The organism is Streptomyces sp. NPDC002754 (assembly GCF_053592315.1).
In genome coordinates, this window is record NZ_JBSFVM010000016.1 from 57,545 (window position 1) to 113,839 (window position 56,295).

General features: G+C 70.5%; 52 protein-coding genes and 1 tRNA gene (1 of these 53 running past the window's edge). 23 read left to right on the top strand and 30 right to left on the bottom strand.

From position 1 onward, the window contains the following. Nucleotides 1-236 precede the first annotated feature (236 nt). The 5 genes from ACWD2L_RS26895 to ACWD2L_RS26915 are packed head-to-tail and all read right to left on the bottom strand — an operon-like array spanning nt 237 to nt 4,822. Complete coding sequence (locus tag ACWD2L_RS26895; RefSeq protein WP_351335996.1) at nt 237-1,010, bottom strand: SDR family NAD(P)-dependent oxidoreductase; 774 nt, start codon at nt 1,008-1,010, stop codon at nt 237-239. Between the two features lie 9 nt (nt 1,011-1,019). Next, nucleotides 1,020-2,192 carry a serine hydrolase domain-containing protein gene (locus ACWD2L_RS26900; protein WP_351335993.1) on the bottom strand — a complete coding sequence of 391 codons (1,173 nt, stop codon included), beginning with the start codon at nt 2,190-2,192 and terminating at the stop codon, nt 1,020-1,022. Nucleotides 2,193-2,239: 47 nt separating this feature from the next. Beyond that, the gene (locus ACWD2L_RS26905) at nt 2,240-3,010 is read right to left on the bottom strand and encodes an energy-coupling factor ABC transporter ATP-binding protein (protein ID WP_351335990.1); all 771 of its coding nucleotides are present in this window, start codon (nt 3,008-3,010) and stop codon (nt 2,240-2,242) included. Then, nucleotides 2,998-3,759 carry a cobalt ECF transporter T component CbiQ gene (gene cbiQ, locus ACWD2L_RS26910; RefSeq protein ID WP_351335988.1) on the bottom strand — a complete coding sequence of 254 codons (762 nt, stop codon included), beginning with the start codon at nt 3,757-3,759 and terminating at the stop codon, nt 2,998-3,000. Before cbiQ ends, ACWD2L_RS26905 begins: the two co-directional genes overlap by 13 nt. 1 nt (nt 3,760) lies before the next feature. After that, on the bottom strand, nt 3,761-4,822 hold the full coding sequence (locus ACWD2L_RS26915) for an energy-coupling factor ABC transporter permease (RefSeq protein ID WP_351335985.1): 1,062 nt from the start codon (nt 4,820-4,822) through the stop codon (nt 3,761-3,763). 175 nt (nt 4,823-4,997) lie between these two features. On the opposite strand from ACWD2L_RS26915, the gene ACWD2L_RS26920 reads away from it, so the two are divergent. Further along, entirely contained in the window at nt 4,998-5,366 is a 369-nt protein-coding gene (locus tag ACWD2L_RS26920) for an SsgA family sporulation/cell division regulator (protein ID WP_351335983.1), read from the top strand. Here the strand turns inward: ACWD2L_RS26920 and ACWD2L_RS26925 are convergent. Together ACWD2L_RS26925 and ACWD2L_RS26930 are read right to left on the bottom strand one after the other, a co-directional pair. After that, nucleotides 5,356-7,557 carry an MMPL family transporter gene (locus ACWD2L_RS26925; RefSeq protein ID WP_351335980.1) on the bottom strand — a complete coding sequence of 734 codons (2,202 nt, stop codon included), beginning with the start codon at nt 7,555-7,557 and terminating at the stop codon, nt 5,356-5,358. The two genes, ACWD2L_RS26920 and ACWD2L_RS26925, sit on opposite strands and share 11 nt — an antisense overlap. 113 nt (nt 7,558-7,670) lie before the next feature. Next, entirely contained in the window at nt 7,671-8,258 is a 588-nt protein-coding gene (locus ACWD2L_RS26930; protein ID WP_351336009.1) for a TetR/AcrR family transcriptional regulator, read from the bottom strand. A 154-nt stretch (nt 8,259-8,412) separates the two neighbouring features. Between ACWD2L_RS26930 and ACWD2L_RS26935 the strand changes: the two genes are divergently transcribed. Together ACWD2L_RS26935 and ACWD2L_RS26940 are read left to right on the top strand one after the other, a co-directional pair. Further along, nucleotides 8,413-11,751 (top strand): S41 family peptidase, encoded by a 3,339-nt coding sequence (locus tag ACWD2L_RS26935; protein WP_351335977.1) that lies wholly within the window; start codon nt 8,413-8,415, stop codon nt 11,749-11,751. Nucleotides 11,752-11,871: 120 nt separating this feature from the next. Then, a complete protein-coding gene (locus tag ACWD2L_RS26940; RefSeq protein ID WP_351335975.1) occupies nt 11,872-12,888 on the top strand; it encodes a DUF6528 family protein in 1,017 nt (338 codons plus the stop codon). Here ACWD2L_RS26940 and ACWD2L_RS26945 read toward each other — a convergent pair. Continuing rightward, a complete protein-coding gene (locus ACWD2L_RS26945) occupies nt 12,877-13,506 on the bottom strand; it encodes a MerR family transcriptional regulator (protein ID WP_451192030.1) in 630 nt (209 codons plus the stop codon). The genes ACWD2L_RS26940 and ACWD2L_RS26945 overlap by 12 nt on opposite strands. A 177-nt stretch (nt 13,507-13,683) precedes the next feature. Here ACWD2L_RS26945 and ACWD2L_RS26950 point away from each other — a divergent pair, with 177 nt between their 5' ends. The 4 genes from ACWD2L_RS26950 to ACWD2L_RS26965 all read left to right on the top strand — a co-directional run bounded on the left by ACWD2L_RS26950 (nt 13,684) and on the right by ACWD2L_RS26965 (nt 17,346). After that, nucleotides 13,684-15,222 carry a flavin-containing monooxygenase gene (locus ACWD2L_RS26950; protein WP_351335970.1) on the top strand — a complete coding sequence of 513 codons (1,539 nt, stop codon included), beginning with the start codon at nt 13,684-13,686 and terminating at the stop codon, nt 15,220-15,222. Further along, entirely contained in the window at nt 15,219-16,169 is a 951-nt protein-coding gene (locus tag ACWD2L_RS26955; RefSeq protein ID WP_351335968.1) for an alpha/beta fold hydrolase, read from the top strand. The genes ACWD2L_RS26950 and ACWD2L_RS26955 overlap by 4 nt, the downstream gene beginning before the upstream one ends. Next, on the top strand, nt 16,166-17,041 hold the full coding sequence (locus ACWD2L_RS26960) for an SDR family oxidoreductase (protein ID WP_351335965.1): 876 nt from the start codon (nt 16,166-16,168) through the stop codon (nt 17,039-17,041). Before ACWD2L_RS26955 ends, ACWD2L_RS26960 begins: the two co-directional genes overlap by 4 nt. A 101-nt stretch (nt 17,042-17,142) precedes the next feature. Continuing rightward, nucleotides 17,143-17,346 carry a hypothetical protein gene (locus ACWD2L_RS26965; RefSeq protein ID WP_351335962.1) on the top strand — a complete coding sequence of 68 codons (204 nt, stop codon included), beginning with the start codon at nt 17,143-17,145 and terminating at the stop codon, nt 17,344-17,346. Between the two features lie 80 nt (nt 17,347-17,426). Here ACWD2L_RS26965 and ACWD2L_RS26970 read toward each other — a convergent pair whose 3' ends face one another. After that, nucleotides 17,427-18,227 (bottom strand): exodeoxyribonuclease III, encoded by an 801-nt coding sequence (locus ACWD2L_RS26970; RefSeq protein WP_351335959.1) that lies wholly within the window; start codon nt 18,225-18,227, stop codon nt 17,427-17,429. A gap of 99 nt (nt 18,228-18,326) precedes the next feature. Between ACWD2L_RS26970 and ACWD2L_RS26975 the strand changes: the two genes are divergently transcribed. After that, complete coding sequence (locus tag ACWD2L_RS26975; RefSeq protein WP_351335957.1) at nt 18,327-18,833, top strand: GNAT family N-acetyltransferase; 507 nt, start codon at nt 18,327-18,329, stop codon at nt 18,831-18,833. Between the two features lie 80 nt (nt 18,834-18,913). Here the strand turns inward: ACWD2L_RS26975 and ACWD2L_RS26980 are convergent. The 7 genes from ACWD2L_RS26980 to galU all read right to left on the bottom strand — a co-directional run bounded on the left by ACWD2L_RS26980 (nt 18,914) and on the right by galU (nt 24,849). Then, a tRNA-Ala gene (locus ACWD2L_RS26980) sits at nt 18,914-18,987 on the bottom strand. A gap of 91 nt (nt 18,988-19,078) precedes the next feature. Then, complete coding sequence (gene sepX, locus ACWD2L_RS26985) at nt 19,079-20,344, bottom strand: divisome protein SepX/GlpR (protein WP_351335955.1); 1,266 nt, start codon at nt 20,342-20,344, stop codon at nt 19,079-19,081. Between the two features lie 171 nt (nt 20,345-20,515). After that, nucleotides 20,516-21,160 carry a GNAT family N-acetyltransferase gene (locus ACWD2L_RS26990; protein ID WP_351335952.1) on the bottom strand — a complete coding sequence of 215 codons (645 nt, stop codon included), beginning with the start codon at nt 21,158-21,160 and terminating at the stop codon, nt 20,516-20,518. Nucleotides 21,161-21,180: 20 nt separating this feature from the next. Beyond that, complete coding sequence (locus tag ACWD2L_RS26995) at nt 21,181-21,726, bottom strand: MogA/MoaB family molybdenum cofactor biosynthesis protein (RefSeq protein ID WP_351335949.1); 546 nt, start codon at nt 21,724-21,726, stop codon at nt 21,181-21,183. Nucleotides 21,727-21,844: 118 nt separating this feature from the next. Next, on the bottom strand, nt 21,845-22,354 hold the full coding sequence (moaC, locus tag ACWD2L_RS27000; protein ID WP_351335946.1) for a cyclic pyranopterin monophosphate synthase MoaC: 510 nt from the start codon (nt 22,352-22,354) through the stop codon (nt 21,845-21,847). Nucleotides 22,355-22,450: 96 nt separating this feature from the next. Then, nucleotides 22,451-23,815, bottom strand: a complete 1,365-nt coding sequence (gene glp / locus ACWD2L_RS27005) for a molybdotransferase-like divisome protein Glp (RefSeq protein WP_351335943.1) — start codon at nt 23,813-23,815, stop codon at nt 22,451-22,453. Between the two features lie 131 nt (nt 23,816-23,946). Then, nucleotides 23,947-24,849: a UTP--glucose-1-phosphate uridylyltransferase GalU gene (gene galU / locus ACWD2L_RS27010; RefSeq protein WP_351335941.1), complete on the bottom strand. Its 903-nt coding sequence runs from the start codon at nt 24,847-24,849 to the stop codon at nt 23,947-23,949. Between the two features lie 94 nt (nt 24,850-24,943). Between galU and ACWD2L_RS27015 the strand changes: the two genes are divergently transcribed. Next, nucleotides 24,944-25,576, top strand: a complete 633-nt coding sequence (locus ACWD2L_RS27015) for a 5-formyltetrahydrofolate cyclo-ligase (protein WP_351335939.1) — start codon at nt 24,944-24,946, stop codon at nt 25,574-25,576. 72 nt (nt 25,577-25,648) lie between these two features. Here ACWD2L_RS27015 and ACWD2L_RS27020 read toward each other — a convergent pair whose 3' ends face one another. Further along, a complete protein-coding gene (locus ACWD2L_RS27020) occupies nt 25,649-28,402 on the bottom strand; it encodes a penicillin acylase family protein (RefSeq protein ID WP_351335937.1) in 2,754 nt (917 codons plus the stop codon). A 298-nt stretch (nt 28,403-28,700) separates the two neighbouring features. Between ACWD2L_RS27020 and ACWD2L_RS27025 the strand changes: the two genes are divergently transcribed. From ACWD2L_RS27025 to mscL, 6 genes are all read left to right on the top strand, one after another. Further along, nucleotides 28,701-30,158: a potassium/proton antiporter gene (locus ACWD2L_RS27025; protein ID WP_351335936.1), complete on the top strand. Its 1,458-nt coding sequence runs from the start codon at nt 28,701-28,703 to the stop codon at nt 30,156-30,158. 231 nt (nt 30,159-30,389) lie between these two features. Continuing rightward, nucleotides 30,390-31,682 (top strand): MFS transporter, encoded by a 1,293-nt coding sequence (locus ACWD2L_RS27030; RefSeq protein WP_351335934.1) that lies wholly within the window; start codon nt 30,390-30,392, stop codon nt 31,680-31,682. A gap of 69 nt (nt 31,683-31,751) precedes the next feature. After that, a complete protein-coding gene (locus ACWD2L_RS27035) occupies nt 31,752-32,105 on the top strand; it encodes an FmdB family zinc ribbon protein (protein WP_351335931.1) in 354 nt (117 codons plus the stop codon). An 84-nt stretch (nt 32,106-32,189) separates the two neighbouring features. Then, entirely contained in the window at nt 32,190-33,053 is an 864-nt protein-coding gene (locus tag ACWD2L_RS27040; protein WP_351335928.1) for an S-methyl-5'-thioadenosine phosphorylase, read from the top strand. Between the two features lie 180 nt (nt 33,054-33,233). Further along, nucleotides 33,234-33,794, top strand: a complete 561-nt coding sequence (locus ACWD2L_RS27045) for an RcpC/CpaB family pilus assembly protein (RefSeq protein WP_351335925.1) — start codon at nt 33,234-33,236, stop codon at nt 33,792-33,794. A 114-nt stretch (nt 33,795-33,908) separates the two neighbouring features. Further along, entirely contained in the window at nt 33,909-34,382 is a 474-nt protein-coding gene (gene mscL, locus ACWD2L_RS27050) for a large conductance mechanosensitive channel protein MscL (protein WP_351336007.1), read from the top strand. A 19-nt stretch (nt 34,383-34,401) separates the two neighbouring features. On the opposite strand, the gene ACWD2L_RS27055 is transcribed toward mscL, so the two are convergent. Genes ACWD2L_RS27055 through pflB form a run of 3 tightly spaced genes read right to left on the bottom strand, consistent with a single transcriptional unit; the run spans nt 34,402 to nt 37,756 of the window. Then, on the bottom strand, nt 34,402-34,599 hold the full coding sequence (locus tag ACWD2L_RS27055) for a hypothetical protein (protein ID WP_351335922.1): 198 nt from the start codon (nt 34,597-34,599) through the stop codon (nt 34,402-34,404). A gap of 34 nt (nt 34,600-34,633) precedes the next feature. Beyond that, on the bottom strand, nt 34,634-35,446 hold the full coding sequence (pflA, locus tag ACWD2L_RS27060; RefSeq protein WP_351335919.1) for a pyruvate formate-lyase-activating protein: 813 nt from the start codon (nt 35,444-35,446) through the stop codon (nt 34,634-34,636). Nucleotides 35,447-35,485: 39 nt separating this feature from the next. After that, nucleotides 35,486-37,756, bottom strand: a complete 2,271-nt coding sequence (gene pflB / locus ACWD2L_RS27065) for a formate C-acetyltransferase (RefSeq protein ID WP_351335916.1) — start codon at nt 37,754-37,756, stop codon at nt 35,486-35,488. A 304-nt stretch (nt 37,757-38,060) separates the two neighbouring features. On the opposite strand from pflB, the gene ACWD2L_RS27070 reads away from it, so the two are divergent. The 4 genes from ACWD2L_RS27070 to ACWD2L_RS27085 all read left to right on the top strand — a co-directional run bounded on the left by ACWD2L_RS27070 (nt 38,061) and on the right by ACWD2L_RS27085 (nt 42,686). After that, nucleotides 38,061-39,245 carry a low temperature requirement protein A gene (locus ACWD2L_RS27070; RefSeq protein WP_351335913.1) on the top strand — a complete coding sequence of 395 codons (1,185 nt, stop codon included), beginning with the start codon at nt 38,061-38,063 and terminating at the stop codon, nt 39,243-39,245. A gap of 79 nt (nt 39,246-39,324) precedes the next feature. Then, nucleotides 39,325-40,389 (top strand): P1 family peptidase, encoded by a 1,065-nt coding sequence (locus tag ACWD2L_RS27075; protein ID WP_351335911.1) that lies wholly within the window; start codon nt 39,325-39,327, stop codon nt 40,387-40,389. A gap of 155 nt (nt 40,390-40,544) precedes the next feature. Next, the gene (locus ACWD2L_RS27080) at nt 40,545-41,720 is read left to right on the top strand and encodes a L,D-transpeptidase (protein WP_351335908.1); all 1,176 of its coding nucleotides are present in this window, start codon (nt 40,545-40,547) and stop codon (nt 41,718-41,720) included. Between the two features lie 186 nt (nt 41,721-41,906). Beyond that, nucleotides 41,907-42,686: a DUF6227 family protein gene (locus ACWD2L_RS27085; protein WP_351335906.1), complete on the top strand. Its 780-nt coding sequence runs from the start codon at nt 41,907-41,909 to the stop codon at nt 42,684-42,686. On the opposite strand, the gene ACWD2L_RS27090 is transcribed toward ACWD2L_RS27085, so the two are convergent. The 6 genes from ACWD2L_RS27090 to ACWD2L_RS27115 all read right to left on the bottom strand — a co-directional run bounded on the left by ACWD2L_RS27090 (nt 42,687) and on the right by ACWD2L_RS27115 (nt 48,773). Next, complete coding sequence (locus tag ACWD2L_RS27090; protein WP_351335904.1) at nt 42,687-42,935, bottom strand: hypothetical protein; 249 nt, start codon at nt 42,933-42,935, stop codon at nt 42,687-42,689. Between the two features lie 109 nt (nt 42,936-43,044). Continuing rightward, a complete protein-coding gene (locus ACWD2L_RS27095; protein ID WP_351335901.1) occupies nt 43,045-45,102 on the bottom strand; it encodes a PTS fructose transporter subunit IIABC in 2,058 nt (685 codons plus the stop codon). Between the two features lie 82 nt (nt 45,103-45,184). After that, nucleotides 45,185-46,132: a 1-phosphofructokinase gene (gene pfkB, locus ACWD2L_RS27100; protein WP_351336004.1), complete on the bottom strand. Its 948-nt coding sequence runs from the start codon at nt 46,130-46,132 to the stop codon at nt 45,185-45,187. Nucleotides 46,133-46,200: 68 nt separating this feature from the next. After that, complete coding sequence (locus tag ACWD2L_RS27105) at nt 46,201-46,962, bottom strand: DeoR/GlpR family DNA-binding transcription regulator (RefSeq protein ID WP_351335898.1); 762 nt, start codon at nt 46,960-46,962, stop codon at nt 46,201-46,203. Nucleotides 46,963-47,161: 199 nt separating this feature from the next. After that, nucleotides 47,162-47,926: a glucose 1-dehydrogenase gene (locus ACWD2L_RS27110; RefSeq protein ID WP_351335895.1), complete on the bottom strand. Its 765-nt coding sequence runs from the start codon at nt 47,924-47,926 to the stop codon at nt 47,162-47,164. Nucleotides 47,927-48,122: 196 nt separating this feature from the next. Then, entirely contained in the window at nt 48,123-48,773 is a 651-nt protein-coding gene (locus tag ACWD2L_RS27115) for a TetR family transcriptional regulator (RefSeq protein ID WP_351335893.1), read from the bottom strand. A gap of 63 nt (nt 48,774-48,836) precedes the next feature. Here ACWD2L_RS27115 and ACWD2L_RS27120 point away from each other — a divergent pair, with 63 nt between their 5' ends. Then, nucleotides 48,837-50,111 (top strand): ABC transporter substrate-binding protein, encoded by a 1,275-nt coding sequence (locus ACWD2L_RS27120; RefSeq protein WP_351335890.1) that lies wholly within the window; start codon nt 48,837-48,839, stop codon nt 50,109-50,111. Nucleotides 50,112-50,160: 49 nt separating this feature from the next. On the opposite strand, the gene ACWD2L_RS27125 is transcribed toward ACWD2L_RS27120, so the two are convergent. After that, entirely contained in the window at nt 50,161-51,672 is a 1,512-nt protein-coding gene (locus ACWD2L_RS27125; protein WP_351335888.1) for an MFS transporter, read from the bottom strand. A gap of 70 nt (nt 51,673-51,742) precedes the next feature. On the opposite strand from ACWD2L_RS27125, the gene ACWD2L_RS27130 reads away from it, so the two are divergent. Continuing rightward, on the top strand, nt 51,743-52,738 hold the full coding sequence (locus tag ACWD2L_RS27130) for a helix-turn-helix transcriptional regulator (RefSeq protein ID WP_351336002.1): 996 nt from the start codon (nt 51,743-51,745) through the stop codon (nt 52,736-52,738). A gap of 167 nt (nt 52,739-52,905) precedes the next feature. On the opposite strand, the gene ACWD2L_RS27135 is transcribed toward ACWD2L_RS27130, so the two are convergent. Further along, on the bottom strand, nt 52,906-53,913 hold the full coding sequence (locus ACWD2L_RS27135; protein ID WP_351335886.1) for a sigma-70 family RNA polymerase sigma factor: 1,008 nt from the start codon (nt 53,911-53,913) through the stop codon (nt 52,906-52,908). A 171-nt stretch (nt 53,914-54,084) separates the two neighbouring features. Here ACWD2L_RS27135 and ACWD2L_RS27140 point away from each other — a divergent pair, with 171 nt between their 5' ends. Then, nucleotides 54,085-54,618 (top strand): GNAT family N-acetyltransferase, encoded by a 534-nt coding sequence (locus ACWD2L_RS27140; RefSeq protein ID WP_351335883.1) that lies wholly within the window; start codon nt 54,085-54,087, stop codon nt 54,616-54,618. A gap of 47 nt (nt 54,619-54,665) precedes the next feature. Here the strand turns inward: ACWD2L_RS27140 and ACWD2L_RS27145 are convergent, their stop codons facing one another. Beyond that, nucleotides 54,666-55,454, bottom strand: a complete 789-nt coding sequence (locus tag ACWD2L_RS27145) for a dioxygenase family protein (RefSeq protein ID WP_351335999.1) — start codon at nt 55,452-55,454, stop codon at nt 54,666-54,668. A gap of 102 nt (nt 55,455-55,556) precedes the next feature. On the opposite strand from ACWD2L_RS27145, the gene ACWD2L_RS27150 reads away from it, so the two are divergent. Continuing rightward, nucleotides 55,557-56,081, top strand: coding sequence for a MarR family winged helix-turn-helix transcriptional regulator (locus tag ACWD2L_RS27150; RefSeq protein WP_351335880.1), 525 nt, complete (start codon nt 55,557-55,559; stop codon nt 56,079-56,081). Nucleotides 56,082-56,102: 21 nt separating this feature from the next. Here the strand turns inward: ACWD2L_RS27150 and ACWD2L_RS27155 are convergent, their stop codons facing one another. Continuing rightward, on the bottom strand, nt 56,103-56,295 hold the final stretch of the coding sequence (locus tag ACWD2L_RS27155; RefSeq protein ID WP_351335877.1) for an MFS transporter. Its footprint extends 1,328 nt past the window's final position; only the last 193 of its 1,521 coding nucleotides appear in the window; its start codon lies off the right edge, out of view — the gene reads right to left on this strand; it ends in the stop codon at nt 56,103-56,105.

Genomic DNA, 56,295 nt, shown 5'->3' on the forward strand with positions numbered 1-56,295 from the left:
CCGCCCCGCACCCCGCTGCTCAATCGCCGCAGGGGCTCGATCGTCTCGATCGCCGCAGGGGCTCGATCGTCTCGATCGCCGGCGGGACTTGATAGATCAAGTCCCGCCGGCGATCGAGGCGATCTTTCCAGCCCCGCCGGCGTTTGAGGCGATCCTTCCAGCCCCGCCGGCGTTTGAGGCGATCTTTCCAGCCGCCGGCGATTGAGGCGCGGGGTCCGGGGCGGAGCCCCGTGGCGTCAATCGCGGAGGGCCATGAAGCCGCTGCTGACCGCGGTCGTCCCACCGTCGACCGGCAGCACCACCCCGGTCACCCACCCCGCATCGCGAGACGCGAGAAACGCCACCGCCGCCGCGATGTCCTCCGGCTCCCCGACCCGCCCGAGCGGATACAACTCCCGCATGGTGTCCAGCTGTTCGTCCCGCCCGGCCCACGCCGTGGTCCGCACCGTGCCCGGCGCGACCAGGTTGACGCGAACCCCGCGCGGCCCCGCGTGACCGGCCAACGTCCGGGTCAGAGACGCGAGCCCCGCTTTCGCCGCGCTGTACGCGTGGTTGCCGAAGTCCTGGATCCCGTTGACGGAGCCGATGTTGACGATGGCGCCGCGGCCGGAGGCGACGAGGTGCGGCAGCGCGGCCCGCGAACACCGATACGCCCCCGTAAGCGTGAGGTCGAGGTCGCGGGCCCACCCCTCGTCGTCCTCCTCCTCGAAGAGCGGCGCGTCGGGGTGGCAGGCGTAGGCGTTGTTCACGAGAACGTCGAGCCGCCCGAAGGTCTCCACGGCGTACGCGACGGCCGCCTCGACGGACCCCCGATCCCCCACGTCGCAGCCGAACTCCCTTGCCGCACCGCCCCGTTCACGGATCGCGGCGGCAACCTTCCCGGCCGCTGCCTCGTCGATGTCGGTGACCAGGACCTGTGCGCCCTCCTCACCCAGCCGGCAGGCGGTGGCGGCGCCGATGCCGCGCCCGGCCGCGGTGATCAGTGCCACGTGATCCTCGAAGCGCTTCATACGCGGACGCTAACCCGCGTTCAGTGCCTCCCGCACGGACTTCACCAATGCCTGGGCGCGGGGGTCCGCCGTGACTCCCTCTTGCATGCCGTTCGTGACGTAGCCGAATGCGATTCCCCATTCCGGGTCGGCGAAGCCGAGGGCGCCGCCGCGGCCCGGGTGGCCGAAGGAGGACGGGGAGAGGAGGGGGGACGCGATGCCGTGCAGCATGTGGCCGGGGCCGAAGCGGGAGGGTGAGATGAGGATGCGGTCGGGGCCCGAGGAGTGCTCCGTGCGGGCCAGTTGCGTCGTCTCCGGCGTGAACAGGCGGATGCCGCCGTCGACTTCGCCGATGAGTGAGGCGTAGAAGCGGGCCAGGCCCTCCGCCGTGCCGATGCCGTTCGAGCCGGGGAGCTGGGCGGCGCGGTACGCGGGGTCGTTCTCGTCCGCGGCCGGGGCGATCGTGTCGAAGGCGCGGCGGGTGAGCGAGTCCGGGTTCTCGTACGCCTCGGCGATGGCCCGCTTGGGGCGGGAGCGGAAGCCGTTCGTGGTGGCCGGCGGTTCGACGGGGCCGACGCGGCCGACCCGGTGGGCCTGCGCGGGCGGGAGGCCGATCCATACGTCGGCGCCGACCGGGGCGGCCAGCTGCTCGGCGACGTATTCACCCATGGGCCGGCCCGTGACCCGCCGCACCAGCTCGGCCGTCAGCCAGCTGTACGTCTGCGCGTGGTACCCGTGGTCCGTGCCGGGCTGCCAGACGGGGGCCTGCGCGGCGACGGTCGCCGCGGCGAGGTCCTGGTCCGCGGCCTCGGCGGGGGTGAGCGGGCGGTCGAGGGCGGGGACGCCCGCACGGTGGGCGAGGACGTGCCGGACCAGCGCGTCCTCCTTGCCGTGGGACTTGAACTCGGGCCAGTACGAGCCGACGGGCGCGTCGAGGTCGAGCTCCCCGCGCTGGTGGAGCAGGAGCAGCGCGGCGGCGGCGATCCCCTTGGTGCCGGAGCGGAGGATCTGAGCGGTGCCCGGCTCCCAGGGCGCGCCACCGTCGACGTCGCGCGTGCCGCCGTACAGGTCGACGACCTTGCAGCCGTCCCGGTACACGACGACCGCCGCGCCGCGCTCCCCCAGCGCCTCGAAGTTCCGTATGAACGAATCCCTGACGGCCTCGAATCCGTCGGCCACCTGGCCTTCCACCTCACTGCTCACGGGTACGGGAACACCCGTGCGGCCCGGAAACTTCCCGTACCTCCCGGTCACGCCGGCTTCGCCGCCACCGACCTCGGGTCGAACCCGAACGGCAGCTCCAGGCGGTGGGCCGTCATCAGGTCATCGTCCACCAACAGCTCCCCCGTCGCTCCGTCGGCGACGATCGCTCCGTCGCTGAGGATGACCGCGCGGGGGCAGAGCTCCATGGCGTAGGGCAGGTCGTGCGTGACCATCAGGACCGTGACGTCCAACGAGCGGAGGATGTCGGCGAGTTCGCGGCGCGAGGCCGGGTCGAGGTTGGAGGACGGCTCGTCGAGGACGAGGATCTCCGGCTCCATGGCGAGGACCGTGGCGACCGCGACGCGGCGGCGCTGGCCGAAGGAGAGGTGGTGCGGGGGGCGGTCCGCGAAGTCCTCCATGCCGACCATCGCGAGGGCCCCCCGGACCCGGTCCTCCAGTTCCGGGCCCTTCATGCCCGCCGCCGCCGGGCCGAACGCCACGTCCTCGCGGACCGTCGGCATGAACAGCTGGTCGTCCGGGTCCTGGAAGACGATGCCGACCTTCCGGCGGATCTCGGCCATGTGGCGCTTGTCCACAGGCAGGCCCGCGACCGTCACCGTGCCGGCGCCACCGGTCAGGATGCCGTTGAGGTGCAGGACGAGGGTCGTCTTGCCCGCGCCGTTCGGCCCGAGGAGAGCGACCCGCTCGCCCTTGCCGATCGTGAGGTCCACGCCGAAGAGGGCCTGGTGCCCGTCGGGGTAGGCGAAGGCGAGGCCACGTACGTCGAGAGAAGCCACAGAAGCGGTCACAGCATCCATCCCATCAGGCACACCACGAGCGCCGCACACGGCAGGGTCAGCGCGTACGACCACTGGGTCCGGGTCGCCGCCAGATCGTCGATCACCGGCATCGACCCCGCATAGCCACGGCTGACCATGGCGAGGTGCACCCGCTCCCCGCGCTCGTAGGAGCGGATGAACAGGGCTCCGGCGGACTTGGCCAGGACCCCCCAGTGGCGTACGCCCTTCGCCTCGAAGCCGCGCGACTCCCGGGCGATCTTCATGCGGCGCATCTCGTCGGTGATCACATCGCCGTAGCGGATCATGAACGAGGCGATCTGCACGAGGAGCGGGGGCAGCTTCAGGCGTTGCAGGCCGAGGATCAGTTCGCGCAGTTCGGTGGTCGAGGCGAGCAGGACCGCGGCGGCGACGCCGAGCGTGCCCTTGGCGAGCACGTTCCACGCACCCCACAGGCCGCTCTCGCTCAGCGACATCCCGAGGACTTGTACGCGCTCGCCCTCCGCCACGAACGGCATGAGCACGGCGAAGGCGACGAACGGGACCTCGATGAGCAGCCGCTTCAGCAGGAAGCCCGCCGGGACCCGCGCCGTCGCCGCAACCGCCGCGAGCAGCACCGCGTACAGGCCGAACGCCCACATCGCCTCGCGCGGGGTGGAGACGACGACCAGGACGAAGCAGAAGACCGCGGCCAGCTTGGTGTGCGGCGGCAGCGCGTGCACGGGCGAGGTCCCGGCGCGGTAGAGCTGGTGGGCGTGCCCGGCGCCCATGTCAGGAGACCTGCTCCGAAGCGGCGGGAACCTCGGTCGAGGCCACGTCGCTCGTACGCCGCCTGCGCAGCGCCCAGAAGATCCCGGTCCCGGCGACGACGGTGACGCCGACGCCGATGATCCCGGCGAGGCCGCCGGAGAGCCGGCCGTTGGTGATGTCCCGTACGCCGTAGTCGGCGAGCGGGGAGTCGGAGGAGGCGTGCTCCTTCGCCTTCTGGTCGATGCCCTTGTCGTGGGCGACCTTCTCCAGGCCGTCGGGGTTGGCCGAGGCGTAGAAGGAGACGAAGCCGGCGAGGACGACGGAGGCGGCCAGGCCGATGGCCCAGACCTTGCGGTGCGAGCGGGCAGCCGCCACCGGAGCCGCCGCGGGCGCGTCCACCAGCTCCCCGTTCACCTTCAGCTTCAGCGGCTGGTGCAGGCCCCGTGCCCCGTACACGAGGTCCGGCCGCACGGCGACGACCGCGCCGACGGTGAGCGCGGTGATCACGGCCTCGCCGATGCCGATGAGGATGTGCACGCCGACCATCGCGGTGGCGACCTTGCCGATGGATACGTCGGTCGTCCCTCCGATGGCGTAGATCAGGGTGAAGACGACGGCGGCCGCCGGGACGGACAGCAGCGCCGCGACGAAGGACGCCACGGTGATCGAGCGGCGGGTGCGCGGCAGCAGCTTCACCAGGCCGCGGAAGACGAGGTAGGCGACGACGGTCGTGGTGATCGCCATGTCGGTGATGTTTACGCCGAGCGCGGTCAGGCCGCCGTCAGCGAACAGCACGCCCTGCATCAGGAGCACCACGGATACGCACAGGACCCCGGTGTAGGGGCCCACGAGTATCGCCGCGAGGGCTCCGCCCAGTAGGTGTCCGCTGGTGCCCGCGGCGACGGGGAAGTTGAGCATCTGCACGGCGAAGATGAACGCCGCGACGAGGCCCGCGAGCGGTGCGGCCCGCTCGGAGCCCAGCTCACGGCGGGCGCCGCGCAGGCTGACGGCGACGGCGCCCGCGGCGAAGACGCCCGTGACGGCCGACACGGGGGCGTTGATGAATCCGTCAGGGACATGCATGGGCAGGGGCTCCGCTCGGGGTCCGGGGGCTCGGGTCCGGGTTCGGCGTCCGGTGAACCGTTCGATGATAGTGCTTTGTTGCGAACACCTTGCAACAGCGTCCCTGCACCAATTGGGCCCGGATCCGTCCGTCCTGTACACCACGCAATATGCCGTTTATGCGACATTTGGTGTTATGGCCGTTGCCGAGCAGTACGTCGAGCAGTACGCACGGGCCCGTATCGTCACGGACTCCCCCGACGCGTACCGGAGCGTCCCCGCCGTACTGCGCTGCTCCGGCGGCACGGTGCACATCGCCCTGCCCGGCTCCGGGGAGTGGTCCTTCCCCCGCGAGCTGCTCGAACGCGGACTGCGGGCCCCGGTCTCCGCCGGTGACGTCCGGATCTGGCCCTGCGGGCGGGTGCAGGCGGTCATCGAGTTCCACGCGCCCGAAAAGCCGGACGGGGCGACGGTCGTGCAGTTCGACGTGAAAGCGCTGATCCGCTTTCTGCGTCGGACGTACACGAGCGTCGCCCCGGCCCCGGCTCAGGACATCAAGCCCTGACGAGCTCCTGCTCCTCGTCGTCCGGACGGTCGGCGCCGGCCGTCCGCAGACCCTCGCCCTCCACGTCCACGTTCGGCAGCACCCGCGCCAACCACTTCGGCAGCCACCAGGCCTTCTTGCCGAGCAGCGCCAGCACGGCGGGCACGATCGTCATGCGGACGACGAACGCGTCGAAGAAGACGGCGATGGCGAGGCCGAAGCCGATCATCTTCACCATCTGCTCGGAGCTGCCGATGAAGCCCGCGAACACCGCGATCATGATGATCGCCGCGGCCGTGACCACCCGCGCCCCGTGCTTGAACCCGGTGACGACGGCCTGCGCGGGCCGCTCCCCGTGCACGTACGCCTCCCGCATCCGCGTCACGAGGAACACCTCGTAGTCCATCGCGAGGCCGAAGACGACGCCCACCATGAAGATCGGCATCATCGACATGACCGGACCGGTCTGCTCGACGCCGAGCAGTGAACCGAGCCAGCCCCACTGGAAGACGGCGACGACGGCGCCGAGCGCGGCCAGGACCGACAGCAGGAAGCCGAGCGCGGCCTTCAGCGGCACAAGGATGGACCGGAAGACGACCATCAGGAGCAGGAACGCGAGGCCGACGACGAGCGCCAGGTAGGGGATCAGCGCGTCGTTGAGCTTCTGCGAGACGTCGATGTTCATGGCCGTCGAGCCGGTGACGCTCAGCTCGGCGCCGGTGTCCGCCTTGATGTCGGCGCCCGCGGCGCGGATGTCGTGCACGACGTTCTCGGTGTCGACCGACGACGGCTTGTACTTCGAGACGACGCTGATGACGGCGGTGTCGCCCGCCTTGTTGAACGTCGCCGGGGTGACGGCCGCGACCCCGTCCGTGCCCTTGATCTCGCGGACGACCTCGGAGACGGCGGCCTTCGGGTCTTCCGAGCCCTTGGCGTCGACGACCGTCATGAGCGGCCCGTTGAAGCCCGGCCCGAAGCCGTCGGAGAGCAGGTCGTACGCCTGGCGCTGGGTGGTGCTGGTGGGCTGCGAGCCGTCGTCGGGCAGGCCGAGTTCGAGCGAGGCCACGGGTATGGCCATGGCGCCGAGGCCGACGATGCCCGCGATCAGGACGGTGACCGGGCGGCGCAGGACGAAGCCGGCCCAGCGGGTGCCCATGTTGACCTTGGGCTGCTGCTCGCCGGACAGGTTCTTACGGGCCTTGCGGCCGTGCACCCGCTTGCCGACGTAGCCGAGCAGCGCCGGGATCAGGGTGAGCGCGATGAGCACCGCGATCGCGACGGTGCCGGCGGCGGCGATCCCCATCTTGGTCAGCATCGGAATGTTGACGACGGCGAGGCCGACGAGGGCGATGATCACGGTCAGACCCGCGAAGACGACGGCCGAACCCGCGGTCCCGACGGCCCGCCCCGCGGCCTCCTCCCGGTCCCGGCCCTCGGCCAGCTCGCCCCGGTACCGGGACACGATGAACAGCGCGTAGTCGATGCCGACCGCGAGGCCGATCATCATCGCCAGGGTGGAGGTGGTGCTGCCCAGGTCGAGCACGTTGGCCAGCGCCGTGATCGCGGAGACGCCGATGCCGACACCGATCAGCGCGGTCAGCAGCGGAAGACCGGCCGCGATCAGCGAACCGAACGTGATCACCAGGACGACGGCCGCGATCGCGATGCCGATGATCTCGGTGGCGCCGGTCTCCGGCATGGCCTGGAGCGCGTCACCGCCGACCTCGACGGTCAGACCGGTCTGCTTCGCCTCGTCGATGACCTCCTGCAGCGCGTCCCGGTCCGCGTCGGTCAGCTCCATCGAGGAGACCTTGTACGAGGCCGAGGCGTAGGCGATCCTGCCGTCCTTGCTCAGCGTCTTGGCGACGAACGGGTCCGCTACGGAGGCGACCTCCTTCGAGCTGGACTTGATGGAGGCGACGGTGTCCTGGATGTCGGCCTTGTTGGCGGCGTCCGTGAGCTTCTCGCCCTTCGGCGCCTCGAAGACGACGCGGGCGGTGGCCCCGTCGGCGGCGGAGCCGGGGAAGCGCTGGTCGAGCAGGTCGAAGGCCTTCTGGGCCTCGGTCCCCGGTATGGAGAAGGAGCTGGAGGCCGCGGTCGGCGCGGAGGCGGCGCCCACGCCCGCGAGCGTGAGCAGGGCCACCCAGATCAGGGCGACGAAGTGCCGTCGGCGGAACGCGAGTTTGCCGAGTTTGTAGAGGAATGTGGCCACGGAGGCGTACTCCCGGTCAGGTCGAAGGGTTCAGCGGGGCATGGGTCATCGGCCCGACGACATGAGCGGTTGTGCGTCAGGGGGAACAAACAGGTGGGGAAGACGGGGAAGGCTCAGGCGCTGAGTGCGGGGATCACCACAGCGTCGATGTACGAGACGAGGTACTCCTGCGTCGGCGGCTCTTCGTCGATGAGCGTGCGGGTGGCGAACGCGCCGATCAGCATGTGGATCAGATAGCCGAGCGCCGGGTTGTCGGCCCGGACCTCGCCCCTGTCCACGGCTCTGCGCACCATCCGGTCGACGCCCGTCATCTCGGGCTCGACGATCCACTCCTTGAAGGCCGCGAGCAGATCGGGATTGGCGTGCACAGCCACCATCAGGCCGCGCATCAGCGCGCTGTTCTGCTCCATGTGACAGTCGTCCTCACGGAACGCGATCGCGTGCAGATCACCGCGCAGCGAGCCGGTGTCGACCGCGTCGAAGTGCGGCTTCTGGCTCCGCAGCGCCTTGACCACCAGCTCGGCCTTGCCGCCCCACTGGCGGTAGAGCGTGGCCTTGCTGGACCGCGTGCGGTTGGCGACGGCGTCCATGGTCAGGGCGTCGTAGCCGACCTCGCGGAGAAGTTCGAGCACGGCGCCGTACAGCTCGGCCTCGCGCTCGGGTGTGATCCGACTGCGCCGCGCCGCCTGCTCCGCGACCATGCCACCCACCCGACCTCTCCGTATGCGTACGCCACAAAAATACCCCCTCCGCTAGCGAAACGAAACCGTTTCGTACGTGCGCTGCGCCACACCTTCTCGGCGAGTCCCGGTTGCCGGAGCCCTCGTCGCGGAAAAGCATGAGGAGGTGACCGAGGTGACTGAGGAATCCGAAGCAGCGGACGGCCGGGCGTACCTGCGTTTCCCGCACATCAGCGGAGAGCGGCTGTGCTTCGCCGCCGAGGACGACCTGTGGGTCGCGCCGCTCGACGGCTCGGCGCGGGCCTGGCGGCTCACCGTGGACCGCACCAAGGTCAGCCATCCGCGCTTCTCCCCCGACGGCCGGCACATCGCGTACACGACGTGGCGCAGCCTCGACCCGGAGATCTACGTGGCGCCGGTCGACGGGGGCTCCGCGCGCCGGCTCACGTACTGGGGCAGCGTGGACACCCAGGTGCGCGGCTGGTCGCCCCCCGACAAGGACGGGAGGGCCGACATCCTCGCGGTCGCCTCGCACGGCGAGCCCTTCTCGTACTTCACCTTCGCCTACAGCGTCCCGACCGACGGCTCCCCCGGCGGCAAGCTCCCCTGGGGGCCGGTCACCGACATCCAGGTCGCCGACATCGGCGGGGAGCGGCAGACCCTGCTCCTGACCGGTACGGCGCCGCACGAGCCGGCCGCCTGGAAGCGCTACCGGGGCGGCGCCCAGGGCCGGTTGTGGGTGCACGGGCAGCGCATCCTCGCCGACCTCGACGGGCATCTGGACGACCCGATGTTCGTGGACGGCCGCATCGCGTTCCTCTCCGACCACGAGGGCATCGGCAACGTCTACTCCTGCCGCCCCGACGGCACCGACCTGCACCGCCACACCGACCATGGCTCCTTCTACGCCCGGCACGCCACCACCGACGGCAGCCGCGTCGTCTACCAGTGCGCGGGCGAGCTGTGGATCCTCGACGACCTCGCCCCGGACTCGGCGCCGCGCAAGCTGCGGGTCCGGCTCGGCGGGCCGCGCGCCGGGCGGCGCCGCTACCAGGTTCCCGCCGCCCTCCACCTCGACTCGCTCTCCGTCGACGAGACGGGCCGGGCCAGCGCCGTCGTCGTCCGCGGCAGCCTCTACTGGCTCACGCACCGCGACGGCCCCGCCCGCACCATCGCCGACACCCCGGGCGTGCGCGTGCGGCTGCCCGAGATGCTGGGCTCCGGCGGACAGGTCGCCTACGTCACCGACGCCGACGGCGAGGACGCCGTCGAGATCGCCTACCTGCCGCGCGCCAGCGGCGACCGGGCGCCGCGCCGGTTCGCCTCCGGCCGGCTCGGCCGCGTACAGGAGCTGGTCTCCGACCCGGACGGGGAGCGGCTCGCGATCGCGTCGAACGACGGGCGGCTGCTGCTCATCGACGTCGGCGAGGAGGAGGGCGGCGAGGCGCCGCTCGGGGAACCGGTCGTCACCGAGCTGATCCGCTCCACGAACGGCCCCGTCCGCGACCTCGCCTTCTCCCCCGACGGCGCCTGGCTGACCTGGTCACACCCCGGCATCGGCCGCTCGCTGCGGCAGATCAAGATGGCCAGGATCAACCGGGGCGGCGGCTCCACCGCGATCGGCGCGACCAAGCCCGGAGCGGGCGAGACGTCGACGATCGTCGACGTCACCAACGGCCGCTTCGAGGACGAGAACCCGGTGTTCACGCGGGACGGCCGCTATCTCGCCTTCCTGTCCTGGCGCGGCTTCGACCCGGTCTACGACGTGCACACCGGCGACCTGTCGTTCCCGCTGGGCTGCCGCCCCTACCTCGTACCGCTGTCGTCCGCGACGCCGTCGCCGTTCGCGCTCTCCCCCGACGGGCGGACGGCGGCGGGCGGCCTCGACCCGGTCGAGGACGCGGGCGGCGACGGCACGCCGACCGTGGAGATCGAGGGGCTCGCCAACCGCGTCGTGCCGTTCCCCGTGTCCGCGTCCAAGTACTCGGCGCTGCACCCGGTCTCCGGCGGCGGCCTGGTGTGGCTGCGCTGGCCGATCTCCGGCGCGCTCGGCGAGACCTTCGCCAACCCGGCCGACCCCTCGGCCCAGCCGACCCTCGAACACTTCGACCTGGTCAAGGGAAAACGGTCCCAACTCGTCGCGCACATGGACTGGTTCGCGGTCAGCGGCGACGGCTCCCGGCTCGTCGTCGTCGACGAAGGTGAACTGGAGGCGGTGCCGTCCACCGAGGCGGGCGACGCCGACTCCACCGTCTGGATCGACCTGCGCCGCATCCTGCACGAGGCCGACCCGGGAGCCGAGTGGCGGCAGGCGTACGACGAGGCGGGCCGGATCATCCGCGCGTACTTCTGGGAACCGAAGATGTGCGGCATCGACTGGGACGCGGTGCTCGACCAGTACCGGCCACTGGTCGAACGGGTCGCGTCCCCCGACGAGTTCGCCGACCTGCTACGAGAAGTCCTCGGCGAACTCGGCACCTCCCACGCCTACGTCGCCGCCGCCCGCCGCAACGAGGGCCCGCCGCACTACCAGCGCGCACAGGGCCTGCTCGGCGCCAACTTCGTCTGCCGCGACGGATGTTGGACGCTCCAGCGGATCCTGCCCGGCGACTCGTCCGACTCCAAGGCCCGCTCCCCGCTCGCCGGCACCGGCATCCGCGACGGCGCCGTCCTCACCCACATCGACGGCCGCCCGGTCGACCCGGTCACCGGCCCGTACCCGCTGCTCGCGGGCGCGGGCGGCACGACCGTCGAGCTGACCTTCACGCCCGCGGAGGGTGGCGGCCGGCCCCGCCGCGTCGCCGTCGTCCCGCTCGTCGACGAACGCCCGCTGCGCTACCAGGACTGGGTGGCCAAACGCCGCGCCGTCGTACGGGAGTTGAGCAACGGAAGGTGCGGCTACCTGCACATCCCCGACATGGGCGGCTCCGGCTGGGCCCAGTTCAACCGCGACCTGCGCATGGAGGTCTCCCGGCCCGCGCTCATCGTCGACGTACGAGGCAACGCGGGCGGCCACATCAGCGAGCTGGTCGTCGAGAAGCTCACCCGGAAGATCATCGGCTGGGACCTGACCCGCAACGCGCAGGCCGTCTCGTACGCCTCGAACGCCCCGCGCGGCCCGGTCGTCGCCCTCGCCGACGAGGCGACCTCGTCGGACGGCGACATGATCACCGCCGCGTTCAAGCTGCTCGCGCTCGGCCCGGTCGTCGGCCAGCGCACCTGGGGCGGCGTCGTCGGCATGACGGGACGGCACAAGCTCGGCGACGGCACGGTGATCACGGTGCCGATGAACGCGGCCTGGTTCCCCGAGTACGGCTGGTCCATCGAGAACCGGGGCGTGGAACCGGACATCGAGGCCCTGCGCACCCCCCTGGACTGGGCGGAGGGCCGCCACGCCCAGCTCGACGACGCGGTGGAGCTGGCGCTGAACCTCCTGGCGGAGCGGGGGGCGACCAATCCGCCGGACTACTCGGACGTCCCGGACCGGAGGCGGCCGGAGCTGCCGCCGCGGTGACGTCGCGGGGCTCTGCCCCGGACCCCGCCGGCTCTCGTCCGAAGTGCGGGCTTGATATGTCGTCACCTTGGGCATCCTGGCGCATGGAACGGTCAACTGGCCTTTGTCCAGGGGGGGTTCATGTCGCACAGTTCACGAAGAGAGGTACTGCTCGGTGCCGCGGGAATCGGAGCGGGGCTGGCGCTCAGCAGTACGGGTTCGGGGAGAGCCGCGGCCGCGAGCCCGGGCCTGCCGCCCGTCCTCATCACCGAGCAGGCGAGCAAGCGGCTGCTGGTGATGGACTCGCGGGTGCAGGTGTGGGACCCGGCCGTGGACCCCCGTGTCGTGCGGTGGGCGTTCTCGCCCGTGGGCGACGCCCGGTACCGGGACGTCGAGCCCGACATCAGCTGGGTGTACCCGAGCGAGGCGAAGGTGCGTCGGTACCGCGGGCGTACGTACGTGCTGACCACGGCCTCGTTCGGGTTCGTGGGCGTCGTGGAGTGGCCGAGCGGGCGGCGGTACTGGGCCGGGGCGCTCGGGCCCGGCGACGATCTGATCAACCCGCACACCGCCGAACTCCTCCCCGACGGGAACGTGGCCGTCGCATGCAGTACCGGCGCGCGGGTGCGCTTGTACGCGGCCTCTCTCGGCCCGCACTCCACGCGATACACCGAGGCCGAGCTGAAGGGGGCGCACGGCCTGCACTGGGACTCCGCGCGCGAGGTGCTGTGGGCCATGGGCGACGACGAGTTGGTGGCCTACCGGGTGGCGGGGTCGCGCGTACGGCCCACGCTGGTGCGGCGGTTCGGGGTGGCACTGCCGATCGCCACTCCCGGGAAGTCCGCCGGTGGGCACGACTTGTTTCCGGTGGCGGGGGTGCCGGGGCGGATGTGGGTGACGACGTCGGCGTCGGTGTTCCAGTACGACATCGCGAGCCGGAGCTTCGTGCAGGACTTCGCGGGAGCGTCGGAGATCGTCCGCAAGTCCGTGAAGTGCGTGGGCGATGATCCGCGTACGGGGCGGGTGGTCACCACCGTGCCGGAGGCCGGGCTCGGGGAGACGTGGTGGACGACGACCGTGAGCCTGCATCGGCCGGGCGGGGCGTACAAGTACGTCAACGGCGGTATCTACAAGGCCCGTTGGTGGCTACCCCGGTGACCCGTCGGACGATTCCAGCCTGCGGTCGATCGCCAGCGACAGCTCCGCCTCCACCACGCCCTTGGCGAGCGGACGCAGCCGGTCGACGTCCTTGCCGGAGGCGTGCGCGGCGACGAGGTCGGTGAAGAGCGCGGCCAGCGCGTCGGCGTGGTCGCGGACGCGCCTGGCCGCCGCCAGGACATCGGCCAGCGGGATGCCCTCGCGGACCAGTGCCGCCGAGATGTCGAGCAGTCGGCGGCTGATGTGCACGATCTCCTCGCCGTCGATGCCCAAGTAGCCGAGGTCGAGGGCGGCTTGGAGGTTCTCAGGTGTGACGTCGTCCGCGAAGTAGTCGGCGAGTTCGGCGGCGGAGAGGCGGACGGGGACCTCTTCCGTGGGCTGCATGCCGAGGAGTTCGCCGACGTCGCGGCCGCGGTCGAAGGCCTCGGAGAGCTCACTGATCCCGTTGAGGGTGTGGCCGCGGTCCAGGAGCGAGGCGATCGTGCGCAAGCGGTCGAGGTGCGTCCGGTCGTACCAGGCGATGCGGCCCTCGCGGCGGGGCGGCTTGATGAGTCCGCGTTCACGGTAGAAGCGCACGGTGCGGACCGTGATGCCGGCCGCCTTCGCGAGCTCCTCCATGCGATATTCGCGCTTCGTTCCGGGTGCCGTCTCATCTTGTGCCACGTCGGAAACCTTAAGCCGTACTGCCGGTAACTTTCCTGGGTCCAACCCCTACCCACGAGTACGCGGACGGCCTACTCTCCCAATTACGCCAGTGTTCACTGGCAGAGTCACTGCGGCAAGGGAGGCGCCGGGATGCCCGAGCAGGAGCACGAGCACGAGCACGTACGAGTGGCGGTGATCGGATCCGGCTTCGGCGGCCTTGGCGCGGCGGTCAGGCTGCGCCGCGAGGGGATCACCGACTTCGTCGTCCTGGAGCGGGCCGGCGCGGTCGGCGGCACCTGGCGCGACAACAGCTACCCGGGATGCGCGTGCGACGTGCCGTCCCACCTGTACTCCTTCTCGTTCGCGCCCAACCCGGACTGGCCGCGGACGTTCTCCGGGCAGGAGCACATCCGGGAGTACCTGGAGCACGTCGCCGACACCTTCCGGCTGCGGCCGCACATCCGCCTCGACACCGAGGTCCAGCAGCTGCGCTGGGACAACGACAAGCTCTGGTGGGAGATCGACACGGCGAAGGGGACACTCACCGCCGACGTCGTCGTCTCCGCCACCGGACCGCTCTCCGACCCGAAGACACCGGACATCGCCGGGCTCGACACCTTCCCCGGCAAGGTCTTCCACTCCGCGCGGTGGGACCACGATTACGACCTGCGGGGCAAGCGCGTCGCCATGATCGGCACAGGCGCGTCGGCCATCCAGATCGTTCCGGCCATCCAGAAGGAGGTCGGCAAGCTCACCCTCTTCCAGCGCACACCCCCGTGGGTGATGCCGCGCGCCGACCGGGCCATCTCCGACGCCGAGCGCTGGCTGCACCGACAGCTGCCCTTCACCACCCAGGCGCGCCGCGGACTCCTGTGGGGCATCCGGGAGTTGCAGGTCCAGGCGTTCACCAAGCGCCCCGACGAACTGGGCATGGTCGAGCGGCTCGCCAAGCGGAACATGCACCGGGCGATCAAGAACCCGGAGCTGCGCGCAAAGCTCACCCCGGACTACCGCATCGGCTGCAAGCGGATCCTGCTCTCCAACACGTACTATCCGGCCCTCGCACAGCCCAACGTCGACGTCGTCGCGTCCGGCCTGAGCGAGATCCGCGGGAACACGCTGGTCGCGTCCGACGGGACCGAGGCCGAGGTCGACGCGATCGTCTTCGGCACCGGCTTCCACGTCACCGACATGCCGATCGCGGACCGCGTCATCGGCGCCGACGGCGACACGCTCATGCAGTCGTGGAAGAACGGCATGAAGGCGCTGCGCGGCGCCACGGCCGCCGGATTCCCGAACTTCATGACCGTCATCGGCCCGAACACCGGCCTCGGCAACTCCTCGATGATCCTCATGATCGAGGCTCAACTGAACTACCTGGCCGACTACATGCGCCAGCTCCACGTCCTCGGCGGCCGCGTCGCCCTCAACCCGCGCGAGACCGCCGTCACCGGCTGGAACAACCGTGTGCAGGACCGCATGAAGCGCACCGTGTGGAACACCGGCGGCTGCAACAGCTGGTACCTCGACGCGAACGGGGTCAACACCACGGTGTGGCCCGGCACGACCACCGAATTCCGGCACGCCACCCGGCATGTCGACGTAGGCGAGTACGAGGTGGTGCGCGCGCCCGGGAACACGGCCGCGCCCACGCGTACCAAGAAGAAGGCCAAGGTGAACGCCGCATGAGCCGTCTGATGCGCCATGTGACGACGGGACCGTACGCGCCGCCCGTCGCCGCCCGCGAGCTGACCGTCACCTCCGCCGACGGGGCCCGGCTCCACGTCGAGGTGCACGGCCCCGAGGGCGCCCCGGCCGTGCTGCTCTCGCACGGCTGGACCTGCTCGACGGCGTTCTGGGCCGCGCAGACGCGGGCCCTCGCCACCGACCACCGGGTGATCGTGTACGACCAGCGCGGCCACGGCCGCAGCCCCGCGGCCACCCAACTCCCGTACACCACGGACATGTTGGCGGACGACCTGGAGGCTGTGCTCGACGCGACGCTGGAGCCGGGCGAGCAGGCCGTACTCGCCGGACACTCCATGGGCGGCATGACGATGATGGCCGCCGCCGGACGGCCGAAGTTCCAGGAGCACGCGGCTGCCGTCCTGCTGTGCAGCACCGGAAGCTCCGCGCTCGTCGCCGAGGCGACCGTGGTGCCGCTGATGCGGGCGAGCAACCTGCGCACCCGGTTCACCCGCGCGATCCTCGGCTCGAAGGCACCGCTCGGTCCGGTCACACCGATCGGCAAGCGGGTCCTCAAGTACGCGACGATGGGGCCGGGTTCGTCCCCCGACAAGGTCGAGGCCTGCGCGCGGATCGTGCACGCCTGCCCGCGCGACGTGCGGTACGGCTGGTCGCATGTCCTCGAACACCTCCAACTGGACACTGGTGTCAGCGAGTTGACGATGCCGGTCGCCGTCGTCGCGGGAACCGCCGACCGCCTCACCCCGGTCGCGCACGCCCGGCGGATCGCCGCCGCACTGCCCGACTGCGCGGGCCTGACCGAGCTGGCGGGGCTCGGCCACATGACGCCCGTCGAGGCCCCGGACGCCGTCACATCAAAGATCCGCGAACTCTCCAAGCAGTACGTGCAGTCGGTTTCGAAGTCGGACAAGGGAGCGGATGCCGCATGAGCAAGGTCAGCCTCGAAGGCCAGGTCGCGGTCGTCACGGGAGCCGCGCGCGGCGTGGGCGAGCTGCTCGCCCGCAAGCTGTCGGCGCGCGGCGCGAAGATCGCGCTGGTCGGACTCGAACCGGACGAGCTGAAGCAGGTCGCCGCGCGGCTGCACTCCGACGCCGACTGGTGGCACGCGGACGTCACGGACCACGTGGCGATGGCTCAGGTCGCACAGGAGGTCAAGGACCGCTTCGGCAAGGTCGACATCGTCATCGCCAACGCGGGCGTCGCGACCGGCGGCCCCTTCGCCGAATCCGACCCGATCGCCTGGCGCCGCGTCATCGAGGTCAACCTCATCGGCTCCGCCGTGACGGCCCGCGCCTTCCTCCCCGTCCTCACGGAGTCCCGCGGCTACCTGCTGCAGATCGCCTCCCTCGCCGCGATCACGCCCGCCCCGATGATGACCGCCTACTGCGCGTCGAAGTCGGGCGTGGAGGCGTACGCGCACAGCCTGCGCGCCGAGGTCGGCCACAAGGGCGTACGCGTCGGCGTCGGCTACCTGTCGTGGACGGACACCGACATGGTGCGCGGCGCCGACCAGGACGACGTGATGCGCGAGCTGCGCCAGCAGCTGCCGTGGCCGTCGAACAAGACCTACCCGCTGAGCCCGGCGGTCGACCGGCTCGTGGCCGGCATCGAGCGGCGCTCGTCCCACGTGTACGCGCAGTGGTGGCTGCGCGGCATGCAGGGGATACGCGGCTACCTGCCGTCGGCGATCGGGATCGTGGGCCAGCAGCGGATGCGGAGCTTCGAGGGCCGCCTCAGCGGCGTGTCCAAGGGCCTCGTGGGCGCGGGCGGCGCCGCCGACGAGGCGTCGCGGGGGCAGTGAGCGGGCCCGAACACGGTCCGTCATAGATCAAAATGCGACATACCAGGCACCGTGTCAGTCTGGTCGAGGTCCCACCCCCCATCCTTCATGGAGAGCATCAAATGGGTATCTCTGACCAGTTCAAGGACAAGGCCGAGCAGCTGCAGGACAAGGCCAAGGACGCCATGGGCGACTCCAAGGGCAAGTCCGACGAAGGCCAGGACCGCGCGCAGGAAGGCCAGGACCGCGCGAAGGACGGCATGGACCAGGCCAAGGACAAGGCGCAGGACGCCGCCCAGAAGGCCAAGGACCGCTTCAAGCAGTGACGCCGCCTGAACACATGTGACTGTGCCCCGCCCGGAGCTCCGGGCGGGGCACAGTCATGTCGGCTTCCCGGCGCCGACGACTACTCGTACACGACCGTCACGGGCGCGTGGTCCGACCACCGCTCGTCGTGCGTGGCGGCGCGCTCGACGAAGCCCTTCACCGCGCGACCGGCGAGCCCCGGCGTCGCCACCAGGTAATCGATGCGCCAACCCGAATCGTTGTCGAAGGCCCGCCCCCGGTACGACCACCACGAGTACGGTCCCTCGACGTCCGGATGCAGGGCACGCACCACGTCGACGTAGCCGCCGTCGGACGGGTCGAAGACGGAGGAGAGCCACTCGCGCTCCTCCGGCAGGAAGCCGGAGTTCTTCTTGTTGCCCTTCCAGTTCTTGAGGTCGGCCTCCTGGTGGGCGATGTTCCAGTCGCCGCAGACCACGACCTCGCGGCCGTCGGCGGCGGCCCGCTCACGCAGGGACTTCAGGTAGGGGAGGAACTCCCCCATGAAGCGGATCTTCTCGTCCTGGCGCTCCGTGCCGACCTCACCGGAAGGCAGGTAGAGGCTGGCGACGGTGACGCCCGGCAGGTCCACCTCGACGTAGCGGCCGCTGTCTGCGAACTCGGCCGAACCGAAGCCGATCTGCACCCGCTCCGGCTCGCGCCGCGTATAGAGGGAGACACCGGCACGGCCCTTGGCGGCGGCCGGCGCGTGCACGACGTGCCAGCCCTCGGGCTCACGCACGCTCTCGGGCAGCTGGTGCGGCTCGGCGCGCACCTCCTGGAGACAGACGGCGTCGGCGGAGGTCTCGGCGAGCCACTCCACGAAGCCCTTCTTGGCGGCGGCCCGGAGCCCGTTCACATTCACAGAGGTCACAGTCAGCACCCCGGCACGATACCGGCAGACTGGACGGGACTGCCCAAGGCGCCCAAGGGCACCACCGCAAGCTCCCACATAGAGACGCATAGAGTTACGATGGCCCGTATGAGTATTCAGCTTCCCGGGGTCGGGGCCCCGGTCCTGCGCCCCACCTCCTTCGGCCATCGCGACGCGATCGCGCTGAACGACCGCGTCCAGCTCGAGTACGCGGAGCGCTACGGCGACGAGGGCGATGTCACGCCGCTGGACCCGACGATGTTCGAGCCGCCGCGCGGCCTCTACCTGATCGCGTACGACACCCCGGGCACGCCGCTCGCGACCGGCGGCTGGCGCGGCCAGGAGGCGAACGACGAGGGGTACGCGGACGGCGACGCCGAGCTGAAGCGCATGTACGTCACCCCGGAGGCGCGCGGCCTGGGCCTGGCCCGGCAGATCCTCGCGGCGCTGGAGGAGGACGCGCGGGCGGCGGGGCGCACCCGCATGGTTCTGGAGACGGGCCTGAAGCAGCCGGAGGCGATAGCCCTGTACACGTCGAGCGGTTACGAGCCGTGCGCCCGGTTCGGCCACTACCGGTTCGACGAGTTGAGCCGGTGCTTCGCGAAGTCCCTCTGAGCAGGGCGTCCCTGCAAGCAGGGCGCGGGGACACGCGAAAGCCCCCGACGGTTTCCCGTCGGGGGCTTTCGTTGCAAAGGTGGACGTGAGGGGATTCGAACCCCTGGCCCCCTCGATGCGAACGAGGTGCGCTACCGGACTGCGCCACACGCCCTTGCAACGAGTGAAACTCTAGCACCCCGATCCGGGTGCTTGGAAATCCGTTCCCTGGCTGGTCAGCCGGTCGGACTTCGAAGCGCTCCGGCTCACTCGTTGGCGGCGCGCGGCCGACCGTCGGCACCCTCGTCGAACTGGTCGAAGAGCGGCGTGCGGCCGCGCTCGCGGGAGCGGCGGGCGGAGGCGGCACGGCGGGCGTCGCTGCGGCCGTCGTCGGCGACCGGCTCCGCGGACTCCGCGGACTGCTCGGCGGGCTCCGGGGTGTGCTCCTCCTGCGGCTGCCGCTGCGCGGCCTGTTCCGCGGCGGAGGAGCGGGCGGAGCTCCAGGTCTCGGGTGCGTTGTAGTCGATACCGCCGGTGGCGCGCGGGGCGACGGGGGCGGTGACGTAGGTGGGCAGGGGCACCGGGACCGGGTCCCAGCTGTCGCCGGGGCCCGGCTGGCGCTGGCGTTCGCGCTGCTGGTCGACCCACTCCTGATGGTCGGTCTGCTCGACGAGGGCGCGCCGGTCGGCGGCGAGGGCCTCGAGGCCGGGGTCGGTGGCGGCTGCGTCCACCGATGGTCCTTCCTCCTGGTCCTCGGCCGCGGCGCGTGCCGCGGCCGGCTGCCGCCTGCGCGGCTGGCGCTCCCGCAGTCGCTGCGCGGCGACCTCGGCGCGGCGGCGGTCCATGACGTAGGCGAAGCGGCGTCGTTCCTGGATGCGCAGGTAGACGATGTACGTGCTGAGGAGTACGGCGGGGGCCGCGGGCGCCCACAGGAACGCGACGCCGCCGACGGCGGCCACGACGGCGCCGACCGAGAAGACGGCGAAGAGCAGCACGGTCGTGCGGCGGCGGCGCGCGAGCACCTTGGTGCGCCGGGCGCGCGCGGCCTGCGCCTCGGCCGCGGCGGACGCGGAGGCGTTGGCGGCGCGGGCGGCGCGGGACTTGGCGGGTGCGGTGGGCTCGGCCGCCTGCTCGGGCTCGCGGGTGCGTTCCGCGCGCTCGCGGGCCGGTTCCGCGAACTCCCGGGCGGAATCGGGGTGTTCACGGCTTTCGCGGCGTTCTCGCCCCGTGTGCGGGGTGCGCCGCCCCCCGGACGGAGACATGCCGACGTCCCGGACGTCCACCGAATCGGTGGTCGCGTCCGGGTCGACCGGGTCGCCGCGCGGCTCGTCCGACTCGGGCGAGCGCGCCTGCAGGTCCTTGGCGTACCGGCGCTCCATGCCCGCCCGACCGGAGAGAAGCCGGATGGCGGTGCTAAAGCGTTCCGTCGGACGAGCTTCGTTCAACTCGTCCTGCCTACGGAGCCACATCGGCACCAAGTAGGCGGCCCAGGCCCCGACGATGACTGCGTAGATGAGGCCGCTGCTGCTCACGGACACACCGTAGAGGGGTTTACGCGGGGCCATCCGCCAATTGAGCCGGTGTGTCGCACGATCTGGCTGATAATCCGAGCTTTTTTGCGATGGATGTGATCAACAGGACGACCTTCGAGGGAATTCATTGACCTCCGACGGTGCCTCATCGATCAATTTCGAACATTTATTTCATTTCGAGGGCGTGCCCGGATCGACCGCATTGGATCCACTCGGACCTGCGGCATTGCCGCGCCGCTCGCGACGGCGACGTCTCAGGAGTCCTTCCGGGACCTCTTCGGCGGTGAGCGCGAAGACAAGGTGGTCCCGCCAGGCCCCGTCGATGTGAAGATATCGTGGACGCAGCCCCTCCTCGCGGAATCCGAGTTTCTCCACGACCCTCCGACTCGGCCCGTTCTCCGGCCGAATGCAGACCTCCATGCGGTGCAGCCCCACGGTGCGGAAGCAGTGGTCGACCGCGAGCGCGACGGCCGTCGGCATCACGCCGCGGCCCGCCACCGACTGGTCCACCCAGTACCCGACATGGCCCGAGCACATCGACCCCCAGGTGATCCCGGCGACGGTCAACTGCCCGACGAGGCGGCCCTGGTACTCGACGACGAAGGGCAGCATCCGGCCCGCGTTCGCCTCCGAGCGCAGATGGCGCACCATCTGACGGTATGTCGGGCGGTGGGTGATCGGACCGCTCGGCGTGGGCGGCGGGACGGTCGCCTCCCAGGGGCGCAGCCAGTCGCGGTTGCGCCGGTTCACTTCGCGCCAGGCACGCTGGTCGCGCAGCTTTATGGGGCGGAGGACGACATCGCCCTCCACCAGCACGACGGGCCACGACGGGCTGTTCAGTGCGCACCCCCGGCTGCGTGGGGATCGGGACGGTCGGGTCCGCCGGGTCCGGATTCGCTTCCGGGGTGGTCGCCGCCGCGGATCTGGTCCACGGCGTGAGTCAGCAGTGGCCCGAGGACGGCGAGCCCGTCCTTCACGCCCCCGCTGGAACCCGGCAGGTTCACGATCAGTGTGCGCCCGGCGACCCCCGCGAGGCCACGCGAGAGCGCCGCGGTGGGCACTTTCTCGCGGCCGTACGCGCGGATCGCCTCCGGGATGCCCGGTACCTCGCGGTCGAGGACGCGGGCCGTCGCCTCGGGCGTGCGGTCGGTGGGCGAGATGCCGGTGCCGCCGGTGGTGACCACGACGTCGTACGCCGCCTCGACCGCCGCTCGCAGGGCGGCCTCCACGGGGTCGCCATCCGGTACCACCTGGGGGCCCTCGACGGCGAAGCCCAGCTTCCTGAGGCCCTCGGCGATCAGCGGGCCGCCGGTGTCCTGGTAGACCCCCGCGGCGGCCCTGTTGGAGGCCGTGACGACGAGGGCGCGGTAGCTGTCGGTCATGCGGGGGCTCCTTGGGCGAGAGTGCGGGCGGCCCGTCGCCGCCCCGGGCCGGCGGCAGCCCCGTGCGGCCGGGCGGCGATGCCTCCGGCGGGCGGCGGGGCCGCCTCCCTGGTCCCCGTCACGCGCGGCTCCAGGTCCCCGACTTGCCGCCGGTCTTCTCCTCGACCCGGACGTCCGAGATGACGGCCCCCTTGTCGACCGCCTTGACCATGTCGACGACGGTGAGCGCGGCGACCGAGACCGCCGTGAGCGCCTCCATCTCGACGCCCGTACGGTCCGTGGTCTTCACGGTGGCGAGGATCTCCACCGCGTCGTCCGCGACGGACAGGTCGAGCTTCACCCCGGACACAGCCAGTGGGTGGCAGAGCGGGATCAGGTCGGGCGTGCGCTTGGCGCCCATGATTCCCGCGATGCGCGCCGTGGCGAGCGCGTCCCCCTTGGGCACGCCCTCGCCGCGCAGCAGCTCCACCACGCGCGGCGAGACGAGGACGCGGCCGCTCGCGCGGGCGGTGCGTGCGGTGACGTCCTTCTCCGACACGTCGACCATGCGGGCGGCGCCCGCCTCGTCGATGTGCGTGAGCCGGTCGGTCTGGTCCTGATGGTCCTGATGGTGCTGCGAAGTGCTCATGGTGCTGCGGCGCTCCCGATCCGAGCCGTGCGCGGTGCGGCGCGCCGGACGATTTGTGCGCGACACGCTATCGCGAGCCTCCGACAATCGGGCCCCTCAGCCCAGCAGGACCACGTCCACCTCGGCGCCCGGCTCCACCGACGTCGTGTCCTCGGGGACCACGATCAGCGAGTCCGCGTGTGCGAGCGCCGCGATGAGGTGGGAGCCCGCGCCGCCGACGGGAGCGACCTCGCCGGCCTCCGCGTCGTACACACCGCGCAGGAACTGACGCTTACCCGAGGGCGAGGTCAGCGCCTTGTCGGCACTGAGGGTCGCGCGGGCCTTCGGGCGGTGCACGGCGTCCTCGGGCAGGCCCATCAGGGCGCGGATCGCGGGGCGTACGAACAGCTCGAAGGAGACGTACGACGACACGGGGTTGCCCGGCAGCGCCAGTAGCGGGGTGTGGTCGGGGCCGATGGACCCGAAGCCCTGCGGCTTGCCGGGCTGCATGGCGAGCTTGCGGAACTCGACGCCGCTGCCGGCCCCGATGCCCGTCGCCTCTTCCGGGTCCTCCGGGTCTTCCGGGGCGCCGATGCCGCTCAGCGCCTCCTTGACCACGTCGTACGCACCCACGCTGACGCCGCCCGTCGTCACGATGAGGTCGGCGCGGATCAGCTGGTCCTCGATGGTGGAGCGGAGCGTCTCCGCGTCGTCGGAGACCGCGCCCACCCGGTAGGCGATGGCCCCGGCGTCGCGGGCGGCGGCGGTGAGGGCGAAGCTGTTGGAGTCGTAGATCTGGCCAGGTGCCAACTGCTCGCCGGGCTGGACGAGTTCGGTGCCGGTGGAGACGACGACCACGCGCGGGCGCGGGCACACGCGTACGGTGCCGCGGCCGATGGCGGCGAGCAGCGCGATCTGCGGCGGGCCGAGGACCGTGCCGACGGAGAGCGCCCGGTCGCCCGCCTGCACGTCGCTGCCCTGCGCGCGTACGTGCGCGCGTGCCTCGGCGGGGCGGTGCACCCTGACCTCCCCTGAGGCCCCCTCAGGAGCCGCGCTGTGGGCGGCCATCGTGGTGACGGGGCCCGCACCGAGCCCTCCGTCGGTCCACTCCACGGGGACCACGGCCTCGGCGCCGGGCGGCAGCGGCGCGCCCGTCATGATGCGGGCTGCCTCGCCGGGGCCGACGGTGGGCTGTTCGGCCTGGCCCGCGGCGACGTCACCGATCACCGTGAGCACGGCGGGGAACTCCTCGCTCGCACCCGCGATGTCCGCGACGCGCACCGCATACCCGTCCATCGAGCTGTTGTCGAACGGCGGCAGCGACAGCGGGACCGTCACCTCTTCAACGAGCACACAGCCCTGCGCGTCGAGGAGTTGGAGCTCGATGGGGTCGAGCGCACGGACGGTGTCGAGGATGTCCTCCAGATGCTCGTCCACCGACCAGATCTGCGCCCGGTCCGTCGTGGCACTGAAAGTGTTCACTGCTGCTCCCCTGCTCCTCGTGCCGGTGTGCTGATTCCCCGGTGGCCTCAGGTGTTACTACCACGGGCCATGGGTGACACCCCGGACGTGGTGTGCCGTACCGGGGCGCAGGTCCGCCGGGGAGCGGGGTGTCAGATCTCCTCGGCGACGTAGCCGCGCAGCCAGGCGCGGAACTCCGGGCCCAGGTCCTCACGTTCGCACGCGAGGCGGACGATCGCCTTGAGGTAGTCGCCGCGGTCGCCGGTGTCGTAGCGGCGGCCCTTGAAGACGACGCCGTGCACGGGGCCGCCGATCTTTTCGTCCGCGGCGAGCTGCTGGAGCGCGTCGGTGAGCTGGATCTCGCCGCCGCGGCCGGGCTCGGTCTTGCGCAGTATGTCGAAGACGGCGGGGTCGAGCACGTAGCGGCCGATGATCGCGTAGTTGGAGGGGGCGTCGGCCGGATCGGGCTTCTCCACCAGGTCGGTGACCTGGACGACGGAGCCGTCCGCCGTGGACTGAACCGCGGCACATCCGTAGAGGTGGATCTGGGAGGGCTCCACCTCCATGAGCGCGATGACGCTGCCGCCGTGCTCCTCCTGGACCTCCACCATCTTCTGGAGCAGCGGGTCACGGGGATCGATCAGGTCATCGCCGAGCAGCACCGCGAACGGCTCGTCGCCCACGTGGGGTGCGGCGCACAGGACCGCGTGACCGAGGCCCCTGGGGTCGCCCTGGCGCACGTAGTGGATGGTGGCGAGGTCGTTGGACTCCTGGACCTTGGCCAGCCGGTTCGCGTCGCCCTTCTTTTGAAGGGCCGCCTCCAACTCGTGGTTGCGGTCGAAGTGGTCCTCCAGCGGGCGCTTGTTGCGGCCTGTGATCATCAGTACGTCGCCGAGCCCCGCGGACGCGGCCTCCTCGACCACGTACTGGATCGCCGGCTTGTCGACGACCGGGAGCATCTCCTTGGGGGTCGCCTTCGTGGCGGGCAGGAACCTGGTGCCGAGGCCCGCGGCGGGGATGACAGCCTTGGTGATCCTGGTGTGCGCGTCAGTCATGCGGGTCACCATATCCGGCTGCTATGGGCGGAATCTGTGGGTCCGCTTTGTAGGCACATATATGCGTCGAATAGGAAAGGTTTGTGACCCGGCTATGAGTTCGCACACCAATGAGCCCGCAGATTTCCCGCGCGGCGCCCACCCTGACAAGCGTTCATTGCGCAGGGAGTTCCTCCAAGTGAGGAACGCGTTGACGGAGGATGTCATACGGGAGACGGAGCGGGCCGTGGCCCGTCGGGCTCTCGAACTCGACGAGTTGGCGAAGGCCCGCACTGTGGCGGCGTATGTCTCCGTGGGCGGCGAGCCGGGGACCGGCGCGCTCCTCGACGCCCTTCGCGCGCGCGGGACGCGCGTACTACTGCCGGCCCTGCTGCCCGATAACGACCTGGACTGGGGCGCGTACGACGGGGCGGCTTCGCTCACCACAGTGCGACACCCGGGAAAGATGGCCCTGTTGGAGCCGGGCGGCGATCGGCTCGGGCCCGCCGCCGTCCTGGAGTCGGACGTCGTGCTGCTGCCGGGGCTCGCCGTGGACGCGCACGGGATGCGGCTCGGCCGTGGCGGCGGCTCGTACGACCGGGTGCTCGCGCGCCTGGAGGCGGCCGGTGCGCGGCCCGCGCTGGTCGTGCTGCTCCACGACAGCGAGGTCGTCGCGCAGCTCCCCCAGGAGGCGCACGACAAGGCCGTGGACGCGGTGGTGACGCCCTCGGGCGTACGGCGGTTCTGACCCGGCACCGCGCATGCGAAAGGGGCCTCCACGCGTGCGTGGAGGCCCCTTTCGGTGTCGGTCCGGCTACGTCTACGGCTTCAGGACCATCGAGTCCTCGGTGCTGTCGCCGACGGCCTTCTCGGAGAAGTTCCAGGGCAGCAGGTCACCCTTGATCCACTTCTCGGTCTGGTCCGTGTAGTGGTCGCTGAAGGTGTGCCCCGAAGCGCCCGTGAGGTTGATCCACTTCGACTTGTCGAGGTCCGCCAGGTTGACCACCATCCGCATGGACGGCACCCAGTCGACTCCGTAGCCGCCCGCGGCGTTCCAGCCGGTCGCGTTCACGGCAGCCTCTCCGCCGCCCAGCTTCCAGGGGCCGCGGTTGAGCACGTACTGCAGCCAACCGGGCCCCTCGGTCCCGAGCGTCTGGTTCTTCAGCTCCAGCTTGTGCAGCCGGCCCCAGCTCCAGGTGTCGATGTCCTTGCCCAGCTTGGCCGTGAGGTCCCAGCGGGCATCCTCCATGGCGCGATCGAACAGCTGGTCACGGTTGTGGGTGGACTCGTCCGTACGGCTGCCGGGCGTCTTCCACCAGTCGTTCTTCGGATCCTTGATGATCTTGCGGACGACCTCGAACCAGCGGTCACCGCCGTCGGGCTGCGCCGAGTGCGTGTCCCGCTCGCCGCACTCGCTGACCTTGCGGCCCTCGTCGGCGGGGCCCGTCTTGTCGACCGGCTCGACGCTCAGGCACTGGCCCTCGACCCGCAGCTCCTTGGGCAGCTTGTTGCCGAAGGCGAGCTTGAGGATGTTGCGCCACACGGAGTTGAAGTAGGCCGCGGCGGCCGAGTCCGGGTTCTGGGTGTAGTCCCAGTTCTCCAGGAGCTGCTGCGCGTCCCTGACATCCTTGTCCTTGACGTCGATCTTCTGCAGGTAGGGCACGAGCAGCTTGGCGATCTCGCTGCTGTTGTCCATCTGCATGGTGCGCATGTCGTCGGTGGAGACCTTGCCGCCGTCCTTGATCTTCGACTCGATCAGGTCGGTGATGCGCTGGCTGCGGGTGCCGTAACCCCAGTCCTTGGTCAGCGTGTACGGGTAACTGTCGTCGACCACGGCCTGGTTGGCGGTCACGATGTAGCCGCGCTTCGGGTTGAACTCGTAGGGCAGCTCGTTCTGCTTGATGTAGCCGGTCCAGCGGTACTTGGAGTCCCAGCCGGGAGACGGCAGCGAGCCGTCGCCCTCGCCGCGGGTCGGGATCCGGCCCGGCAGCTGGTAGCCGATGTTGCCCTCGGTGTCGGCGTAGGTGAGGTTCTGCGAGGGCACCTGGAAGTCGGCGGACGCCTTGCGGAACTCGGACCAGTTGGACGCCTTGTCGAGCCCGAAGACGGCGTCCATGGTGTTGCCCGGCTGCAGCGCGGTCCAGCGCAGCGCGATGCCGTAGCCGTCGCCTCTGTCGGGGGCCGCCGCGTCCACGCCGGCCTTCTTGCCGACCTTCACGAGTTCGGAGTTGCGGTCGGACAGCAGCGGTCCGTTGTCGGTCTCCCGCACCGTGATCGTCTTGGCGTCACCGCCGGCGACCTTGATGGTCTCCTTGCGGGTCTTGAAGGGCACCGTCCTGTCGTCGACCAGGTAGCCGTCGCCGCTGAACTTCTCCAGGTAGAGATCGGTGACGTCGACGCCCGAGTTGGTCAGGCCCCAGGAGATGTTCTGGTTATGGCCGATGACCACGCCCGGCATGCCCGCGAAGGTGTAACCGGACGTGTCGTACTGGCACTTGCTGGAGACGCTCGTGCAGTGCAGGCCCATCTGGTACCAGACGGACGGCAGCTGCGGTGCCAGGTGCGGGTCGTTGGCGAGCAGCGGCTTGCCGGTGATGGTGTGGTCGCCCGAGACCACCCACGAGTTGGAGCCGATGCCGTTGCCGTTGGGTCCGAGGCCCGCGGAGTCGGGAATCTCGTCCAGGACCTTGGAGAGACCGCCCAGCTGGCTCTGGAGGCTGCTGGGGGCCCCTGTGTCGCCCGCCAGGCCGGTGCCCGCCGCCCCGGCCGTCTGCGTGCCCGTGCCGCCGCCCGAGGACGCGTCGAACGACTTCGTGACGCTGTCGTACCCGCCCTCCTGCACGATCGGCTTGTGCCGCGTGTACGGGTAGTCGGGGTACAGGTCGGCGATCTGCTTCGGGCCGAGCCGGCTCGTCATCAGCGAGCGGTCGATCTCCTCCTGCATGTTGCCGCGCAGGTCCCAGGCCATCGCCTTGAGCCAGGCCACCGAGTCCACCGGCGACCACTCCTGCGGCTTGTAGTCGTTCTCGAAGCCGAGCGCGACGTACTCCGCGGAGATCTCCTTGCCGCTCTTGCCCCCGAGGTAGGAGTTGACCCCCTTGGAGTACGCCTGGAGGTACTTCTTGGTCGAGGGCGACAGCTTGGAGTCGTACTCCTTCTGTGCCACCCGGCGCCAGCCCATGGTGCGCAGGAACTCATCGGTCTTGACCTGGCCCTTGCCGAACATCTCGGAGAGCCGACCGGAGGTCGTATGGCGCCGCACGTCCATCTCGTAGAACCGGTCCTGCGCCTGCACATAGCCCTGTGCCATGAACAGGTCGTGATCCGTGGAGGCGTAGATCTGCGGGATCCCGTAGCTGTCCCGCTTGACCTGCACCGGCCCGTCGAGCCCGTCGAGTTGGATGGACCCCGTCGTCTGCGGCATCGACGCGCGCACGCTGTCGACGCCCCAGTAGGCCCCGAATCCAAGGCCCGCAAGAACGGCCAACACGAGGACGATCACGATCAGTCGGGCTCGACGCCCCTTCTTCTTACCGGGCGGGCTGCCGGCAGAGGCGTTCGTAGTGGAGGGCATCGCGGTCCTTGCTGTCCTTCGCAGACGAATGGGGCTGGCCCGAAGGGCCTTCGTTCAAGGGTGGCGGTGGGTGACGGGCGGGAGGGGCGAGAGCAACCTTACGAGCAGTGGGGTGCGGCCCCGGACGCGGAGTGGGGAAGCGGGGTTCTACGTAGAGCGCCGTGACGAAACCGGCATCAAGAAAGCGTTAACGATTAGGTAAGGTAACGAAGTAACTTCCCCTGTCGCATGTCCCTCCTGGAAGGAACAGCCCCTGACTGTCCACCAGCTCAACCAGCTCCTGCTCGTCGGCGCACTCGTGCTGCTCGTGGCGGTCGCAGCCGTCCGCATCTCCTCACGCAGTGGACTGCCGAGCCTCCTGCTCTACCTCGGCATCGGCGTCGTCATGGGCCAGGACGGCCTCGGCCACGTCGACTTCAGCAACGCTGAAATGACCCAGGTCATCGGCTACGCGGCACTCGTCGTGATCCTCGCCGAAGGCGGCCTGGGCACGAAGTGGAAGCAGATCAAACCCGCGCTCCCCGCCGCCGCCGCCCTGTCACTCGTGGGCGTCGCGGTCAGCGTGGGGGTGACGGCCACGTGCGCGCACTACCTGGTGGGCCTCGAATGGCGACAAGCACTGATCATCGGCGCCGTGGTCTCCTCCACGGACGCGGCGGCGGTCTTCTCCGTTCTACGTAGAGTGCCGCTTCCGGCACGCGTGACCGGCGTCCTGGAGGCGGAGTCCGGTTTCAACGACGCCCCTGTCGTCATCCTTGTCGTCGCGTTCTCCGCCGCGGGCCCCATAGAGCACTGGTACGTCCTCATCGGCGAGATCGCCCTGGAGCTCGCCATCGGCGCCGCCATCGGGCTCGCGGTCGGCTGGCTCGGCTCCTTCGGCCTGCGGCACGTGGCCCTGCCCGCATCCGGCCTCTACCCGATCGCCGTCCTGGCCATCGCCACGTCCGCGTACGCCGCGGGCGCCATGGCCCACGGCAGCGGATTCCTCGCCGTCTACCTGGCCGCGATGATGATGGGCAACGCCAAGCTGCCGCACTGGCCCGCCACCCGCGGCTTCGCCGAAGGCCTCGGCTGGATCGCGCAGATCGGCATGTTCGTCCTGCTCGGCCTGCTGGTCACCCCGCACGAACTGGCCGACGACATCGTGCCCGCGCTCCTCATCGGCCTGGCCCTCACCGCGGTCGCGCGCCCCCTGTCGGTCTTCACCAGCCTGCTGCCCTTCCGCATACCGTGGCGCGAGAAGACCCTCATGTCCTGGGCCGGGCTGCGCGGCGCCGTGCCCATCATCCTGGCGACCATCCCGATGGTCACGGGCGTCGCCGACAGCCAGCGGATCTTCAACGTCGTCTTCGTCCTGGTCGTCGTCTACACCCTCATCCAGGGACCCACGCTGCCGTGGCTCGCCCGCAAGCTGCACCTGGCCGGCTCCTCCGACACCGCCGACCTCGGCATCGAATCGGCGCCCCTGGAGCGGCTGCGCGGGCACCTGCTGTCCGTCTCCATCCCGGAGGGCTCGCGGATGCACGGCGTGGAGGTCGGCGAACTGCGACTGCCCAAGGGCGCGGCCGTCACGCTCGTCGTCCGCGACGGCACCTCCTCCGTGCCCGCCCCGACCACCGTGCTCCGCCGGGGCGACGAGCTCCTGGTGGTCGCCACGGACCCGGTGCGGGACGCCGCGGAGGCACGCCTGCGGGCCGTCGCCCTCGGCGGCAAGCTGGCCGGTTGGTTGGGTACCGCGGGCCCGGAAGCCCGTTAGCATGGATGCACAGACCATGTACGACCGACTCTGCCTGAAGTAGAGCCGGCGCGACCGCAAAGCGGCCGCGGTCCCCTTGCGGCGCTGTGCTTCACAGCGACCTGCCTGGCCCAGGGCCTCTCCTGGCGCGGACCGTAGGTATCACTCGGTTCCCGGCGCATGAGGACGGCTCTCGGCGCGCACTCCTCGACCAGGAGGACCGCGCTACCAGGCGGCAGAAAGGCAAGGACCGTGCCACAGAAGGACACGGTCGCCGAACCCGGCACCCAACGGGCCGAGCGCCCCGGCTACGGGCAGCTCCTGCGCACCCGCGGGGCCTGGACATTCCTGCTTCCCGGCTTCGCGGCGCGCCAGCCGTTCGCGATGCTCACGATCTCCATCGTGCTGCTCGTGCAGCACACCACCGGCTCCTACGGCACCGCCGGCGCGGTGTCCGCGACGACCGGTGTCGCCATGGCGCTCTTCGCGCCCTACAGCGGCAAGCTGGCCGACCGCTTCGGGCAGCGTGCCGTGCTGCTGCCCGGCGTGCTCGTGCACTCCGCGGCCGGGCTCACGCTCACCGCGCTCGCACTCTCCGGAGCGCCCACGTGGGCGCTGTTCGTGGCCGCCGTACCCACAGGCGCCTCGACACCGCAGATCGGGCCCATGGTGCGCGCCCGCTGGGGCGTGCGGCTGCAGGGTTCGCCCCTGATGCAGACGGCCGCCGCGTTCGAGTCGGTCACCGACGAGTTCACGTTCGTGCTCGGCCCACTGTTCGCGACGGCCCTGTGCACCGGCATCGACCCGGCCGCGGGCCTGCTCACCGAGGCGGCGCTCACCCTTGTCGGCGGCCTCCTGTTCGCCGCCCAGAAGGGCACCCAGCCTCCTGTGGCAGGCCTGGAGGGGCACGCACGCGTGCAGCACACCTCCGCGCTCCGCGTCCCCGGTGTGCGCGTCCTGATCGTCACGTTCCTCGGCATCGGCTCCGTCTTCGGCGGCATGCAGGTCTCGCTCGCCGCGTACACCGAGTCGATCGGCGAACCCGGCCTCAACGGCGTCCTCTACGGGATCTTCGCCGCCGGCAACATGCTCTCGGGCCTGGTGTGCGGCGCCATCGCGTGGAAGATCGCCCCGCAGCGCCGGCTCCTCGTCGGCTACGCGGCCCTCGCCGTCATGGCCTCAGGGCTGTGGGCGGCACAGTCCGTGGTGCTGCTCGCCGGGCTCGGTCTGCTGGTCGGCGTGTGCATCGCGCCGTCCCTGATCACGGGCTACACGCTGGTCGAGAAGATCGTCCCCGCGGGCTCCCGAACCGAGGCCTTCACCTGGCTGACCGGGGCCGTCGCGCTCGGCCAGGCGGCCGCCGTGTCGGTGTCCGGACAGTTGGAGGACCGCCTCTGGGACGGCGCCGGATTCCTCGTCCCGATGGGCGGCACGGTGCTCGCCCTGGTGGTCATGTTCCTGCTGCGCTCGCGGCTCGCGCCGCCCTCGGCGGGGCGGACCGTGGCACGTGGTGTGGGTCACCGCGAGCCCGTGGCAGTGGACTGATCCCGCGGAATAGGTCACTATGGATCGTCGTTAGCACTCATCGAGTGAGAGTGCCAGGAGGAAGACACAGTGCCGACTTACCAGTACCAGTGCACCGAGTGCGGCGAGGGCCTCGAGGCGGTGCAGAAGTTCACCGACGAGTCCCTGACCGTGTGCCCCGCTTGCCAGGGCCGCCTGAAGAAGGTGTTCTCGGCCGTCGGCATCGTGTTCAAGGGCTCCGGTTTCTACCGCAACGACAGCCGCGGCTCCGCGTCGAGCAGCAGCCCGGCGTCGTCCTCGGGCTCGTCGTCCGGCTCGGAGTCGAAGTCCACTGACTCGAAGCCGTCCACCGACTCGAAGCCGTCGACGTCTTCTTCGTCTTCGTCCTCTTCTTCGACGTCGTCGTCGAGCTCGTCGAGTTCCTCGGCGTCCTCTGCCGCGTAAGCAACGCCGCGAATTCTTACGAGACCCTGTCGTCATCCGACGACAGGGTCTTCGGCGTTCCCGGCATGACTACTGTGCTGCTCCATGGCGACCAACTCAGGCAACGTGAACGCAAGCGCCACCGCCGAGATCGGCGTGATCGGCGGCTCCGGTTTCTACTCGTTCCTGGACGACGTGACAGAGATCGGCGTCGACACCCCCTACGGGCCGCCGAGCGACTCGCTCTTCCTCGGTGAGGTGGCGGGGCGCCGCGTCGCCTTCCTGCCCCGGCACGGCCGCGGCCACCATCTGCCACCGCACCGCATCAACTACCGCGCCAACCTGTGGGCGTTGCGCTCCGTGGGCGTACGCCAGGTCCTCGGCCCGTGCGCGGTGGGCGGCCTGCGGCCCGAGTACGGGCCGGGGACGCTGCTCGTGCCCGACCAGTTCGTGGACCGTACGAAGTCGCGGGCGCAGACCTACTTCGACGGGTTGCCGCTCCCGGACGGGACCGTGCCGAACGTCGTGCACGTCTCGCCCGCCGACCCCTACTGCCCCGCGGGGCGCAGGGTCGCGGTGAAGGCCGCGCGCGGCAAGGGCTGGGAACCGGTGGACGGCGGGACGCTCGTGGTGGTGGAAGGGCCGCGGTTCTCCACCCGTGCCGAGTCCCGGTGGCATGCCGCCATGGGCTGGTCGGTGGTCGGGATGACCGGTCACCCGGAGGCGATCCTCGCCCGTGAACTGGAGCTCTGCTACACGTCGTTGAACCTCGTCACGGATCTGGACGCGGGCGCGGAGAGCGGCGAGGGCGTCTCGCACGACGAGGTGCTCCAGGTGTTCGCGGCCAACGTGGACCGGCTGCGGACGGTGCTGTTCGACGCGGTGGCGGGGCTGCCGGCGGACGCGGAGCGGGACTGCGGGTGTGGCGAGGCGTTGGGCGGGATGGATCCGGGGTTCCGGCTGCCGTGACGGAGACCGGCGGGGGGCCGAGTGCCTGAATCTCCCCTTCGGGTGAGGGAGTTGTCCACAACCGCTCGGTAGTGCACGGGGCTCAGCGGGACGAGTCGCGAAGGCGGAACGTGGTCGGCGAGACGGGCTCGGTGCCCGTCCGGCCCGACCGATCCGACCGATCCGCAGGCGGTGGCGACCATGTCCGTATCTGTCCCTGTCCCGTACCAGCTCAGCATTCCCCCGACGTCCGAGGTGCCGCCCTTCCCTCCCGTGCACGTACGCGGCACGCGGTGGCGGCCGGGGCGCGCGGGCAGGCGCCGGCGCCGGCCTGCCGTGGCGGCGGGCCTCGTCCTGACCGCGGCGGCGCTGGCGGCCGCCGTGCCCTCGTCCGGGGCGGGAGGCGGGCCCGAGCCTCCGCACGCGGGGGCGGGGCCGGGTGGGCGGGCCGCCGCGCCCGCCGTGACGGTGTCGGCGCCGGTACGGATCGCGGACGCGGGGGCGGTGCGGCTGCTGCGACCGGGCGACCGGGTCGATGTGGTGGCGGCGCGGGCGGACGGCAGGGCCGGGGTGCGGGTGCTTGCATCCGGCGCCCGCGTGGCATCCGTCCCGAAGCCGAGGCCAACTCTCGGTCAAGGCGACGCTCTCGGCGAAACCTCGACGACGGGCGGGGCGTTGGTGGTGCTGACGGTGGAGCGGGCGACCGCTGCGCGACTCGCGGGCGCCGGAGCCGCTTCTCGGTTGGCGGTGACGGTGTGGTGACGTATATCTCGTCAAGTCCCTCGTTCGAGCTACCGAATTGGACAGGTCTGACCCGAACTGTCGTAGGTTGCGGAGGCGTTTGCTCCACAACCTGGACATGTGAAGAGAGGCCTTCTGGTGAGCGAGAACAACGAACCGAGCCTGTGGGAAGGCTTCAAGGCCTTCCTCATGCGAGGCAATGTGGTCGACCTGGCGGTCGCCGTGGTCATCGGCGCCGCGTTCACCAGCGTCGTGAACACGGTGGTGGAAGGGGTCATCAACCCGATCGTCGGAGCGTTCGGGACACAGGACCTGAACAAGTACTCGTACTGCCTTCAGGGCCCGTGCAAGGTCGTCGACGGCGAGCCCGTCGGCATCGAGATCATGTGGGGCACGGTCGTCAGTGCCGCCCTCAGCTTCCTGATCACGGCCGCCGTCGTGTACTTCCTGATGGTGCTGCCGATGGCCAAGTACCTCGCCCGGCAGGCCGCGAAGAAGGCCGAGAAGGAAGGTACCCAGGAGGTTCTGGAGGTCTCCGAGCTGGAGGTGCTCAAGGAGATCCGCGACGCGCTCGTGGCGCAGCGCGGCTCGGGGCACACCGAGCCCTAGCGGGGCTCGCAGCGGCCCTTCAGATGTGGTGGGGCGGCTTCTCGTCGAGGAAGCGGGCCAGGTCGGCGGCGCTGTTGTCACCGGCCGTCGGTCGCTCGCCCCAGCCGCGGTCCGTGTCGTCCGAGGACTGCGCGGTCAGCGGATCGTCGAAGATCAGCGCGGCCTTGGGATCGCGCTTCTTGGGATCGCGCTCGGCCGGCTCGGGGGCGGTGCTCATGGCTCCAGGGTACGTCGCGGGGGCGAACCCTGGCTCAGACCGCCGTGAGGCCGTGGGACTCGAAGATCGCCTTGGCGGAGGCGAGCTGCTCGGGGGTGGGCGAGGAGGTGTCGTGCAGCGTGAAGGTCTTGCCGAGCGCCTGCCACTTCGCCTCGCCGAGCTTGTGGAAGGGCAGCACGTCGACCCGGGAGACGTTGCCGAGGGAGCCCGCGAAGGCGGCGACGCCCTCGATGTTGGCGGGGTCGTCGGTCAGCCCGGGGACGAGCACGAAGCGCACCCACACGTTCTTGCCGAGGTCGGCGAGGCGGTGCGCGAAGTCGAGGGTGGGCTGCAGCGGGCGCCCGGTGACGTGCTTGTAGGTGGCGCGGTCCCAGGACTTGATGTCGAGCAGCACCAGGTCCACGTCGCGCAGCAGGGCGTCGGTGGCGCGCACGCCGAGGAAGCCCGAGGTGTCGAGGGCCGTGTGCAGGCCCAGCTCGTGCTTGAAGCGGTGCAGCAGCTCACCGGCGAAGACCGGCTGGAGCAGCGGTTCCCCGCCGCTGATGGTGGCGCCGCCGCCCGCGGCCTCGATGAACCGGGTGTACTTGGCGGCTTCCGCGACGATGTCGTCGGCCGAGGTGCGCTTCCCGTTCCGCATCTTCCAGGTGTCGGGGTTGTGGCAGTACAGGCAGGTCAGCGGGCAGCCGGAGAGGAACGTCACGAAGCGGGTGCCCGGCCCGTCGACGCCGGTCGACAGGTCCCAGGAGTGCACCGAACCCCCGGTGGGCCTGTGGGTCGCGGCGGCGGCCGGGGTGGCGGCGTCGTTCGCTGCCGGCTTCCCGGCGGGCTGGGTGAGCAGCACGGTCATGGCGTTCCTCCTCGGACGGCCTCGGTCGGGTGGGCCGGCTCAGAGGGAGCCGTGGAAGGTGCGGTTGATGACGTCCAGCTGCTGCTCGCGCGTCAGGCGGACGAAGTTCACCGCGTATCCGGAGACCCGGATGGTGAGCTGCGGGTAGTTCTCCGGGTGCTCCATGGCGTCCTCGAGCGTCGCCTTGTTCAGGACGTTGACGTTCATGTGGAAGCCGTCGCTGGCCATGAACCCGTCGAGCACGCCGGACAGGTTGCCGATCCGCTCGCCGGGGGTGCGGCCAAGGGCGTCCGGGGTGATCGTGTTGGTCAGCGAGATGCCGTCCTCGGCGTCGTCGTAGGGCAGCTTCGCCACCGACAGGGCGGAGGCGATGTAGCCGTGCTCGTCGCGCCCGTTCATGGGGTTGGCGCCGGGGGCGAACGGGGCGCCGGAGCGGCGGCCGTCCGGGGTGTTGCCGGTCTTCTTGCCGTAGACGACGTTCGAGGTGATCGTGAGCACCGACTGGGTGTGCACCGCGTTCCGGTAGGTGGGGTGCTTGCGGACCTTCTCCATGAAGCCGTGGACGATGCGCTGGGCGATCTCGTCGGCGCGGTCGTCGTTGTTGCCGTAGGCCGGGTAGTCGCCCTCGATCTCGTAGTCGACGGCGAGGCCGGTCTCGTCACGGATGACCTTGACGTTCGCGTGCTTGATGGCCGAGAGGGAGTCCGCGGCGACCGACAGACCCGCGATGCCGCAGGCCATGGTGCGCAGGATCTCCTGGTCGTGCAGGGCCATCTCGATGCGCTCGTAGGCGTACTTGTCGTGCATGTAGTGGATGACGTTGAGCGCGTGGACGTAGGTCCTCGCCAGCCAGTCGAGCATCGCGTCGTACCGTTCGGCGACGACTCCGTAGTCGAGGTACTCGTCCTCGATGGGCTCGAATCCCTCGACGACCTGCTTGCCGGACTTCTCGTCGCGGCCGCCGTTGATCGCGTAGAGGAGCGCCTTGGCGACGTTCACGCGGGCGCCGAAGAACTGCATCTGCTTGCCTACGGCCATCGCGGAGACGCAGCAGGCGATGGCGGTGTCGTCGCCGTACTTGGGGCGCATCAGTTCGTCGGACTCGAACTGGATGGCCGAGGTGTCGATGGCGGCCTGGGAGGCGAAGTCCTTGAAGCCGCGCGGCAGTTCACGCGACCAGAAGACCGTCAGGTTCGGCTCGGGGGCCGGGCCGAGGTTGTAGAGGGTCTGGAGTGCACGGAAGGTGGTGCGCGAGACGAGCGGGCGGCCGTCCTCGCCGATGCCGGCCATCGACCAGGTGACCCAGGTCGGGTCGCCGGAGTAGAGGTCGTTGTACTCGGGGGTGCGCAGGAAGCGGACGATGCGGAGCTTGATGACGAAGTCGTCGATGAACTCCTGGGCCTCGGACTCGGTGATCCGGCCGGCCTCGATGTCGCGCTGCAGGTAGATGTCGAGGAAGTTGTCGATGCGGCCGATCGACATGGCCGCGCCGTTCTGCTCCTTCACGGCGGCGAGGTAGCCGAAGTACAGCCACTGCACGGCCTCACGGCCCGTGGTGGCCGGGCCCGCGATGTCGTAGCCGTACGACATGGCCATGGCCTTGAGCTCGTTCAGCGCCTTGATCTGCTCGGAGATCTCCTCGCGGTCCCGGATGACGTGCTCGGTGGGCCAGGCGGCGCTCAGCTCGTCCTTGTCGGACTGCTTGGCGGCGATGAGGCGGTCGACGCCGTAGAGGGCGACGCGGCGGTAGTCGCCGATGATGCGGCCGCGACCATAGGCGTCCGGGAGGCCGGTGATGATGCCGGAGGAGCGGCAGGCGCGGATCTCGGGGGTGTAGGCGTCGAAGACCCCTTCGTTGTGGGTCTTGCGCAGGTGGGTGTAGATCTCGCGGACCTCGGGGTCGGCCTCGTAGCCGTACGCGTCGAGGGCGCCCTCGACCATCCGCCAGCCGCCGTTGGGCATGATCGCGCGCTTCAGCGGGGCGTCGGTCTGGAGGCCCACGATGAGGTCGGTGTGATCGGCGGCGGTGCCGTCGATGTAGCCGGGGCGGAAGGCGTCGATACGGGACGGGGTCTTCACGTCGACGTCGTGGACGCCGCGCTCGATCTCCGCGGGGAACATCCCGAGGAGCTTGTCCCAGGCGGCGGTGGTGCGTTCGGTCGGTCCCGCGAGGAAGGAGCCGTCCCCCTCGTAGGGGGTGTAGTTCTGCTGGACGAAGTCCCGGACGTCGACGGCGTCCCGCCACAGCCCTCCCTTGAAGCCGTCCCAGGCCTCGCCGTGCGTCGTCTTTTCCGCGGGAGTGGCAGTCATCTGCGGCACCTTCCCCATCTCTTCGACCGGTGGGTTACTACGAGTTCATTGCACTCCCGCGGGGCGCGACAAAGGGGCGGCAATGGTCCTGAGTTCAGGACCATTGGGCCCTACTTCGGGCCGGAATCCACTGGCGCTCCGGGGTTGACCTGGGGTTTTCTTCGGGACTTTCGACCCATGTTCGCTTGTGAATGTATTCACAAGAAATGTGCCGAATTTCCGTGGTACCTGCGGCGTCCGCCGCGGATGCGTGGGCTGCGTGCCGAATCCCCCACGGAACGACCCGATCTGCTGGGGTGGGACCATGACGTCCACGCCAGACAAGCGCTCCCCCATCCGCCGCATGGTCGAGAGGGGGCGCGACGAGGAGCACCGGGCCGCTTCACCACTGGAGCTGTTCTTCGACCTGTGCTTCGTCGTCGCCGTCGCACAGGGCGGGGCGGAGCTGGTGCACGCGATCGCGGAGGGGCACTCGGGCGCCGGCGTGATCGACTACGCGCGCGTCTTCTTCGCGATCTGGTGGGCGTGGATGAACTTCACCTGGTTCGCCTCGGCCTACGACAACGACGACGCGCTCTACCGTCTGATCACACTCGTCCAGATCGCGGGCGTGCTGGTGCTCGCGGCCGGGGTCTCCCAGGCGTTCGCCCACGACAACTACCTGGTGGTCTTTCTCGGCTACCTGATCATGCGGGTCGCCATGGCCACGCACTGGCTGCGGGCCGCCGCCTCCACCACGGGGGCCGAGCGCCGGGTGGCGCTGCGGTACGCCGGCGGGGTGCTCGCCTGCCAGATCGGCTGGCTGGCGCTGCTGTTCACGCCCACGGCGGCGCAGGGCTGGGTGTTCCTGGCGATGGCCATCCTGGAGATGTGCGTGCCGGTGTACGCGGAGCGGGACCGGCGGACGTCCTGGCATCCGCACCACATCGCCGAGCGCTACGGCCTGTTCACGATCATCGTGCTCGGCGAGTCGATCGCCGCGGCGACGGTCGCGGTGAAGTCCGGCATCGAGGAGAACGACGCGCTCGGCGAGCTCCTGCCGATCGCGGCGGGCGGCCTCCTCGTCGTCTTCGCCGCCTGGTGGATCTACTTCGCGGTGCCGATCCACGACCGGCTGCGCAGCAACCGGCAGGCGTTCGTGTGGGGCTACGGCCACTTCTTCATCCTCGCGTCGGCGGCGTCGATCGGCGCGGGCATCGAGGTCGCCGTCGAGCAGGCGGTGGGCGAGGCGCACATCTCCACGGTCGTGGCCTCCGCCGCCGTGACCGTCCCGTCAGCGGTGTTCCTGCTGCTGGTGTGGGCGCTGCACTCCCGGTACTTCAAGGTGGGGGCCGTGCAACAACTGGCATTGCCGGTCAGCGCGTTGCTGGTGCTCGCGTGCACGTTCGCGGGGCACTGGGCGGTGCTCGCGGCGGGGATCGTCGCGGCGCTCACGGTGGTGGTCGGCGTGACGTTGACCTCGCGGGCGGGCGAGGCGCGGGCCGCCTGACGGCTTCCGACCGTCCCCACCCATCCGCCGAGCCATGACCGCCCCGATCGGGCGCCAACTGCCGTGGTAGGCATGGGACATGACGACACGCAACGATGCCCTCACCGATGTCCACGGCCTGCGCGTCGGACACGTCACCCGTGTCGGGGACGGGTTCCTGACCGGTACGACGGTCGTGCTCGCCCCCGAAGGCGGCGCGGTCACCGCCGTGGACGTACGGGGCGGTGGTCCCGGCACCCGGGAGACCGACGCGCTCGACCCGCGCAACCTCGTGCAGCGGATCGAGGCCGTCGTACTCACGGGCGGCAGCGCGTTCGGGCTCGACTCGGCGTCGGGGGTGATGGCGTGGCTGGAGGACCAGGGGCGCGGAGTCCCGGCCGGCACCCGCCCCGGGGAGGTCGTGCCGGTGGTGCCCGCGGCGTGCGTGTTCGACCTCGGCCGGGGCGGCGACTGGCGGGCCCGGCCCGACGCCGGGACCGGCCGCGCCGCGGTCGAGGCCGCCGCAGCGACGGAACCCGGCGCCCCGGTCCAGGAGGGCAACGTCGGCGCGGGCACCGGCGCGCTCGTCGGGAAACTGCGCGGCGGCATCGGCACCGCGTCCACCGTCCTCGACTCCGGGATCACGGTCTCCGCCCTGGTCGTCGCGAACGCCGCGGGCTCCGCCGTGGACCCGGCCACCGGCGCGCTGTACGGCGAGTTCTTCGCGGGGCGCGGCCCGGTGACGTACCCCACGCCGCAGACGCACGAGGCGGCGGGCAAGCGGATCGCGGAGGTGTCCGCGGCCAACGGCGCGCAGCCCCTCAACACCACCCTCGCCGTCGTCGCCACCGACGCCGACCTCACCCGTGCCCAGGCGCAGAAGGTCGCCGGCACGGCGCACGACGGGATCGCGCGGGCCGTACGCCCCGTGCACCTGCTCAACGACGGGGACACGGTGTTCGCACTCGCCACCGGGGAACGACCGCTCGACGCCGCGAACCCCCTCGCGCTCAACGAGATCCTCGCGGCCGGCGCCGACCTCGTGACGCGGGCGATCGTGCGGGCCCTGCGCTCGGCGGAGTCCGTGTCGGCCGGCGGCCGCACCCACCTCTCGTACGGCGACCTCTACGGCGACGTCTCCGGGAGCCGTTCCGACGCCGAGTAGCGGCCGCGTAACAGAGATCCACCGCCACGTAACAGGACTGTCCCTGTGGCTGCGTTCACAACAAACGGACGGAACCCTTCCGGTCGTCTCGCGCTCTTCCCTCACATCGGTAGAGAAGCAGCGGAACAGCAGAAACCACGAAAAAGGAGCAGACCGTGAGCAGGCAGAACACAGCCGTCGTGTGCGCGGCACTCGCCGTCGGCGCACTGACCCTCACGGCCTGCGGAGGCGACGCCACCGCCAGTGACGACAAGGGTGGCGACGCCCCGAAGATCACCATCTCCGCCAAGGACGGGTCGACCGGCGCGTCGATCAACGCGACGGGTGTGAAGGTCAGCGACGGCAAGCTGACCGGCGTGAAGATGACCGAGTCCGGGAGCGGCAAGGCCGTACCCGGATCGATCACGGCGAGCGGCGCGACGTGGAAGCCGAAGGAGCAGCTGGAGCGCGGCACCAAGTACCGGATCTCCGCGTCCGCCAAGGACGACAGCGGGCACAAGGCCGCCGCCAACTCCATCTTCACGACGGTCTCCAGCGCCAAGAGCTTCATCGGGACGTACACGCCGGACGACGGGAAGACGGTCGGGGTCGGGATGCCGGTCTCCTTCACGTTCGACAAGGCGATCACCAACAAGAAGGATGTGCAGTCGCACATCACGGTGACGTCCAGCGGCGGCCAGAAGGTCGTCGGGCACTGGTTCGGCGCCCAGCGCCTGGACTTCAGGCCCCAGGAGTACTGGAAGGCCGGCTCCAAGGTCACGATGAAGATCGACCTCGACGGCGTCGAGGGGGCCAACGGGGTGCACGGCGTGCAGGACAAGACGGTGAGCTTCACCGTCGGCCGCGCGCAGGTCTCCACCGTCGACGCGAACACGCAGGAGATGACCGTCGTCCGCGACGGCAAGACGATCAAGACGGTGCCCGTGTCCACCGGAAGCGCCCAACACCCGACGTACAACGGGCAGATGGTGATCTCGGAGAAGTTCGTGCAGACGCGCATGAACGGCGACACGGTCGGCTTCGGCGGTGAGTACGACATCGCGGACGTGCCGCACGCGATGCGCCTGTCCCAGTCCGGGACGTTCATCCACGGCAACTACTGGAGTTCGCCCGGCATCTTCGGTTCGCAGGCCACCAGCCACGGCTGCGTCGGCATGCGGGACGTCAAGGGCGCGGGCGGCGACACGACCGCCAAGTGGTTCTACGACAACTCGCTCGTCGGCGACGTCGTGGTCATGAAGAACTCGCCCGACAAGACGGTCGCGCCCGACAACGGCCTCAACGGCTGGAACATGGCGTGGGACCAGTGGACGGCGGGCAGCGCCGGCTGACCATCCGGCTGCACCGACACGGGCCGCGCGGGAACCCACCGCGCGGCCCAAGCGTTGTCCAGGCACCAGGTACCAGGCACGTCGCTCAAATCCCGCTCCCCGTTTGTCATTTCACGGACACGATGTCCGAGCGAAGGACTACGGTATGCACCCACGAGGTGACACGAAGCAATACTGGGAGGTGCCTTGAGCTTTCCGCATGACTCCGAGCCCTGTGTCGGATTAGGGACCGAGTCGGACGCGGCACCCGAAGCGCAGCTCGGGCGGCTCCTCGGTCGCGCGCTCAACTCCTTCGACCTGCCCGACGAGACGCTGGAGCGGCTCGACGGCGCGCTCGCGTACGCGGGCTACCTGCACTCGGCCCACCACAGCGCGGGCCGCCACCGCGAGACATACCGGCACAACTGGCTGCTGGTCGACGGTGGTTCGCTCACCCTCTGGGAGCTCGTGCACAACACGGGGCGGGACGGCGCAGCACAGCACGAGGTCTACGTGTCCGAGGACGAGCTGCACCTGGCGACGGGACGGCTACCGCTGTCCCAGGAGGCCGAGCCGGAGTTCGACCTCCACGTCCCCATGGCCCTGGTCAATCTCCCCTCGGTCCCGCCGATGCGCCGCACCTTCGGCGCCGGCGACCCGCACAGCTCCGCCGACCACGCGCGCCGCCTGCTGCGCCGCGCGGAGAACCCGGACGGGTCGACGCGGCCCGGCCCCGGCACCGCGAGACTGCTGCGGGAGGCGTGCGCGCACCAGATCACCCAGGCCTTCGGCTGCCGCGTCAGCCACGGCTTCACGCTGTACGAGCACGCGTTTCTGCTGCGCGACGGCCGCGAGGTCAGCCTCTGGGAGGTCGAGCACACGGCGACGCCGGACGGTCGGCACATGTGCGAGGTGTACGCGACGCAAGAGGCGGCGAGAGCGACGATGGAGCGCCGCGCGGCCTCCCACCCACGGGCCCGGCGCTGACTACCGGCGACTGAACTCCCGTACAAGACCCGCGAACGCGTCCTGCTCGTCGGCCGTCAGCGGCACCGACTCGAGCGCGGGCGACCGGGACTGCGCCGGCAGCACGCCCAGCGGCAGCTGTGTCCGCTGCTCCGGCGGGGCGAAGACGACAGTGCGCACCAGGCGGGCCAGTCCGACCACCCAGGCCACGGCCGCGAGAGCGACCAGAGCCAGGCCCAGCTGCTGAAGGATCGACACGTGCTCAGGCATGCGCTCCAGTGAACACCACAGTCCGGGCCTTTGGTCCCGGACCGTGACGTATCTCGCAAGGCTCCTAACGCCTCGCCAACCATGCCAACAACGTCAATCGCACCAAGCCTCACACCTTCGCGGGCTGCGCCGCTGAGGGCTCCGCGGCGGCCACGGTCCGCGACGGGGCGTGCACGGTCTCCGACCGACCGGCGGCGGCCGGCTGCTTGCGCAGCGACTTGAGGACGACGGTCAACGCCGCGGTGACGCACGTACCGGCCGCGATCGCCACCAGGTACAGCCAGGCGTTGCCGATCAGCGGGACCACGAAGACGCCGCCGTGCGGAGCGCGGAGTGTGGCGTCGAAGGTCATCGACAGGGCGCCGGTGACCGCGCCGCCCGCCATCGAGGCGGGAATCACGCGCAGCGGATCGGCCGCGGCGAAGGGGATGGCACCCTCGGTGATGAACGAGGCCCCGAGGACCCAGGCCGCCTTACCGTTCTCCCGCTCGGTCCTGGTGAAGAGCTTGCCGCGCACGCTGGTGGCGAGGGCCATCGCCAGCGGCGGCACCATGCCCGCTGCCATCACCGCGGCCATCACCTTGAGCGAACCGTCCGTGGGGTTGGCGAGACCGCCGACCGCGAAGGCATAGGCACATTTGTTCAATGGACCGCCGAGGTCGAAACACATCATCAGGCCGAGGATGACGCCGAGGACGATCGCGTTGGCTCCGGACAGGGAGTTCAGCCAGTCCGTCAGCGCGCTCTGCAGCGAGGCGATCGGCTTGCCGATCACCACGAACATCAGGAAGCCGACGACGATCGAGGAGAGCAGCGGGATCACGACCACCGGCATGATGCCGCGCAGCACGGCCGGGATGTTCACCTTCTGGATCGCCATGACCACGGCGCCCGCGATGAGGCCGCCGATCAGGCCGCCCAGGAAGCCCGCGTTGGTGGTCACCGCGATCGAACCGGCGACGAAGCCGGGCACGAGTCCCGGCCGGTCCGCCATGCCGTACGCGATGTAGCCGGCGAGGACCGGGACCAGGAAGGCGAAGGCCGCCTGGCCGGTGTAGAAGAGGAGCGCGGCCCAGCTCGTCGTCGAGCCCCAGTCGAAGCTGTTGAGCAGCGTCTGGACCTTGACGTCGGCGACCTCGTAGCCGCCGATCGCGAAGCCGAGCGCGATCAGCAGACCCCCCGCCGCCACGAACGGCACCATGTAACTGACGCCCGACATCAGCCACTTGCGGAGCTTTGTGCCGTAACCGTCCGTGGAATCGCCAGAGTTGTCCACAGGTGTGGATGACGGATCGGCGTGGCCCGTGATCTCGCCGCGGGACGCCTTCTCCCGTACCTCGGTGATGAGTTCGGCGGGGCGGTTGATGCCGGCCTTGACGCCGACGTCGACCGTGGGCTTTCCGGCGAAGCGTTCCTTTTCGCGGACGGGGACGTCGTGGGCGAAGATCACGCCGTCGGCGGCCGCGATGACGGCCGGGTCGAGGCGGGTGAAGCCGGAGGATCCCTGCGTCTCGACGACGAGTTCGACGCCGTCGGTGTCGCGGCCGGTGTTCTCCAGGGACTCGGCCGCCATGTAGGTGTGGGCGATGCCGGTGGGGCAGGAGGTGACCGCGACGATCTTGAATGTGACCGGCTGCTCGGTGGGGGCTTCGGCTTCCGCCATCTCTGCCGGATCCGCCGCACCTGCCGTATCCGCCGCTTCCGGCTCTACGGGTTCCGGGGCCGGCTCGTCGCCGCGTATCAGGGATGCCGCCGCCCCGGCGTCGGTGGCCGCGCGCAGGGCCGACTTGAAGTCCTCGTCCATCAGTTGGCGGGCCAGGGAGGACAGGATCGTGAGGTGAGCGTCGTCCGCGCCCGCCGGGGCCGCGATCAGGAAGATCAGGTCGGCGGGGCCGTCCGGGGCGCCGAAGTCGATGCCCTCCGCGCTGCGGCCGAAGGCGAGCGTCGGCTCGGTGACGTGCGCGCTGCGGCAGTGCGGGATGCCGATGCCGCCGTCGAGGCCGGTCGGCATCTGGGCCTCGCGGGCCGCGACGTCGGCGAGGAAGCCGTCGAGGTCGGTGACCCTGCCGAGCTCCACCATGCGCTCCGCGAGGGAACGGGCGGCCTCGTCCTTGGTCGGGGCGGACAGGTCGAGGTCGACCAGGTCCGCGGTGATCATCTCCGTCATCGCGGGCTCCTTTGCCTATGTATGGGCCTATATATGGGCTTACGTATAGGTGGGGTGACTTCTGAATGGGCGACGGGCGGCGTCATCGTGCGGGCTCCTTCAGCGCGCGGTCCACCGGGGGCTCGGCCGTCAGGTGCACCGCGTCCGGGCGGAGGTCCCCCGGCGTCGGCATGGCGCTGCCCGGCAGCTGGACCGCCGCCGCGCCATGGGCGACCGCAGAGGCCAGCGCCTTCGGGCCCTCGCCGCCCGCGATCAGGAAGCCGGCGAGCGAGGAGTCGCCCGCCCCGACGTTGCTGCGCACCGCGTCGACGGGGGCCGAGGCGAACCAGGCGCCGCTCGCGTCGACCAGGATCTGGCCGTCCGCGCCGAGGGAGGCGAGCACGGCGACCGCGCCCGACTCCCGTAGTTCCTCCGCCGCCTTGACCGCGTCGCCGACCGTGGCGAGCGGGCGGCCGACCGCTTCGGCGAGCTCCTCGGCGTTGGGCTTGACGACGTCGGGGCGTTCGCGGAGGGCGGCCAACAGGGCGGGCCCGGACGTGTCGAGCGCGATCCGGGCGCCCGCGGCGTGCGCGCGGGCCACCAACTCGGCGTACCAGGAGGGCTCCAGGCCGCGCGGCAGGCTCCCGCAGCAGGCGATCCAGTCGGCGCCGACCGATCGCTCCCCCACGACGGACATCAGCAACTCGGCTTCCGAGGCGGACAGTTCGGGGCCGGGGGCATTGATCTTCGTGAGGGTGCCGTCCGGCTCCGCGAGCGCGACGTTCGAGCGGGTGTGGCCCTCGACCGGGACCGGGGCGACCTTGATGCCCTGTCCGTCGAGGAGTTCGGCGACCAGGGCGCCGGGGGCGCCGCCCAGCGGGAGGACGGCCAGCGTGGGCGCCCCGGCGGCGGCCACGGCCCGCGACACGTTGACACCCTTGCCGCCCGGGTCCATGCGCTCGCCGCTCGCGCGGACGACCTCGCCGCGGTCGAGGCCGGGGACCTCGTAGGTGCGGTCGAGGGAGGGGTTGGGGGTGACGGTGACGATCATGCGCGTGCCGTTGCTTTCGTGCTCGGGGTGGTGCGAGTGGCCGGTGCCGGTCGTGCGGGACGTGCGGGTCATACGCGGACCACCTCCGTGCCGCCCGCCTCGATCGCCGCCGCGTCCTCGGGGGCGAGTCCGGTGTCCGTGATCAGCAGGTCCACGTCGGCGAGGTCGCCGAACCGGGCGAAGTGCTCCTGGCCCCACTTGCCGGAGTCGGCGAGCAGCACGACGCGGCGGGCCGCGGCGACGGTGGCCCGCTTCACGGACGCCTCGGCCAGGTCGGGCGTGGTGAGTCCGGCTTCCGCCGAGAAACCGTTGGCCGCGAGGAAGAGGACGTCCGCGCGGATCTCCCCGTACGCGCGCAGGGACCAGGCGTCGACGGCGGCGCGGGTGCGGTGGCGGATACGGCCGCCGACGAGGTGGAGCTGGATGCCGGGGTGGTCCGCGAGCCGGGCGGCGGTGGGCAACGAGTGGGTGACCACGACCAGTTCGGCCTCCAGCGGCAGCGCGGTCGCGAGCCGGGAGACCGTCGACCCGGCGTCGAGGATCACGCTGCCCTCGGCCGGCAGCTCGGCGAGCGCGGCGTGGGCGATGCGGTCCTTCTCGTCGGCAGCGGTGCCCTCGCGCTCGGCGAGGTCGGGCTCGAAGTCGAGGCGGCCTGCCGGGATGGCGCCGCCGTGCACGCGGCGGACGAGGCCGGCGCGGTCGAGGGCCTTCAGGTCGCGCCGGACGGTCTCGGCGGTGACCTGGAACTCCTCGGCCAGCGACAGCACGTCGACCCGGCCGCCGTCGCGGGCGAGGCGGAGGATCTCCTGCTGGCGCTCGGGTGCGTACATGTCCGTTTACCTGTGCCTCTTCTGCGAACGTGCCCGAATGTGTTGCTCTTCCGTGAGGCTACGGCTGGATTTCCGGAAAGTAAACAGGTTCGGGCGTTGCGCAGACACAAACAGGCATACGGTTGGAGGGCGGATCGGGTCGGGCAGTGCGAAGGGCCCGGCCTCCCCAGGAGACCGGGCCCTTGTACTCGTGTGCTGATTACTGACCCATCACGTACTTCACCGTCGGACCCGTGGTCCAGCCGCCGTCCACGGCCAGCTCCGCGCCCGTCACGTACGAGGAGTCGTCCGACAGCAGGAAGACCACCGCCTTCGCGATCTCGTCGGCCTCGCCGACGCGGCCCATCGGGGTGTTCGGGTAGTTCCCCTCGCCCTGCTGGATGCCGACCTGCGCGGTCATCGGGGTGTACGTCATGCCGGGGTGCACGGAGTTCACGCGGATCCGCGCGGTGCCCTGCTCGACCGCCGCGATCTTGCTGAGGCCGCGCACGCCCCACTTCGAGGCGCCGTACGAGGAGGTGAGCGCGAGGCCCATCAGGCCGGCCGCGGAGGAGATGTTGACGATCGAGCCACCGCCGGCCTCCTTCATCGCCGGGACGACGGTCTTCATGCCCGCGAAGACGCCGACGAGGTTGACGTCGAGGACCTGGCGGAAGCGCTCCACGCTCTCCGTCTCGAAGGGCATGCCGGTGGAGATACCGGCGTTGTTGACCAGGCCGTCGATGCCGCCGAACTCGGTGGTGGTGTAGGCGAGGGCGGCCTGCCAGTCGTCCTCCGACGTCACGTCGAGGTGGGTGTAGCGGGCCTTTGGGCCGAGTTCGGTGGCGAGGGCGTTGCCTTCTTCGTCGAGGACGTCGGCGATGACGGTGGCGGCGCCGGCGGTGGTGGCGAGGTGGGCGATTTCGGCGCCGATTCCGCGGGCACCTCCGGTGATCAGGATGGTCTTGCCGGTGAGGTTGTTCATTGCGGCTCCCTTAGGTTGTGGTCCCCCGTGGTTGACGACTCGGGGCGCTGCCCCGGACCCCGCGCCTCAAGCGCCGGCGGGGCTTTAAAGATCGGGGCACCGCCCCGGACCCCGCTGCTCAAACGCCGCAGGGGCTTGAATTGCCCACCCGCCGCGGGGGCCTAAATTGCCCACTTGCCGAAGGGGCTTGAATTGCTCACCCGCCGGCAGGGATTGAGGTGGCGGTCAGGCACTTCAGGGCCAGTGCTGCCGGGCCCGTTGGGCCCGTTGGTGGGGCGTCCGAGAGGGACCAGGTTTCGACTGCGACGCGGACCGCCGTGGTCGCCAGTCCGGCGAGCAGGCGCAGGTGGAGGTCTGGAGGGGCCGGATCGTTCGTGCGGTTCGCGAGGACCGTGAGGAGGGTCGCCTCCGAGACCCGGCACGTGTCGCTCCAGACGGCTCGCAGCGCCGGGCTCTCCCCGGTGAGACGGAGGAGGGCGCGGACCCAGCCGAGGGACGCCGCGTTGGCCGGGTCGTCGCCGGTGAGTGCGTGCACCACGGCGTGCCGCAGCGCGGCGGGGATCGGCAGGTCCGCGGGCGCCTCGCGGACCGCCTCCGCCCACTGGCGGGCCCCGGCCTCGAGGAGTGGCGCGACCGACTCCTCCTTGGTCGCGAAGTACCGGTAGAACGTGCGCGGCGCGACGCCCGCCGCCCGCGCGATGTCCTCGGCGCGCGTGGCCCGCAGCCCGTCCCGCGTGAACAGTTCGGCCGCGGCGCGGGCGATGTCCAGGCGGGTGGCCGCCTTGCGTCGTTCCGTCAGCGTCAACGTCGGAGTCGACGGCGGCGTCGTCATCGCAGTTCCTGCCATGCGGACATGGTATGTCTCTGTGGCACAATATGCCACCGATCACCACGTGAGCGGGGGAGAGCAGTGCGGCGGCGGCACTTTCTGAGGACGACGGGCGCGGGCCTGGCCGGAGCAGGGGCGGGCGCCCTCGCCCTGACCGCCTGCGGTTCGGGCGACGGAAGCGACGGCGCCGACGGCGACAAGGTCACGCTCGGCCTCCTCGTACCGAGCTACGACAAAAGCGTCGGCGCCTCCATCGGCGACCAGTGGGACGACGTCGTACGGGCCTTCGAGAAGAAGCACCCGGACATCCACGTCGAGGTGGAGCGCGTCCCGTTCCTGAAGATCGACGCCGTCCTCGCCCGCCGCGTCAAGGACGGCCGCGCCCCCGACATCGCGCAGGGCCACCTCTTCGCCCCGTACGCCGAGGACCGCCTGCTGTACCCGGCGGAGCGGCTCTTCGACGTGCCCACGCAGGCGAACTTCATCCGCTCCTTCGCCGACGCGGGCCGGGTCGACTCCGTCCAGTACGGCATCCCGATCATCGCCAGCACCCCGCGCCTCTTCTACAACACAAGCCTCTTCGAGCGGGCCGGGCTCACGGGCCCGCCCCGCTCCTGGGCCGAACTCCACGCCGCCGCACAGGCGTTGAAGACCATCGGCATCCCCACCCCGTACGCCCTGCAGCTCGGCCCCGAGGCCGCGGAGGACGAACTCCTCTCGTGGCTGCTCTCGGGCGGCGGCGGGTACTCGGCGATCGACGGCTACGACTTCGGCTCCGCCGAGAACAAGGCGACCCTGACCTGGCTGCGCGACAAACTGGTCGAGCCCGGCCTCGCGGGCGCCGCCCCGGCGAAGCTCACCAGGACGCAGGCGTACACCCAGTTCCTCGGCGGCAAGGCCGGCATGCTCATCGCCCACCCGGTGCTGCTCGGCGCCGCCGACAAGGCCCGACTGCCGTACGCGCACGCCGCGTTCCCGCTCAAGCAGGGGAACGAGGCGGCGCCCCCGGTGGGGCTCAACGACTGGATGATGGCGTTCAAGAGCGGCGGCCATGCCGAGCAGGCCGGGAAGTTCCTGACGTTCCTGTACGGCACCGGCTCCGCGAAGACGTACGGCGGCGCGCAGGCCACACTGCCGGTGACCGTGACGGCCTCCGACGCCCTGCGGGCCGACCGTTCGCAGCGGAAGCTGTGGAAGTTCGTCGACCAGCTGCCGGACGCCGAGTTCCACCCGGTGGGCCTGCGCTCCTGGCCCAAGGTCCGCTCGGCGGTGCGGCAGCGGATCGGCGAATCGGTGACCCCCGGCGGCAGCCCCGCCCAGGTCCTGGAATCTCTGGACAACGTGAGCCCCATTTAAGCCCCGCCGGCGCTTGAGGCGCGGGGTCCGGGGCAGAGCCCCGCAACCGTCACACCAACTCCCGCTCCCCTTCCGGCTCCCGCTCCACCACCACGTCCTCAACGCCCCCCGAAACAACCCCACCCGCCCCTCCCGAGGCCTTCGGAAACGCGAACATCAGCGCAAAGATCCCCACCAGGACCGCCGCCACCCACACCAGCGCACTCCGGAACCCCTCCACGAACGCCGCGTCGCCGACACCCCGCGCCAACCCGTCCTCCACCACGTTGAAGAAGACGACGGAGACCAGGCTGAGACCGAGCGCGTTGCCCATCTGCATCACCGTGTTGATGAGCCCGGACGCCGAACCCGCGTGCTCACGCGGCACCTCGGAGAGCACCGCGTCGGTCAGCGGCGCGACGATCAGGCCCATGCCGAGCCCCATCACGACCAGCGGCAGCGCCATCTGCCAGGAGGCGATGCCGAGTCCGTAGTGCCCGGCCTCGACGACGTAGATCAGGACACCGGCCGCCATCGTGAGCGCACCCGCCTGAAGCACCTTGCGCCCGAAGCGCGGCACCAGCTTCTGCACGGAGATGCTCGCGGCGACCGAGACGGCGATCGAGAACGGCACCCCGGTGACGCCCGCCCGCAACGCGCTCCAGCCGAGGCCGAGTTGCATGTAGAGCGTCCAGGTCAGGAAGAAGACGCCCATGACCAGGCCGAAGACGGTCTGCACGGCGATGCCCGCCGCGAAGCTCTTCACCTTGAACAGCGACAGCTCGATCAGCGGCGACCCGTCGCGCCGCGCCTTCGCCCGCTCGTACGCGACGAGTACGCCGACGAGTCCGACGGACGCCGCCATCATCACGTAACCCCACAGCGGCCAGCCGTTCTCGCGGCCCTGGGTGAGTGGGTAGACGAGGGCCAGCATGGCGAGTGTGACGAGGACGACGCCGACGATGTCCAGCTTCAGCGCCTTCGGAGCCCTGGACTCGCTGATGACGCGCGAACCGAGGACGAGGGCCGCGACACCGACGGGCAGGTTGATGAGGAAGATGGGGCGCCACTCCAGGCCCGCGATGTTCCACTCGGTCAGCAGCGCGCCCAGCAGCGGCCCGGACACGGCGCCCAGGCCGACGATCGCGCCGAACAGGCCGAAGACCTTTCCGCGTTCGTGCGCGGGGAACGTCGCGTGCACGATCGAGAGCACCTGCGGCACCATCATCGCCGCCATGCCGCCCTGGAGGATCCGCGAGGCGACCAGCATCTCGGGGTTCGCGGCGAAGCCGCAGAGCGCGGAGGCGAGGGTGAATCCGCCGACGCCGAGCAGGAAGAGCCGCTTGCGGCCGAAGATGTCGCCGAGCCGGCCGCCTGTGATCAGCAGGGCGGCGAAGGCGAGCGCGTAACCGGCGGTGATCCACTGGATCTGCCCGGTCGAGGCGCCCTCGTCGTGCTGGATGGTCGGCAGGGCGACGTTGACGATCGTCACGTCGACGAGGTCCATGAAGGCCGCCGTCATCACGATGGCGAGGGCGAACCAGCGCCTGCGGTCGGCTGTGAGGTCTGCGGTTGAGGTCATACGGAAACGCTAGAAGTCATCTAGGCCGGAACATGTCCTAGATCGGCGGCATCATAGAACCATGGAGAACATGACGCCGTCCCCGACGGACACCCCGGCCCGGCTCCTTTCCCTCCTGTCCCTCCTCCAGACCCCGCGCGAGTGGCCGGGCAGCGAGCTCTCCGCCCGGCTCCGGGTCTCCCGGCGCACCGTGCGCCGCGACATCGACCGGCTGCGCGACCTCGGCTATCCGGTGCAGGCCACGCTCGGCGCGGACGGCGGGTACCGGCTCGTCGCGGGCAAGGCGCTGCCGCCGCTCGTGCTCGACGACGAGGAGGCGGTGGCGATCGCGGTGGGCCTGCGGGCCGGCGCCGGGCACGCGGTGGAGGGCGTCGAGGAGGCCTCGGTGCGGGCGCTGGCCAAACTCGAACAGGTGCTGCCCTCGCGCCTGCGCCACCGCGTGGCCACGCTCCAGGCGGCCACCATTCCGCTGACCTCGGGCGACGGCGCGACGATCGCACCCGAGACGCTCACCGTGATCGCCTCGGCGGCCGCGGGCAGCGAACGTCTGCGCTTCGGTTACCGGGCGCGCGACACCTCGGAGTCGCGCCGCCTGGTGGAGCCGCACCGGTTGGTGTCGACGGGCCGCCGCTGGTACCTGGTCGCCTACGACATCGACCGCGACGACTGGCGCACCTTCCGCGTCGACCGGATCGCGGACCCGTTCGCCACCGGTGCGAGGTTCGCTCCGCGGGAGGTGCCAGAGGGGGATGCGGCGGAGTACGTGCGCCGATCGACGTCCTCGTGGGCCGTGGCCGACGCGTACGAACTCGACGTGGAGTTCGCGGCCCCGGCCGACCAGGTGGCCACACAAATGCCCCCGACGCTGGGCACGCCGGAGGCACTCTCGGACAACCGCTGCCGCCTACGAGCGACGTCGACGGACCCGGTCCAGTGGACAGCGGTCCGCCTGGCGATGACGGGCTACGCGTTCACGGTCCGCGGCCCGGAGGAACTGACCACGGCGATACGCGAGTTGGGCACCCGACTGACCCAATCAACCCAACCAAGCCCCTGCGGCGATTGAGCAGGCCTTTCAAGCCCCTGCGGCGATTGAGCAGATCCTTTAAGCCCCTGCGGCGATTGAGCAGCGGGGTTCGGGGCAGAGCCCCGAGGCGTCACGAACGGCGCCGTGGTTGCGGCCCGGGGCTCCGCCCCAGACCCCGCGCCTCAAACGCCGGCGGGGCTGGAATGTCAGGCCGCCGCGTCGAACCCCGTGTCCCGCGCCAACTTCTTCAGCTCAAGAAGCGCATGCTTCTCGATCTGCCGAATCCGCTCACGCGTGAGCCCGTGCTCCTTACCGACCTCCGTGAGCGTCCGCTCCCGCCCGTCATCGATCCCGTACCGCATCTTGATGATCGACGCGGTGCGCTGGTCGAGCCGGCCGATGAGGTCGTCCAGCTCCTCGCTGCGCAGCAGCGTGAGCACAGACTGCTCGGGCGACACGGCAGACGTGTCCTCGAGCAGGTCACCGAATTGCGTCTCGCCCTGGTCGTCCACCGACATGTTCAGCGAGACGGGGTCGCGGGCCCAGTCCAGTACGTCGACGACGCGCTCCGGCTTCGCACCGAGCTCCGCGGCGATCTCCGTGGGCTCCGGCTCCCGGCCGTGCTCGCGGTTGAACTCACGCTGCACGCGGCGGATCCGGCCCAGCTCCTCGACCAGGTGGACGGGGAGGCGGATCGTGCGGGACTGGTCGGCGATCGAGCGCGTGATGGCCTGGCGGATCCACCACGTCGCGTACGTGGAGAACTTGAAGCCCTTGCGGTAGTCGAACTTCTCGACCGCGCGCACCAGCCCCGCGTTCCCCTCCTGGATCAGGTCGAGCAGGGGCAGGCCGGACCGCGGGTAGCGGCGGGCGACCGCCACGACGAGCCGCAGGTTCGACTTGATGAAGACGTCCTTCGCGTTCTCCGACGCCGCGACCAGAGCCTCCAGCTCCTCGCGGGACGCCTCGACGGCGACCTTGCTGTCGGAGACCGTACCGTCGAGGATCTGCTGGGCGTAGACGCCCGCCTCGATGGTCTGGGACAGCTCGACTTCCTTGGCGGCGTCGAGCAGCGGTGTGCGCGCTATCTCGTCGAGGTACATGCCGACCAGGTCGCGGTCGGCGATCTCCCCGCCTACGGCGCGAACACTGCGTGCCGCGTCAGTCTCGCCGGACGCGGCGGACTTACGACGGGCTACGGCACGGGTTGCCATGCGTGCTCCCTTGCGGTGGTAGGTCGGCTGTACGCCCCTCCCGGGGCCTTACGGGTGCCCTGCATCCGATGGAATCAACGACTGGAATCCGGACAGAATTCCCAAGCCGCCCATCTTTTTTCTGATCATGCAGTACCCTGCGCGCCACACCGCGCGAACTGGAGGCACAAGATGGTGGCAGAGTCCATAGAGGTGCAGGTCAGGCCAGGGGTCGAGGGCGACCTCACAGCCCTCACGGACCTCTACAACCACTACGTGCGTGAGACGCCGATCACGTTCGACACGGCCACCTTCACCCCTGAAGAGCGACGTCCTTGGCTGCTCTCCCACCTTGAAGACGAACGACACCCGCTCCTGGTTGCGAACGAAACGACCTCGAACCGGATCCTCGGGTACGCCACAGCCAGCGCGTTCCGCCCCAAGGCCGCGTACGACACGTCGGTCGAGGTGACGGTCTACCTGGCGCCCGACGCGGGGGGACATGGCATCGGCACGCTCCTCTACAAGGCGCTCTTCGAGTCCCTCGCGGAGCAGGATGTACACCGGGCGTACGCGGGGATCGCGCAGCCCAATGAGGCGTCCACGAGGCTGCACCTCCGCTTCGGCTTTTCCTACGTGGGGACCTACCGGGAGGTGGGCCGGAAGTTCGGGCGTTACTGGGACGTGGCCTGGTACGAGAAGGTGTTGCGGCCGTCGCCCTCGTAGGCCCTGAGGCTCTGCCCCAGACCCCGCTGCTCAATCGCCGCAGGGGCTTAAAGGGAGACGCCGGCGGGGCTTGAAGAGCCGAACTGAACCGACCGCTTCGCCAACCCCATCCAGAACCCGTCGATCACGCTCCGCTGACCCGCCAGTTCGCCGAAGGCATCCGCCGCGCCCATCGTCACGAACAGCGGCGCGAAGTGCTCGGTGCGCGGATGCGCGAGCGCGCCCGCCGGGGACTTGTGGGTGAAGTCCAGGAGGCCGTCCACGTCCCCCGCCTCAAGCGCCCGGTGCCCCCAGTCGTCGAACTCCGAGGACCACGCCGGGATCCCGCCCTGTCGCAGCGCGGCGAGGTTGTGCGTGAAGAAGCCGGAGCCGACGATCAGCACGCCCTCGTCGCGCAGCGGCGCGAGGCGGCGGCCGATGTCCATGAGGCGGGCCGGGTCGAGTGTCGGCATGGAGACCTGGAGGACGGGGATGTCGGCGTCCGGGTACATCTCGACGAGCGGGACGTACGCGCCGTGGTCGAGCCCGCGGTCCGGCACGTCCTGGACCGGGATACCGGGGCCGCGCAGCAACTTGCGTACGGATTCGGCGAGTTCGGGCGCGCCCGGCGCGGCGTACGTCACCTGGTAGTAGTGCTCGGGGAAGCCCCAGAAGTCGTAGACGAGCGGCATGGTCTCGGTGGCGGCGAGGGCCAGCGGCGCGTTCTCCCAGTGCGCGGAGATCATCAGGATCGCCTTGGGGCGCGGCAGCTCGGCCGACCAGGCGGCGAGCTGGCCGGTCCACAGGGCGTCGTCGGCGAGCGGCGGGGCACCGTGGGAGAGGTAGAGCGCGGGCATCCGGTTCACGACGACGACCTCCTTGAAGTTTCAAGCTCTTGCCACCGACAAAAGTAACCCTTCTTTGTTTAATCTTCAAGAAGGGGGCCTACGATGGGATGTATGGAGCACATCGATCACAGCGAAAGCGACGCGGAGGCAGCGGAGGCCACCTGGCTCAGCGAGGACGAGCAGCGCACCTGGCGCGCGTACCTCCATGCCACCACGCTCCTGGAGGACCACCTCGACCGGCAACTCCAGCGCGACGCGAAGATGCCGCACGTCTACTTCGGGCTCCTGGTCAAGCTGAGCGAGTCGCCCCGGCGCCGGCTGCGGATGACCGAGCTGGCGCGGGAAACGAAGATCACCCGCTCCCGGCTCTCGCACGCGATCGCGCGCCTGGAGAAGAGCGGGTGGGTGCGGCGCGAGGACTGCCCCTCCGACAAGCGCGGGCAGTTCGCGATCCTCACGGACGAAGGCCTGGAGGTCCTGAAGAGGACCGCGCCCGGGCATGTCGAGACCGTCCGCCAGGCGCTCTTCTCGCGGCTCACCCCCGAACAGCAGAAGTCCCTCGGCGAGATCATGATGATCGTCGCCGAGGGACTTCAGCCGAAGGAGGCCGGGGCGGACCTCCCCTGGCTCAGGTGAGATCCGTCCCGTACGCGGTGGTCAGTGCGCGACCACCGGCACCAGCAGCTCGTCCTCCGCGCCCTCCGTGTCGCCGGAGGCCGCGGCCGGTCCCGTGCCCGGGGCGGCGGTGTTGACGAGCGTGAAGGCGATCAGGGACGCGACGGCCAGGATGCCGACGGCCCACCAGATGGCGTGGCTGTAGCCGCTGACCATGGCCTGCGCCTGGAGCAGC

Coding starts and splice junctions, on each gene's coding strand:
- ACWD2L_RS26895 (WP_351335996.1), bottom strand. CDS start 1,010: ATGAAGCGCTTCGAGGATCACGTGGCACTGATCACCGCGGCCGGGCGC.
- ACWD2L_RS26905 (WP_351335990.1), bottom strand. CDS start 3,010: ATGGATGCTGTGACCGCTTCTGTGGCTTCTCTCGACGTACGTGGCCTC.
- cbiQ (WP_351335988.1), bottom strand. CDS start 3,759: ATGGGCGCCGGGCACGCCCACCAGCTCTACCGCGCCGGGACCTCGCCC.
- ACWD2L_RS26915 (WP_351335985.1), bottom strand. CDS start 4,822: ATGCATGTCCCTGACGGATTCATCAACGCCCCCGTGTCGGCCGTCACG.
- ACWD2L_RS26920 (WP_351335983.1), top strand. CDS start 4,998: ATGGCCGTTGCCGAGCAGTACGTCGAGCAGTACGCACGGGCCCGTATC.
- ACWD2L_RS26930 (WP_351336009.1), bottom strand. CDS start 8,258: ATGGTCGCGGAGCAGGCGGCGCGGCGCAGTCGGATCACACCCGAGCGC.
- ACWD2L_RS26940 (WP_351335975.1), top strand. CDS start 11,872: ATGTCGCACAGTTCACGAAGAGAGGTACTGCTCGGTGCCGCGGGAATC.
- ACWD2L_RS26945 (WP_451192030.1), bottom strand. CDS start 13,506: ATGGAGGAGCTCGCGAAGGCGGCCGGCATCACGGTCCGCACCGTGCGC.
- ACWD2L_RS26950 (WP_351335970.1), top strand. CDS start 13,684: ATGCCCGAGCAGGAGCACGAGCACGAGCACGTACGAGTGGCGGTGATC.
- ACWD2L_RS26955 (WP_351335968.1), top strand. CDS start 15,219: ATGAGCCGTCTGATGCGCCATGTGACGACGGGACCGTACGCGCCGCCC.
- ACWD2L_RS26960 (WP_351335965.1), top strand. CDS start 16,166: ATGAGCAAGGTCAGCCTCGAAGGCCAGGTCGCGGTCGTCACGGGAGCC.
- ACWD2L_RS26965 (WP_351335962.1), top strand. CDS start 17,143: ATGGGTATCTCTGACCAGTTCAAGGACAAGGCCGAGCAGCTGCAGGAC.
- ACWD2L_RS26975 (WP_351335957.1), top strand. CDS start 18,327: ATGAGTATTCAGCTTCCCGGGGTCGGGGCCCCGGTCCTGCGCCCCACC.
- ACWD2L_RS26995 (WP_351335949.1), bottom strand. CDS start 21,726: ATGACCGACAGCTACCGCGCCCTCGTCGTCACGGCCTCCAACAGGGCC.
- moaC (WP_351335946.1), bottom strand. CDS start 22,354: ATGAGCACTTCGCAGCACCATCAGGACCATCAGGACCAGACCGACCGG.
- galU (WP_351335941.1), bottom strand. CDS start 24,849: ATGACTGACGCGCACACCAGGATCACCAAGGCTGTCATCCCCGCCGCG.
- ACWD2L_RS27015 (WP_351335939.1), top strand. CDS start 24,944: ATGAGTTCGCACACCAATGAGCCCGCAGATTTCCCGCGCGGCGCCCAC.
- ACWD2L_RS27020 (WP_351335937.1), bottom strand. CDS start 28,402: ATGCCCTCCACTACGAACGCCTCTGCCGGCAGCCCGCCCGGTAAGAAG.
- ACWD2L_RS27040 (WP_351335928.1), top strand. CDS start 32,190: ATGGCGACCAACTCAGGCAACGTGAACGCAAGCGCCACCGCCGAGATC.
- ACWD2L_RS27045 (WP_351335925.1), top strand. CDS start 33,234: ATGTCCGTATCTGTCCCTGTCCCGTACCAGCTCAGCATTCCCCCGACG.
- ACWD2L_RS27055 (WP_351335922.1), bottom strand. CDS start 34,599: ATGAGCACCGCCCCCGAGCCGGCCGAGCGCGATCCCAAGAAGCGCGAT.
- pflA (WP_351335919.1), bottom strand. CDS start 35,446: ATGACCGTGCTGCTCACCCAGCCCGCCGGGAAGCCGGCAGCGAACGAC.
- pflB (WP_351335916.1), bottom strand. CDS start 37,756: ATGACTGCCACTCCCGCGGAAAAGACGACGCACGGCGAGGCCTGGGAC.
- ACWD2L_RS27070 (WP_351335913.1), top strand. CDS start 38,061: ATGACGTCCACGCCAGACAAGCGCTCCCCCATCCGCCGCATGGTCGAG.
- ACWD2L_RS27075 (WP_351335911.1), top strand. CDS start 39,325: ATGACGACACGCAACGATGCCCTCACCGATGTCCACGGCCTGCGCGTC.
- ACWD2L_RS27090 (WP_351335904.1), bottom strand. CDS start 42,935: ATGCCTGAGCACGTGTCGATCCTTCAGCAGCTGGGCCTGGCTCTGGTC.
- ACWD2L_RS27095 (WP_351335901.1), bottom strand. CDS start 45,102: ATGACGGAGATGATCACCGCGGACCTGGTCGACCTCGACCTGTCCGCC.
- pfkB (WP_351336004.1), bottom strand. CDS start 46,132: ATGATCGTCACCGTCACCCCCAACCCCTCCCTCGACCGCACCTACGAG.
- ACWD2L_RS27105 (WP_351335898.1), bottom strand. CDS start 46,962: ATGTACGCACCCGAGCGCCAGCAGGAGATCCTCCGCCTCGCCCGCGAC.
- ACWD2L_RS27110 (WP_351335895.1), bottom strand. CDS start 47,926: ATGAACAACCTCACCGGCAAGACCATCCTGATCACCGGAGGTGCCCGC.
- ACWD2L_RS27115 (WP_351335893.1), bottom strand. CDS start 48,773: ATGGCAGGAACTGCGATGACGACGCCGCCGTCGACTCCGACGTTGACG.
- ACWD2L_RS27125 (WP_351335888.1), bottom strand. CDS start 51,672: ATGACCTCAACCGCAGACCTCACAGCCGACCGCAGGCGCTGGTTCGCC.
- ACWD2L_RS27130 (WP_351336002.1), top strand. CDS start 51,743: ATGACGCCGTCCCCGACGGACACCCCGGCCCGGCTCCTTTCCCTCCTG.
- ACWD2L_RS27135 (WP_351335886.1), bottom strand. CDS start 53,913: ATGGCAACCCGTGCCGTAGCCCGTCGTAAGTCCGCCGCGTCCGGCGAG.
- ACWD2L_RS27140 (WP_351335883.1), top strand. CDS start 54,085: ATGGTGGCAGAGTCCATAGAGGTGCAGGTCAGGCCAGGGGTCGAGGGC.
- ACWD2L_RS27145 (WP_351335999.1), bottom strand. CDS start 55,454: ATGCCCGCGCTCTACCTCTCCCACGGTGCCCCGCCGCTCGCCGACGAC.
- ACWD2L_RS27150 (WP_351335880.1), top strand. CDS start 55,557: ATGGAGCACATCGATCACAGCGAAAGCGACGCGGAGGCAGCGGAGGCC.